Raw genomic sequence first — 57,028 nt, 5'->3', positions numbered from 1 at the left:
CGCGGCCTCATGGGCCTGCACCAGGCCCGCCAGGCGGTCTCGTCCCACCCGGTTGTGGCGGCCGCCGCTGATCAGGGCGATGCGGCGGTGGCCGAGCGCCAGCAGATGCGCGGTGGCGTGCCGGGTGCCGGACAGATGGTCGGCGCCGACCGCGCCCAGGGCCGCCGCCATCTCGCGTTCCAGCAGCACGATGGGATAGCCGGCGCCGGCCACGCAGCGCAATACCTCGGAGTTGTTTTCCTCTTCGACGGCGAACAGCATGCCATCGGCGCGGCGCCGCTTGAACAGCTCCATCAGCGCGATCTCGCGCGCCGGCTGGCCGTCGCTGCTGGCGACCACCAGCATGTAGCCGTGTTCGCTCAGCACATCCTCCGCGCCCTTGATCATCGACGAGTACAGCGGATTGCGGATGTCGGAGAAGATGAAGCCCACCATGCGCGTCGGGGCGCCGCGCATGGCCTGCGCGGCGGCGCTGGGCTGCCAGCCCAGCCGCGCGATGGCGTCCTCGACCCGCTGGCGCACCTCGGCCGTGACGGTGGGCGCGCCGTTGACGACACGCGAAACGGTGCCGATAGCGACGCCGGCGGCGCGCGCGACGTCGTGGACAGTGACCCGGGCAGGGCGAGGGGCTTTAGCAACCATCCCGGGATTGTAAGGTGGGCATGGCCGCTTCCCGCGTCAGAACGCCTGTTCGAACAGCGCGCGGAAATCCGCGGTGGTGGTCGTGCGCGGGTTCCAGCGGTTGTAGTTGGCCTGGGTGCAAAGTCCGGCGATCTCGTCGAACTTGTCCTGCGTGGCGCCGACATCGCGCAGCCGTGACGGGATGGCCAGGTCGCGGCACAGCGCTTCGATGGCGTCGACCGCCGCGCGCGCGGCATCCATCTCCGGCAGTCCGCGCACCGGCCGGTCCATGGCGGCGGCCACGCGGGCGAACTTGCGCGGATTCGCGGGCAGGTTGAAGCGCGCCACGTGGGGCAGGCAGACCGCGTTGGACAAGCCGTGCGACAAGTGCCAGTAGGCGCCGACGAAGCGCGCCATGCAATGGACATTGCCCAGGCCCGTCTGGCCGAAGGTAATGCCCGCCAGCGCCGAACCCACCAGCATGTTCAGGCCGGCCTCCAGGTTGTCGCGGTTGGCGACGAAGGGCCGGATATTGGCCGCCAGCAGTTCGATGGCCTGGATGTTGATGGCGTCGGTGACCAGGTTGGCCTGCCGGGAAACATATGATTCGAAGGCGTGCACGAAGGCGTCCATGCCCGAATGCGCCGCGACATGGGCGGGCAGCGTGCGCAGCGCCAGTGGATCCAGGATGGCGAAGCGCGCCGGATTCAAGGCGGCATGGCGGATCGACATCTTCAGGTTCTTCTCGGTGTCGGTGATGACGCAGGAGCCCGAGACTTCGGAGCCGGTGCCGGCGGTGGTCGGGATGGCGACCAGCGGCAGCGGCGGCGTGCTGAATTTCTCGATCCCTTCGTAATCGTGGATGCGGCCGCCGTTGGTGGCCAGGATGCCGACGGCCTTGGCCACGTCCATGGCGCTGCCGCCGCCAACCGCCAGCAGCGCGGTGGCGCCGTGGGCCTGGCAGGCGGCGAAGGCGCGCTCCACCGTGATCGCGCTGGGGTCCGGCTCGATCTCGGAATAGCTGGCCACCGCGATGCCCAGGTCCTCCAGCATGCCGCGTATGCCGGCGTAGAAATCGCCCGCCAGCAGCGCGCCGTCGATGACGACGAACAGCCGCTGGCATCCCTGCGCGCGCAGGATATCGCCCAGCTTGCGGTGCGAGCCTATGCCCATGTGCAGGCGGGTGGGACAGAAGAAGGTGCTGATGTCGGTGGCTGTCATGGTGATCCGTTTATGGCGCCGCGCAGGGCGCGCGTTCAGTGATTGTTGTCCCAGCCCTGGGCCAGTTCGGTCCAGCGCACGGTTTCCTGGTGCACGAAGGCCTGGAATTTGGCCGGCTCCATGCCGCCGGGCTCCGCGGCCATGCCTTCCAGCGCCTTGCGCATGACCGGGTCGTCCATGCTGGCCTGCACGGCGCGCCAGATGCGGTCGACGATGGCCGGCGGCAGCCCCTTGGGCCCCGCCAGGCTGTACCAGGTCGTCATCTGGTAACCCGTCACGCCGGACTCGTCCAGCGTCGGCACGTCCGGCAGGAAGCGGGTCCGCTGCAGGCTGGTCACCGCCAGCGGCTTGACGCCGCCACCGTTGATCTGCGCCGCGGCCGAGGCCGCCGAATCCACGGCGAAGGTCAGGCGTCCGCCGATCAGGTCGGTCATCATCGGCGCGGCGCCCTTGAATGGCACGTGCAGGGCCTGCATGCCGGTCTGCTTCTTCAGCAGCTCGGCGGACAGGTGCTGCGTGGTGCCGATGCCGGCCGACCCGTAGTTGATTTCCTTGGGATGGGCCTTGGCATAGTCCAGGAATTCGCGGACGTTGTTCACCGGCAGGGTCTTGGCCACCACCAGTACGTTCGGCACGTTGGCGACGGTGGTGATCTGCGTCATGTCCCGCTCGAAGTCGTACGGCAGGTTTTTGTACAGGACGCCGGCGGCGGTGTGGCCGACGTTGGCCAGGAGCAGGGTATAGCCGTCCGGCTTGGCCCGGGCGACGATGCCGGCGCCCACGGTGCCGCCGGCGCCGGGCTTGTTTTCCACCACGACGGGTTGTCCCAGCTGTTGCTGCAGCTGCATGGCCACGGCGCGCGCCACGATGTCGGTGGTGCCGCCGGGGGTGAACGGCGCCACCAGGGTGATGGGCCGTTCGGGCCAGTCGGCGGCGGCGGCCGGCGAGGCCGGCAGGGCGAGGGCGGCATACCCGGCCATCGTGGCCAGGGTGGCGGCCAGCAGGCCGCGGCGGAAGGTCTGGGGATACATGGAGTCTCCGGTTGTGGTTATGGGAGCGCCTTCAATTGACGCTGATGTTCAGCTTGGCCAGGATGGGGGCCCAGCGGTCTACTTCGGTCGCCAGCAACTCGGCGGCGCCCTCCGGTGTCTGGTTGCGCGCGCTGGGCGCCTCGATGCCCGAACCCGACAGTCGCTCGCGCGTGGCGCGCGCCGCGACGGCATTGCGCAAGGCCTGGTTCAAGCGCGCCACGACGGGGCCGGGCGTGCCCGCGGGCACCAGCATCATGTTCCAGATGTCGTAGTGCAGGTCCGCGAAGGACGACTCGCCGGCGGCCGGCACGCCGGGCAGGGCGGCGATGCGTTGGGGACGCAGGACGGCGACGCCACGCACCATGCCTGAGTTCACGTAGCCCACCGATGTGGTGCTGCTGTCGACCAGGTAATCCAGGTGGCCGGCCATGACGTCGTTCAGCGCCTGGCCGGCGCCGCGGTAATTGACGGCGTTGATCTTCAGGCCCAGCCGTTCGTTGAGCAGGATCCCGCCCAGGAAGGAGCCGGAGCCGACGCCGGCCGCGCCGAAGTTCATTTCCTTGGCGTGCGCGCGGGCATGGGCCGCGAATTCGTCCAGCCCCGATACCGCAAGGTCCTTGCGGGCCGACAGCACCTGCGGCGCGTCGCCGACCGAGCCGAGCGCGATGAAGTCCTTGAGGATGTCGTAGGGCAGTTTCCTGTACAGCGTGGCGTTGGCGGCCAGGGTGCCGACGTTGCCGATCAGCAGGGTATAGCCGTCGGCCGCCATGCGCGCGGCGCGCGCGGTGCCCACCGTGCCGCCGGCGCCGGGGGTGTTTTCCACGATGATGGGCTGCGCAAGATCCTTCGACATGCCCTCGGCGATGACCCGTGCGAGCACGTCGGTGGGACCGCCGGCGGCAAAGGGCACGATAAGGACGATGGGCTTGGCGGGAAAGGAGCCGCCGGCGGCGCGCGCGCCGGTCAGCGGCAGCGCGGCGCCCGCCATGGCGCCGGCCGCGCCCAATAACAGGCGGCGCCGCGCCGTACGTGTCTCGCTCCGAAGAGAATTATTGTTTTTCATATTGCAGGGATGAATGTCAGGGGTTGAAAACGACCAGGCGTTCTTCCGTCATTTCGCGGATCGCGTGCGCCGGGCCTTCCTTGCCGAAGCCGCTGTCCTTCACGCCGCCGAAGGGCATGACGTCGGAACGCGCGCTGGACGTTTCATTGATCTGCACCGTGCCGAAGCGCAGCACCGCGGCCGCGCGCAGGGCACGGTCGATGTCCTGGGTGAAGACGCCGGCGGACAGTCCGAAAGGCGTCGAATTGGCATCGCGCATCGCCTCTTCGAAATCGTCGAAGGGGCGCAGCGCGAGCAGCGGCGCGAAGGCTTCCTGGCACCAGACCCGGCCGCCGTCCGGCGCGTGGGTCACCACGGCCGGCGTGATGACGGACCGCTCGCGCCTGCCGCCGCACAGCAGGCGCGCGCCGCCCCGTTCGGCCTCGCGCAGCCAGCTTTCGGCGCGGATCGCCGATTGTTCGCTGATCAGCGGCCCTACCTTGGTATCGGGGTCGCGCGGGTCGCCGGCCTTCAACGTCGCCGCGTAGTCCGCCAGGCGGCGCCCCACTTCATCGGCGATGTCCCGGTGCACATATAGCCGCTGCACCGACGTGCAGACCTGGCCCGCCTTGCGCAGGCCGGCGTTGGCGATCCTGGGGATCGCACGCTCCAGGTCGGCGTCGGCGCATACGATGGTGCTGGCGATGCTGCCCAGCTCCATTTGTGTGCGCCGCAGGCCGGCCGCCTGCTGGATGATGCGGCCTACCCGCGTGCTTCCCGTGAAGGTATAGAAGGCGATGTCCTGTTCTTCCAGCAGCCAGCTGCCCACGCTATCGCCTTCGCCCTGGACCATGGCCAGGAAGGCGGGCGGCATGCCGGCCTCCAGCAGCAGCTGGGCCAGCAGCGCGCCGGTCAAGGGCGTGAAGGCGGAAGGCTTGAGCACCACGGCGTTACCCGCCGCGTAAGCGGGCGCCACCTTGTGGAGCACGGTGTTCAAGGGCGAATTGAAAGGGGTGATGGCACAGACCACGCCCACCGGGAAACGCTGCGTGAAGCCGATGCGGCGATGCGCGCCCGGGCTGGCGCCGAAGGGAACCACATCGCCGACGAGGCGCAGGGCCTCGTCGGCCGACAGGCTCAAGGTGACCATCGCGCGATCGATCTCGCCGTTGGCGTCGGCCAGGGTGAAGCCGGCCTCGGCCACCATCACGTCGACCAGGCGCTGGCGATAGGAGGCCATCAGCCCGGCGGCGCGCCGCAGTACCTGCGCGCGGTCATGTGGCGGAGGCGCGCCCCGGTCGGCCGCGGCGCGGGTGACGCGCACGGCCTCGGCGACCTGTTCGCGCGTGGCCGAGCTGACCTCGGCCACCGGCCGGCCGGTGAATTTGTCGTCGACGATGAAGCGCGCGCCGCCGTCGAGCCAGCGCCCGTCGATCAGCGCGCCCGTGGGCGGCAGGCCGTCGATGTGTAGGGAGGGGGAGGTCATGCGGGCTCCTTAGTGAAACGTTATTAACCTGGACCTGCGGTTTTTATAGGAGATTCAGTCCAGGTAGCGTTGGTGCGTGATGAAACGTTATTTTTGCAGCGCGAATTATAAGCACGTTCCGGCGCGCCGCCACTCCCAGGCGGTGAACAGGTGTTCACTGGAATTGAAGCCGGGCACAACGATCACCCCGGACCGGGCGACAAGCCGACGAGCCGAGGCCGTTGCGCTTCCGCGGGCCCCGATCAACACCTGCGCGAACAATCCGCCCGCGTTTTCGTGAACAATCTGTTCACCGCTTGCTGTTGAATCGCGCCGTCCGGGCGTTCACCATGTTTTCCTCTATACGCCACACCCCTTATAGGAAAACAGCATGGCTCAAGCAGCATCCTCGCAGGACCCGTCCCTGGGCGGTACGAACGCCGTCACCTGGCAGGGCGGCCAGGAACACTGGACGCAGCGCGACGGCGACGTCAAGCTCTTCATGTGGCACAAGCCGGCGGCCGCCGGCGTGCCCCATGCGGGCACCGTCCTGTTCGTGCATGGGTCCTCGATGGCATCGCAGCCGACCTTCGACCTGAGCGTGCCGGGCCGTCCCGATTCCTCCGTGATGGACTGGTTCGCCGCGCGCGGCTTCGATACCTGGTGCATGGATAACGAAGGCTACGGCCGTTCCAGCAAGCACCGCCCGATCAACTTCGACATCCCCAACGGCGCGCAGGATCTGGCCGCGGGCAGCGAATACATCCTGCAGCGCGCCAAGGACAAGAAGCTGATGGTCTACGGCATTTCGTCGGGCGCCTTGAAGGCGGCGTTGTTCGCGCAGCAGCACCCCGAGCGCGTGGCCCGCGTGGCGCTGGACGCTTTCGTCTGGACCGGCGAGGGCAGTCCCACGCTGGCGCAGCGCAAGCTGAAGCTGCCGGAATTCCTGGCCAAGAACCGCCGCCCCATCGACCGCCCGTTCGTCGAGAGCATCTTCTCGCGCGACCACCCGGGCTGCGCCGATGAAAAGACGGTATCCGCCTTCGCCGACGCCATCCTGTCGCTGGACAGCTCCATGCCCACCGGCACCTACGTCGATATGTGCAGCAAGCTGCCGCTGATCGATCCGGAAAAACTGACCGTGCCCACCATCGTGATGCGCGGCGAGTACGACGGCATTGCTTCCTTCGACGATCTGGCGGAGTTCTTCAAGCGCCTGCCGAATACCTTCAAGCAGTTCACCGTCATGCAGGGTATTTCGCACGCCAGCTTCCAGCAGAAGAACTACAAGATGGTCTATCACATCCTGCACGCCTTCTTCACGCAGCCGGAGCCGGTGTATCGCTGACCGTGCAGCGCCCAGGCGGCGCGCCGCGCGAGCCCGGCACACCGGTCCGCGCCTTCCATGAATAAAAAAACGGAGGAGACTACGATGCGACATCGATTTGCAGGTGCGACCGCGGCGCTGGCCTTGTGCGGAGCGCTGAGCGCTACGGCATGGGCGCAGGGCGACACCGCCAACTATCCCAGCTCGCCGATCAAGCTGGTCGTGCCCTTCGCGCCCGGCGGCTTTACCGACGTCGTCGCGCGCATGCTGGCGGAGAAGCTCAGCCCGGAACTGGGGCAGCCGGTCGTGGTGGAGAACCGCATGGGAGCGGGATCCACCATCGGCACGGATTACGTCGCCAAGGCGGCGCCGGACGGCTACACGCTGGTGCTGGTTTCCACCACGCACGTCATCGGGCCGTGGCTGTACAAGAAGCTGCCCTACGATGCGATCAAGAGCTTCGCGCCCATCACCAAGCTGGTGGACAGCCCCTATGTGCTGGTGGTCAATCCCAACGTGCCGGCCAAAAGCGTCGGCGAATTGATCGCGCTGGCCAAGTCCAAGCCCGGGCGGCTCGACTATGCGTCATCCGGCAATGGCAGCAGCCAGCATCTGGCGGCCGCGCTGTTCGCCACCATGGCGGATATCAAGATCAATCATGTGCCGTACCGCGGCAGCGGACAGGCCTTGAACGACATCATCGGCGGACAGGTGTCCATGGGCTTCCTGGGCGTGACGGCGGCGCTGCCGCAGATCGCCGGCGGCAGGCTGCGCGCGCTGGCCGTCACGACCAAGGAACGTTCGGCGGATCTGCCGGACGTGCCTACGCTGGACGAGGCGGGCGTGAAGGGCTATGAGGCGAATATCTGGCTGGGCTTGCTGGCGCCGGCCGGCACGCCCAAGCCGGTCCTGGACAAGCTGCACGACGCCACGGCCAAGGTGATGCAAGGACCGGAAGCCGCCAAGGCGCTGGCCACGGCGGGGCTGACGCTGAGCCTGAGCAGCGAAAGCGAGTTCGCCGCCCTGCTGAAATCCGAGTCCGCCAAGTGGGGCAAGGTGGTGCGGGATACCGGCGCCAGCGTGAACTGACCGCGCCCGGCCGGCTGGCCGGGCGTGCTGAGCCGGCGCGCCTGACCGGCCGCGCCTAGCCGGCCGCGCCTAGCCGGCCGCGCCTCACCGGCCGTGCCTGGCCGGCTGACGTCTCATGGCAGGATGGCGGGATAACCGTCCAGCGCCAGGTTGATCTGCTGGCGGATATCCCAATCCTGCAGGCGCGCCTGCACGGGGCCATGGAAAGCCCCGTTGCGCACCACGAACATCGCCGGCAGGTAAAAGACCTCGTAGCGCTCCACCAGGCCGCCGTTCTCGCCGGCATCCACCCAGCATATGCGGTCCACCGGCAGCTCCATCCCGGGCAGCTGCTCGCGCGCCAGCCGGCAGTTGCCGCAGGTCCGGCTGTGGAACACCACCAGCGACAGGCCTTTCGCATCCAGCAGGAAGCGGTCGGCCGTGCCGTCGTTCAAATCGATTTCTTCCATCACGCGTAACCGCTCTGATTCGGGATCCCGGCATCTTAGCCGGATTGGCACGTCAGGCGCGGCCGGCTAGGCGCGGCCGGCTTAGGCGCGGCCGGCCAGGCGCGGCCGGCCGCACCGCGGCGGCGACCGCGCTACGTGCCTTGCCGGCGTCCCGGTCGCGCCGCCCATCCCGGCACCGCCCGTTTTATGCCGGCCGACTATGGTTAAGATAGGCAGAACCGGCATCCCCACGAGGCGACATGCAATCGAACAGTTTTTTCGAATCCCTGGGCAACGTCCTGGGCGAAATCATCCGGTCCATCGTCAGCGTGCTGCGCTACATACTGGGCGGCATAGGCCGGGCGATCAGCCAGTTTTCCGAAGGCCTGGCCCATGCCATGGGCATGAGCCCCAATCTGTTCAATTTCGCCGTCCTTATCCTGGGCGTGCTGCTGCTGATCGCGGCGATACGCGCCTTGCTGCGCCGCTCGATACTGGGTTTCCTGTTCTGGGCCGTCCTGGCCGTGCTGGTACTGGGCGCCCTGATCGGCTAGGGCCCCGCAACATCGGAGAACGCATATGGCTGCAGGCCGCATACGCGCCGGCATCGGCGGATGGACCTTCGAACCCTGGCGCAAGAACTTCTACCCCGACGACCTGCCGCACAGCCGCGAGCTGGAATATGCCAGCCGCCAGGTCACGGCCATAGAAATCAACGGCACCTACTACAGCACGCAGAAGCCCGCGTCCTTCGCGCGCTGGCGCGACGAAACACCGGACGATTTCATCTTCTCGCTCAAGGCCACCCGCTACGCCACCAACCGCCGCGTCCTGGCCGAAGCGGGCGACTCCGTGCAGCGCTTCATCGGCAGCGGGCTCAGCGAACTGGGCGACAAGCTGGGGCCCATCGTCTGGCAGTTCGCGCCGACCAAGGCCTTCGACGCCGAGGATTTCGAGGCCTTCCTGGCCTTGCTGCCCGACAAGGTCGACGGCCGCCGCCTGCGCCACGTCATGGACGTACGCCACGATAGCTTCATGGACGCCGCCTACCTGAAGCTGGCCCGCAAATACAAGGTCGCGACCGTGTACACGGACTCGGACAAGTACCCCTCGTTCGCCGACCTGACCGGCGACTTCGCGTACGCGCGGCTGATGCGCGCCAGTCCCGACAATCGCGCCGGCTACCCGCCCAAGGCCCTCACGGCCTGGGCCGAGCGCGCGCGCGTCTGGGCCGCCGGCGGCCAGCCCGAGGACCTGCACTACGTCGACGCCGCGAAAGCCAAGCCGCGCGCCAAGGGCCGCGACGTCTTCATCTATTTCATCAACGGCCACAAGGAAAAGGCGCCCGCCGCCGCGCAGGCGCTGCTGGAGAAGCTGGCATGACCCGCATCAACGACTACGGACAATCGATAGGCGACGCGCTGCCCGGATGGACGCCGCGCCTACGCCCGCCCGCCACGGCCATGCAAGGGCGCTTCTGCCGCATCGAGCCGCTGGATCCCGCGCGCCATGGCGATGATCTGTATCGGGCCTACAGCCAGGCGCCGGACGGCCGCCTGTGGACCTACCTGAGCAGCGAGCCCTTTCCCGATCGCGCAGCCTTCGATACCTATCTGGAGAAGGCGGCCGCCAGCGCCGATCCCATGCACCACGCCATCATCGATCTGGCGTCCGGCAAGGCCATAGGCAGCGCCGCGTTGATGCGCATCGACCCCGCCAACGGGGTGATCGAAGTCGGGCACGTTACCTATTCGCCCTTGCTGCAGCGTACGGCGCATGCGACGGAAGCGCAGTATCTGTTCATGAAGCGCGTATTCGACGAACTGGGCTACCGGCGCTTCGAATGGAAGTGCGACAGCCTGAACGAACCGTCGCGCAAGGCGGCGATACGCTACGGCTTCACCTTTGAAGGAATTTTCCGCCAGGCCATCGTCTACAAAGGACGCACGCGGGATACCGCCTGGTTTTCCATGCTGGATAGTGAATGGCCCGGCCTGCGAGCGGGGTATGAAGCGTGGCTGGCGCCCGCCAATTTCGACGCGCAGGGCCGGCAACGGCGCACGCTGGCAGCCTGCCTGGGGCGCGAACAGGCCACCGCCATGAGCCTGGAGTAGGTGGCCCATGACGACCGATAACGCTGCCGGTATCCCTGCCGGCATCGCCGCCGATAAGGCCGAAGCGCAAGGCCTGATCGATCGGCTCGGCCTGCAGCCTCACCCGGAAGGCGGCTATTACCGCGAAACCTATCGCGCGGCGGAAACCGTGCATCGCCCCGAACTGGCGGTGCGGCGATCGGCCGGCACTGCCATCTACTACCTGCTCAGCGGCGACGCGTGGTCGGCCTGGCATCGCATCCGCTCCGATGAAATCTGGCATTTCTATGCCGGCGGCGCCTTGCTGGTACACGTGCTGGATGGCCACGGCGGATTGACGACCCACCGCCTGGGCAATGCCATCGAGGATCCCGCCTGCGTTTTCCAGGCCGTCGTGCCCGCCGGCTGCTGGTTCGCCGCCGAACGCGCGCGGCCGGATCGCTATACGCTGGCTGGCTGCACGGTCGCGCCGGGATTCGAGTTCAGCGATTTCGAACTGGCCGACGTGGACAAGCTGGCACTGGAGTATCCGGCGCATCGGGCGCTGGTAGCCAGGCTGGGTCCGCGGCGGGGCGCGTTACCATAGGTGGTCCTCACACCACTCAACGCGCCCGCGCGGCCACGACATCGATATGCCCTTGCTTCAATCCGAGATCGATATCCCCACGCACCGTTCACCGCTTTCGACCCGCACGCGGCGTCCTTATGGCGCCGCCCGTTGTCTCGCCGTCCTTATGCTGGCGGCGCTGAGCAGCGCCGGCTGCGCGCAGCCGGCCACCAGCGCGTCGGCCCAAAGCGCGGCGCCGGCGGAACAGGACCGCGATCCCGCCCAGTGCCTGGCCCAGCTGCGTACCAACGCCCCCGCCAACGGCATCACCGTGGCGGACTTCGATCTGTATACGCAGAATACCCGGCTGCTGGCGGTCACCGTCGCGGCGGCCAAGGCGCAGCCGGAGGGCAAGGAAACGTGGTGGGATTACATCGCCAAGACCGTGGACGACCAGCGCGTCGCCGACGGCCAGGGCGTGATGGACAAGTCGCGCGACGCATTGAACGCGATCGACGACCGCTATCAGATCGACAGCGAACCGCTGGTCGCCATCTTCGGCATCGAAACCAATTACGGCTCGCAGCTGGGCAAAGTGGACGTGCTGAATGCCTGGCTGACACGCGCCTGCACCGAGCAGAAACCCTTGTGGGTGAAGAACGTCTATGCCTCCGTGCGGCTGTTGCGCGACGGCACCGTCACGCGCGAAAGTTTCATCGGATCGTGGAGCGGCGCCTTCGGCATGACGCAGTTCATTCCCACGTCCTTCTACGAGCTGGCGGCCGACGGCGATGGCGACGGCCGCATCGATCTGTATGGGTCGCTGCCCGATGCCCTGGCGTCCACCGCCAATCATCTGCTCAAGCGCAAGGCGACGTGGACGCGCGGCATGCCGGCCATCATCGAGGTGCGCCTGCCGCCGTCGATCGCCGCGACGCTGCCGCCATCGCCCGACGCCGAAATCATGAACCGGGACGATCGCCGCTCCCTGTCGCAATGGAGCGATACGGGCGTCACGCGCGCCGACGGCACGCCCTTGTCCACGGTCGCCATTGCGCAACCCTGGCAGGCGGTGCAGGCATATCTATTCGCGCCCACGGGGTCGCGCGGGCCCGTGTTCCTGGCCACGCGCAATTTCGATGCGATCCTGCATTACAACCAATCGCATAAATATGCCCTGGCGGTCAGCCTGCTCACCAACCGGCTCAAAGGCGGGCCGGGCTTGATCGCCGCCTGGCCCACCGACGATCCGGGATTGTCGCGGGCGCAGATCAAGGAATTGCAGGGGCTGCTGGCCGCGCGCGGCTACGACGTCGGCACGCCGGACGGCATTCCCGGCAGCAAGACGCGCCAGGCGGTGGCGGCCGAACAGCAGCGCCTGGGCCTGCCGCAGGACGGCCGCGTGGGCTACAAGATCTACAGCGCGCTGAAAAACGGTGGCTAGGGCGCGGCCCGCGGCCGGACCGCATCCGCGGCGTCGCGCATCGCCGCCGGGATGGCCGCAGCATGGCGGCGGCAAGCCGCCAGGCCGCGCGATCGATCGCGTTATAGCGCTATAACGCTATAACGCCGGCAGCACCAGGTCCGCCGTCCCCGGCCGCACCCAGCGCACGCATTCGCGCGTGGTATCGATGCAGCCGCCATCAATATACACGCCGCGCGGTTCGCGCAGCCGCACCATCAGCTTAAGGATGCGGTCGACTTCGGCCGGGTCGCTCATCGATGCGCGCACCCGTTCCTCGACGCGGCTTTCATCCAGGCGCAGTACGCCCTTGTCGTCGGTATGGACGCCATGGCGCCAGTGGTAGATCTCCACGCACTTGGATGTCAGGCTGAAGGGTTGCCTGTGCTTCCAGAAATTGTTGAACATGCCGCCGCCGAGGTAGAACACCCAGGAGCCCTCGAAGCCCTCGACGTTGGACGAATGCTCGTCCGGATTGCGAAACCACAGCCGGTCGCCCGGCACGTAGAACCGCGGCGGCAGCGGCTCTTCCATGGATCCGTACTCGCGCAGGAAGACATCATGGAACAGCCCGGACATGATGGCCTTCTGCTCCCAATGCCGCTGCAGCGCGGCCAGCAGCGCGGGATTGCTGATCGCCAGCTCCTGCGCGATGCCCAGCAGGGTCACGTATTCCGTCGCGCGGTAGCAGGAGAACGAATACAGCTTGCCGGAGGCCTCCGGCTGGGTCGCCTTGATCAGGCCTTCGATCAGCGATTTGCCGGGCAGAATGGTGAAGCCGCGCGCTTCGTCATACGTCCAATAATCTTCGGGACGCTCGGCATGCTCGGTATCGAAGGCCAGCTCCGTCAGGCTCGCGGCATGGACGATATTCAGCTTGATGCGCACCGCCGAAATGAATTCGTCATGGCTGGGGTAGCGGAAGGGCACCGGCGCGGCCAGCATGGCCAGCACGATCTCGCGTTCCAGATTGCGCGGGCTGCCCGGGAAGCGTGCATCCAGCGCTTCGGCCAGCCGGGTCGTATCGTGGTCCGGCGCCCACTGCGCCGCCGCGGCTTCCGTCAGGCGGTAGGCCGCCACCGGGCCATCGTCGTCGCGCCATGCGTCCGTCGCGACCAGGTCGTCCACGCCCAGGTCCCGCAGATAGCCGGCCATGTTGCGCGCCGTGTCGTCCGGATCCGCGGCGGGGCCGAACACCTGTACACCGAGCGCGTGGGCACGCGCGGGAAACGCGGTAACTCGATTCACGTAAAGGCCTCCCTAGGCCGTCGCGCCGAAGCGCGTTGCTGACGATACGCTGAACGAAAGCGCCGTGAAAACCGGAGGATTCGCGGCCTTGTTCCGGCGGATTTCGCGATCATAGGCGATCGGCCTATGATTGCGGGGTCCGGGCGCAAGAGGCGCCGCGCATGACGCGGCCGCCCCGCCCATAGAGAGGGGAAATGAAGGAAGGTTCGTCACACCGCGGCATGTTGTGGGTCGTCGCCGCGGGGTTCTTTATGCAGTCCCTGGATGCCACGATCGTCAACACCGCGCTGCCCGCCATGGCGGACAGCCTGCACGAGTTGCCGCTGGCGATGCGCCCCGTGATCGTGGCGTACTCCTTGTCGATGGCCATGCTGACGCCGGCCTCGGGCTGGCTGGCCGACCGTTTCGGCATCCGCCGCCTGTACTTCACGTCCATCCTGATCTTCGTGCTGGGGTCGCTGTTCTGCGCCATGGCCGGATCCCTGTCGCAGCTGGTGATCGCGCGGGTGGTGCAGGGCGTCGGCGGTTCGATGCTGCTGCCCATCGGGCGCCTGTCCATCCTGCGCTCGGTGCGCGGTGATGCCTATATCGCCGCGTTGGCCTTGATTTCCATTGCCGGACAGGTCGGGCCCATGATCGGGCCCATGACGGGCGGCTGGCTCGTGCAGGTGCTGAGCTGGCACTGGATCTTCCTGATCAATATTCCCATCGGCATCGTCGGCCTGATCGCGGTGCGGCGCTTCATCCCGCCCGAGACGGCCGCGTCGACGCCGGGTTTCGATTTCGTCGGCTTTACCTTGCTTTCGACCTGTATGGTGGCTTTCTCACTGGGCATGGAAGGCACGGAGGGTCCGGACCGCGTCGTCTATACCGCCGGTCTGATGGCGCTTAGCGCCTTCACGGTGCTCGCCTACATCGCCTATGCGCGCCAGCGGCCGCGGCCGCTGTTCCGGTTGGGCCTGTTCCGCGATGCGACCTTCAGCATGGGGCTGGTCGGCAACCTGGTATCGCGCGTCGGCAGCAGCGGCGTGGCGTTCCTGCTGCCGCTATTGCTGCAGTTGCAGCTGGGCTACGAGCCTTTCTATGCGGGCATGATGTTGTTTCCCGTGGCGCTGGCGGCGCTGATCACCAAGCGCTGGGTGGCGCCCCTGGTGCGTCACTATGGGTACGAGACTTTCCTGTCCGTGAATACCGTGGTGGTCGGCGTGTCCATCATGTCCTTCGCCCTGATCGCGCCCGGCTGGCCGCTGGCCCTGCAGATCCTGCAGCTGGCGATATTCGGCGGCGCGAACTCCATGCAGTTCGCGGCGATGAACAGCGTGACGCTCAAGGGCTTGAGCGTGGAAGACGCGGGCAGCGGCAATAGCCTGTTTTCCATGGTGCAGATGCTGGCGCTCAGCCTGGGCGTCAGCCTGAGCGGCGGCCTGGTGGGCCTGTTTTCGCACGGCGCCCACGCGGATGCCTGGGGTTTTCGCTGGACATTCATCTGCGTGGGCGGCGTCACGCTCATGTCGACGCTTATTTTCAAAAGGATGGATGCCGGGACGGTGCGCGGCAACGCATAAACCTCTATGCTCATCCATGGGCACGGCACTTGCTGTACCGTGGCTTTCGCGAACGTGCCGCGCCAGCGGCCATCGGACTAGGAGGTCAAGCATGACGCATCGAATCAAACTGTCGGCAATGGGATTGGCATTCTGCGCGGCGGGCGTATTGGGCGCCGCCGCTCCGGCATGGTCCGCGTCCGGTACGGACGCGCAATATCGTGAAGACGTCGCGCGCTGCAAGAGCGGCGCATCCGGCCAGGACCAGGCGGCTTGCATGCGCGAGGCCGGCGCTTCGCTGGTGGAGCGCCGCCGCAATGGCCTGAGCGCGCCCGCCGATCCGCAGCGCAACGCGACGGCGCGCTGCAATTCGCTGCCGGCCGCCCAGCGCCAGGATTGCATGATCCAGATGTCCGGCCAGGGCAATACGACCGTGCAGGGCAGCGTTTCCGGCGGTGGCGTCCTGCGCGAAACGGTTATCCCGGTGCCGGCCGGCACCCCGGGCGCGACGCCGCAGCCGGGCTATACCCAGCCGGGCTATACCCAACCCGCGCAGCCGCTGGCCCCGCCGCCGGCCATGCCGCCCGCCGGCTACGGCACGCCGGGCGCCGCGCCCTACGGCACCATGCCGCGCCAATAAACGGCAAGGCAATAGCGCAGAACGGCCCGGCGATATGCGGGCCGTTTTGCTTTTTGTTTTTTACTTTTTGTTTTTTATTTGGGCCGGGGATCCTTCAAGCCGTCGTCCGGCCGTCCCAGCCTGCCTTCACGCACCTGCCTGACCGCGGTGGCGACCGCGCGCGCGACGTTGCGGACTTCCTCCTGCACGGCATGGTCGCCGTCCAGGTCGTCATGGCTGGTGGCGTAGGGCTTGTAGTAGCCGATGTAGCGGTCCAGGCGAGCCGACGCGCCCGCGGCGATCAAGCCCATCCACTCCAGCCAATCGCTCAATGCGCGCCGCTGGCCTTCTATGCCGGCAACATCGCCATGCACCACCAGCCCGTAGACTCGGCCGGCCAGGTGCTTGGGATAAGGCCATCCCGCCAGTTCCAGCTGCTTGGCTTTCACGGGGTCCTTGCCCGTGGTCGAAGAGGGATCCGGATTGCCGCCGTCCGCGCAGACCAGCCGGTCCATCATCAGCTTCAACGGGCTGGGCGACTGATACCAGTACGTGGGCGCGAGCAGCATCACCGCATGCGCCCGCACCCACTGTTCGTAGATGTCGTTCATGCAGTCGTTGACCTGGCCCAGCGAGTGGTTCGGATAGCAGCTGCACGGCCAGTGGCACAAAGGCATGGCGGTCGACACGCAACCCTTGCATGGGTAGATCATGCGTTCGTATTCGGAGGTCAGCCGGCTCAAGTCCAGCACGTCGGTCTCCATGCCGGCGCCGTCCAGCACCGACTTGGCCAGATTGGTCAATCGCCAGGTTTTGGACATTTCGCCGGGACAAGTGCCGTCGTTGCGCGAGCCGCCGGCGATCAGGAGCACCCGCGACGGGGTGTCCGGCCGCGCCTGGATATGGGCGGCCCGCCGCAGCCGCTCCGAGGCGGCTTTCCATTCGACGGACAGGTCGTAATCCGGCTCGGCGGCGCCGGGGCCGGCTTTTTCGGTGATCGGCGCCTTGCGGCTATTGCGATAGCCGTCCCAGGCTATGGCTTCCAGGCGGTCTATCGCGGCCTGTTCGGCGCGGAAGGCGGGATCGTAGAACCGCCGCATGAAACGCTCGCGGAATTGCTCGCGCGAGAGCTTTTCAGGCGACTGGCCTTTGCGGACATGGATGGGAATCGTGGACATGGGCTGGCGTAGTAGGGGAACCAGCTCAGCCTTCGCAAGCCGTGTACCGATGCCCGTACGCACGCAACGGTTGCTGCAATGCAGCATAAGGCGTTAAATGGAAGCCATAACAACCATCCCGCCAGGCAGACCGTAATGCGAAGCAAGCTGTCCACGCTGTTCTTTTCCACCGCTCGCAAAGTGGCGCGGCTGCAGCGGACGGCATGGAGTCTGGGCATGCCGGGGCTGTTCGACGACGCCGCCACGCGGCGCGCCCGCAAGCGGCCCGCCAAGGCGGCCAAGCCCGCCAAGGCGCCGGCGGCACGGAGCGCCGTCATCACCGATGACGCGCCCGAATTCGACCCGCAAGCCTACGCCGGCACCTGGAAAACGCGCGTGTACCGGACCCCGCCCGTGCCGGGCGCCTGGCCGGTGCGGCTTTCCTATTCCGTCTATATACCGCCTCGTCTGCGCAAGGACTGCCCCATGCTGGTGATGCTGCATGGCTGCGAACAGAGCGCCACGGATTTCGCCCTGGGCACGCGCATGCATCGACTGGCCGACCGCGAGGGCGTGCTACTGGTCTATCCGCAGCAGTCGCGGCGAGCCCAGCGCCATCGCTGCTGGCACTGGTACCAGCCCGACGCCGCGCACGGCTACGCGGAGGCCGACGCGATCGCCGGCATCGCCCAGGCCGCGATCGAGGATTATCGCGTCGACCCGACGCGTGTATACATCGCCGGCCTGTCCGCCGGGGCCGGCATGGCCGCGCTGGTGGCGCTGCGGCATCCCGGAGTGTTCGCCGCGCTGGGCATGCATTCCGGCCCGGTGCTGGGCAGCGCGAGAAGCGCGGGGGAGGGCTTGCGCGCCATGCGGCACGGCGCGGCCTTGCCGCCGGCGCAGGCCATGGCCACGCTGCTGCCGGACCGCGCGGCTTTTCCGGGCATGCCGGCCATCATCCTGCAGGGCGATCGCGACGCCGTGGTCGATAAGCGCAACGGCCGCCAGTTGCTGGCGCAGCTGGCGTGGGCCAACGGAGTGGACCTGGACGACAACGCCGGTCCGGAAACCGAAGCGTCGGGCACCGACCGCCACCATCTGCGCATCGATGTGCCGGCCGGCCGCGGCAGCGTCGTGACCTTGTGCGAGGTGCCCGGGCTGGGCCATGCCTGGAGCGGCGGCGACGGCCGCGTACGGTTTCATGCGCGCCACGGGCCCGACGCCGCGCGCCTGATGTGGCAGTTCTTCAAAAGCCGCCGCCGCCTTCCCGCGGCCTCGACCTTGGACGCCTGACGCGGCGTCCGGTTCGGTGGCCGCCCTGGTGAAGCTGCCGCGGCGCGCGGCGCCGTGCCGGCGCAACCGTCCATCCGGTCCTGCGGGCGCCGCATGATTTCAGGCAAAATGGCGGCTATCCCTAAGCCGCGCTTTGTTCATGTCCGACGTCATCGCCCTGATTTTCGATTTCGACGATACGCTTGCGCCCGATAGCACGTCAGGCTTTCTGGACAGCATCGGCGTGGACACGGCCGGCTTCTGGAAGGACCAGGTAGGGCCGCTGTTGTTCGAGCAGGATTGGGACCCGGTGCCCGCCTACCTGTATCGCATGATCCAACTGTCGCGCGCCGGCGCGCACGGCGGTCCCATCACGCGCGACCGCCTGCAGGAATGGGGCGGGCGGCTGCCCCTGCATGACGGCGTGACCACGGTATTCCAACGCCTGCGCGACGCGGTGCGCGAAGCGCAGCCGCAGGTATCGCTGGAGTTCTATTTGATCTCCAGCGGCATCGGCGACGTGGTGCGGTCCACGCCCATCGCGCGCGAGTTCACGGAAATCTGGGCTTCGGAGTTCACCTACGATCAGGATGGCGGCATCGAATTCCCGCGGCGGGTGGTCAGCTTCACCGACAAGACACGCTATCTATTCCATATCCAGAAAGGCATCATCGGACGCGAGTTTCGCAACAAGCCTTTCGAGGTCAACCGCAAGGTGCCCGAGGACCGCTTGCGCGTGCCCTTCGACCAGATGGTCTTCGTGGGCGACGGCTATACCGATATCCCTTGCTTTTCGCTGATACGCGGCGCCGGCGGCATCGCCTTCGGCGTGTGGGATCCGCGCCATCGCGATAAGCGCAGCCGGGCCTGGGGCTTCATCGAGCAGGGCCGCGTGTCCAATCTGAATCACGCCCGCTATGACGAAGACGCCGAGCTCTACCAGTTGCTGGAAGAGGCGGTGACCAGCCTGGCCCACCGCATCGCGTTGAAGTCCCGGGCCTACCGTGGTTGATCCGATTCCGCCCATCCCGCCCATCCCGCCCGTCTCGGCCGAAGATCAGCCGCGGTTCGACGTTGCCATGATGCAGCTGGCCCTGGACCAGGCGCGGGAAGCCTGGCGCGTGGGCGAGGTGCCGGTGGGCGCCGTCGTCGTCGACGCGCAGGGCCAGGTGCTGGGCGCCGGCTACAACCGCACCATCATCGACGCCGATCCCACCGCCCATGCGGAAATCGTCGCGCTGCGCGCGGCGGCGCGGCGCCTGGCCAACTACCGCCTGCCGGGCCTGGCGCTGTACGTCACCCTGGAACCCTGCGTCATGTGCATGGGGGCGATGCTGCATGCGCGGCTGGCGCGCGTATGCTACGGCGCCGCCGATCCCAAGACGGGCGCCTGCGGCAGCGTGCTGGACGTCGGCGCCGTGGCTCAACTCAATCACCACACGTCGTTTCATGGCGGCGTCCTGGCGGAACCGTGCGGCGAGGTGTTGCGACAGTTCTTCCGGGCACGTCGCGTCAAGGAAATCACCCAATGAGCAGCAAGCAAGGCATCTACCTGTTTTCACCGTCTTCCGCCGTGCAGGATCCGGCCGCGCTGGAGCTGGCCCGGCAGCGGCTGGAGGCCGAAGGTTTCAAGACCGTGATCGACCGTGGGGCTGCCGCGCGGCACCAGCGTTTTGCCGGCACGGACGAACAGCGGCTGAAGGCGCTGTCGCGCGCGCTCAAGCAGAAGCTGCCCATCGTCATGGCCACACGCGGCGGGTATGGCCTGGGCCGCCTGCTGCCCATGATCGATTGGAAAGCCGTGGCCGACAGCGGCAAGCGCTTCGTCGGCATGAGCGACTTCACGGTTTTCAACCTGGCGCTGCTGGCGCGGACCGGCGCGGTCAGCTACACCGGCGCGACCGCCGTCTACGATTTCGGCGGCAAGCGCGCGGACGAGCTGACCACGGCTTTGTTCGGCGAGCTGATGCGCGGCGAACTGGAAATCCTCAGCTTCGAAACGCCGGATGCGGATCCCGTGGATTGCCGCGGCATATTGTGGGGCGGTACGCTGGCCATGGTGGCGTCCCTGGTCGGTACGCCGTACATGCCGAAGATCAAGGGCGGCATCCTGTTCCTGGAAGACGTCGGCGAACATCCCTATCGCGTCGAACGGATGCTGACGCAGCTCTGGCAGGCCGGCATCCTGCAGAAGCAGAAGGCCATCGTGCTGGGCCATTTCACCGAATACCGCCTGGCGCCGCACGATGCCGGCTTCGATATGCCGGCCGTGCTGGCGTGGCTGCGCAAGACGGTCAAGGTGCCGGTGCTGACGGGTCTGCCTTACGGGCACATCAGGTCCAAGGCCACGCTGCCGGTAGGGAAGAAGGTCGGGATCGCGACCGAGCCGGGTATGGTGCATCTGGTGCTGGACGAACATGACCATCATCACGAGCATGATCATGGGCATGGCCATGGCGATAGCCGGGCCTATTTCGATCCCGACGCGGCCGACAGCCACGGCGGCCACGATCATGGCCACGATCATGGCCACGAGCAAGCCACGGATGGAAAGCGATCCGGCAAGCCGCGTCGACGTTGAGTCCGATCACGGCTTGGTGATGATCGCCGCGGCGCCGTGATATTCTCCAAGGCTTGAATATCGTTCAGCCAGTGTTCAGAATGCCGCCGGGCGGCGTCGCCAACTTTCCATCCACCAGGAGCTTGCATGCCTCATTCCACACCGCTCATTACGACGATCGTGGGCGGTCTGGTATTGGCCTTCATTCTTGCCGCGGTGGCGGTCCGGCTGAAGCTGCCGCCGCTGATCGGCTACCTGTGCGCGGGGATACTCTGTGGTCCCTACACGCCGGGTTTCACCGCCGACAGCCACCTCGCCAATGAGCTGGCCGAGCTCGGCGTCATCCTGCTGATGTTCGGCGTGGGCCTGCATTTTTCCCTGCGGGATCTGTTGTCGGTCAAGCATATCGCCGTGCCCGGCGCCATCGTGCAGATCGCCGTTGCCACCGCCATGGGGCTGGGGTTGTCATGGATGCTCGGGTGGGGCATGGGCGCGGGCCTGCTGTTCGGCCTGGCCTTGTCCGTGGCCAGCACCGTGGTGCTGATCAAGGCCATGGAAGACAGCAATCTGGTCGAAACCAATGAAGGCCGCATCGCGGTCGGCTGGCTCATCGTGGAAGACCTGGCCATGGTGGCGGCGCTGGTCCTGATCCCGGCGCTGTCCGGCGTGCTGGGCGGCCGCGAACAGAACGGCGACGGCGCGTCCCTGTGGACGATATTGGGGCTGACCGCCCTCAAGGTGGCGGCCTTCGTCGCCATCATGCTGGTGATCGGGCGGCGCGTCATTCCATGGCTGCTGGAACGCGTTGTCTATACCGGCAACCGCGAGCTTTTCCGCCTGGGCGTGCTGGCCTGCGCGCTGGGTGTCGCCTATGGCGCGACGGCGCTGTTCGGCGTGTCCTTCGCGCTGGGCGCTTTCTTTGCCGGCATGGTGATGGCCGAATCCGAATTCAGCCAGCGCGCGGCGGACGAATCGCTGCCCCTGCGCGACGCGTTTTCGGTCTTGTTCTTCGTGTCGGTGGGCATGCTGTTCGACCCGATGGTGCTGATACGCGATCCGTGGGGCGTACTGGGCACTTTCCTGATCATCCTGGTCGGCAAGTCGATCGCGTCGTATGTCATCGTGCGGGCTTTTCGTCATCCCAAGCTGACGGCCTTGACCATCTCCGCCAGCCTGGCCCAGATCGGCGAGTTTTCCTTCATCCTGGCCGGGCTGGGCGTCAGCCAGGAAATCCTGCCCAAGGCCGGGCAGGATCTGGTGCTGGCCGGCGCCATTCTGTCCATCCTGGCCAATCCGCTGCTGTTCAACGCGCTGGACCGCTACCGGGCCAAGCTGGAGCACGCCCGCGTGCGGCCGGAAGAGCCCGATCCCGGCGTATAGCGCGGGCCCGGGGGCGTCATGCCCCGGGTAGTCCGCCGGCCCAGGATGGGCCGAATCCCAGTCCGCCACCCGGGGCCGGCGCGCCAGCTGGGGGCAGCGCCCCGGTATCGGTACCGTTCTCGCCATGACGCGCTTTCCCCGACGGGTTGGACGATTCGTGCACCAGCACCTTGGTCGCCGCCACGGCGTCCGGCGCCGTCAGCATGAAGGTATCGACCAGCGCCGCGATCCGCATGTCCAGCGAGTCCGGTTCGGACAGCCCGTGCACGAAGCCGATGCGCCAGGCCTCGCCGGCGCTGAAGGTTTCGCCCGTCAGGAACCAGCGTGTCGCGTCCCGCGGGCTCATGGCCCGCAACACGTAGGGCGCGATGATGGAAGGAATCAGTCCCAGCCGTGTTTCCGGCAGCGCGAAACTCGCCTGCGACGATGCGATCGCGATGTCGCAGGCGGCGGCCAATCCCATGCCCAGCCCCAGGCAGGCGCCGTGCAGGCGCGCGATGGTCGGCTTGGGGCAGCGGTATATCGTTTCGAGCATGGCCGCGCAGGCCTGGGCATCGGCGCGGATCGCCGCTTCGCCCGCCTGCGCGCTTTCGCGTATCCAGGATTCATCGGCGCCGCAGCAAAAGGCGATGCCGCGCGCGGCCAGGACGATGGCGCGGACCTGGCTGTTGCCGGCCAGGCTGGCATAGGTCGCCCGCAGTTCCTCGACCATCTGCGCATCCATGGCGTTGCGCACGTCCGGTCGGGACAGCCACACCAGCGCGGCCTGGGGCTTGTGTTCGATTTCCAGCGTCTGCAGCATGATGTGGCCCTCTTCGATGCCTGCCAGCCCCGCGCCGGCGGCCCGGATCTTGTCCGGGGAGGCGGCCGTTGGACCGGCGGCGTCTTCGCGGCATCGGTCCGTTGCGCTCTCGCTCGCATTACATCCCCGTTGCCGTGCCTTGACAATCAGCGGATGGGGATTAAGCCAAAGATCGCCGTCCCTGCCGCGTCGGGGACGGATAAGGGACGTTTTGCGCCATGCTCGTCCCGCGCGGGCACCGCGGCCGGCGGGCCGGAAATGCCGCTGAATGCGGCAACAGGTACACTGACAGGTTTCGTTTCGCCCTTTGCAGACTCAACGTGATATCCACAGCCAATCTAACCATCCAGTTCGGCCCCAAGCCGCTATTCGAGAACGTCAGCGTCAAGTTCGGGGACGGCAACCGGTATGGACTGATCGGGGCCAACGGATCCGGCAAGTCCACCTTCATGAAGATCATCGGCGGCGACCTCGAGGCGTCGGCGGGTAGCGTGTCGCTGGAACCCGGCATGCGCCTGGGCAAGCTGCGCCAGGACCAGTTCGCCTTCGAGGACCAGCGCGTGCTGGATGTGGTCATGATGGGCCATACCGATATGTGGGCGGCCATGTCCGAGCGCGACGCCATCTATGCGAACCCCGATGCGTCGGAAGAAGACTACATGCGCGCCGCCGACCTGGAGGCCAAATTCGCCGAATACGACGGCTACACGGCCGAGGCGCGCGCCGGCGAGCTGCTGCTGGGACTGGGCATCGCCGTCGACCAGCACAACCAGCCGATGCGCGAGATCGCGCCCGGCTGGAAGCTGCGCGTGCTGCTGGCGCAGGCGCTGTTTTCCAATCCGGACGTGCTGCTGCTGGACGAGCCGACCAACAACCTGGACATCAACACGATCCGCTGGCTTGAAGACGTGCTGAACGGCTACCAGAGCACGATGATCATCATCAGCCACGACCGCCATTTCCTGAACCAGGTCTGCACCCACATGGCCGACCTGGATTACCGCGAAATCCGCGTCTATCCCGGCAATTACGACGACTATATGCTGGCCTCCACGCAGGCCCGCGAGCGGCTGTCGGCCAACAATGCCAAGGCCAAGGAGCGCATCGCCGAGCTGCAGGACTTCGTGCGCCGCTTCGCCGCCAACAAGTCCAAGTCGCGCCAGGCCACGTCGCGGCTCAAGCAGATCGACCGCATCAAGGCCGATCAGGTCGAGGTCAAGCCGTCCTCGCGCCAGAATCCGTATATCCGCTTCGAGCAGAACAAGGTCATGCACCGCCTGGCGGTGACCGTCGAGAACGTGTCCAAGGCCTACGACGCGCCCGTCATTCGCGATTTTTCCGCGATGGTGGACGCCGGCGAGAAGATCGCCATCGTCGGCGCGAACGGCGTGGGCAAGACCACGCTGCTGCGCATGCTGGCGGGCGATCTGCAACCGGACGCCGGGTCCATCAAATGGTCGGAGAACGCCGACCTGGGCTACATGGCGCAGGACGTCTCCGACCAATTCCAGCAGCAAGACATCAACCTGTTCGACTGGATGGAAGATTACCGGCAGGCCGGTGACGACGATCAATCGGTGCGGTCGGTGCTGGGGCGCCTGCTGTTTTCGGCGGACGATCTGCCCAAGGCGCCCAAGGTGCTGTCCGGCGGCGAAAAGAACCGCATGACCTTCGGCCGCCTGATGCTGGGTCGCCACAACGTGCTGCTGCTGGACGAGCCCACCAACCACCTGGACATGGAATCGATCGAGTCGCTGCAGTTCGCCCTGGAGAAATACCAGGGCACGCTGTTCTTCGTCTCGCACGACCGCGAGTTCGTGTCCGGACTGGCGACGCGCGTGATCGAGATCCTGCCGGGCGGGGAGATCGTCGATTATCGCGGCGGCTACGAGGATTACTTGGCGTCGCGCGGCGTCGACGTCTGAGGCCGGGGGGGCCTGCGCCGCGGCTGTTGCGGTACACTAGGGAAAACCCTCGGTTGTTGCCCCTGCCACCGTAATATGTCCGCCGCCACCGCCAGACCCGGCCGCCCGCCCACCGCCTTCGCCGTCACGCTGCAAGTCGTTTCCATCGTCTTTTTCACCTTCCTGTGCTACCTGATCATCGGCCTGCCGATGGCGGTCCTGCCGGGATACGTCCATGGCGACCTGGGCTACGGTTCCGTGCTGGCGGGCCTGGTGATCAGCGTCCAGTACGTCGCCACGCTGCTGAGCCGTTCGCACGCCGGGCGCATGGCGGATACCGTGGGGCCCAAGCAGACGGTGTTGATCGGACTGGCGGCCTGTATGGCCAGCGGGGTGTTCCTGCTGCTGGCCTATTTTCTGGCCGATAAGCCGGCGCTGAGCCTGGCGGCGCTGCTGATCGGGCGCCTGGTGCTGGGATTCGGCGAAAGCTGGGTCGGCACGGGCAGCATCACCTGGGGCATAGGCCGCGTCGGCGCCGCCCATACGGCCAAGGTGATTTCCTGGAACGGCATCAGTACCTATGGGGCCCTGGCCATCGGCGCGCCGCTGGGCGTGCAGTTGCAATCGCATTGGGGCTTCGGCGCCGTGGGTGGCGCGGTGCTGGTGGCCGGCTTGCTGGGGCTGGCGCTGGCCGCGCCCCGCGCCCGCGTGGCCGTGGTGGGCGGCACGCGCATGGCTTTCTCGCAGGTGGTGGCGCGGGTGTTGCCGCATGGCATGGCCTTGGGGCTGGCGTCGGTGGGCTTCGGCTCGATTGCTGCCTTCGTCACGCTGTACTACGCCTCTCACCACTGGGATGGCGCGGCGTTGTCGCTGAGCGTGTTCGGTTGCTTTTTCATAGGCGCGCGCCTGTTGCTGGGTAGCACCATCGGCCGCTTCGGCGGCTTCCGGGTCGCCATCGCATCCATCAGCGTGGAGATCGCCGGCCTGTTGCTGTTGTGGCTGGCCGCCGCGCCGTGGATGGCGCTGGCCGGGGCGGCGTTGACAGGCTTCGGTTTTTCGCTGGTCTTCCCGTCCGTCGGAGTGGAGGCCGTGAATCGCGTGCCCGCCGGCAACCGGGGCGCGGCCCTGGGCGCGTATTCGGCTTTCCTCGATCTGTCGCTGGGTATCACCGGACCGGTGGCCGGCTTGATCGTGACCGGTTTCGGCTACCCGGCGATCTTCCTGTTCGCCGCCCTGGCGGCGACTATCGCAATATGTATCGCGCTGGCGCTGCAGCGCCGCGCGCGCGCCGCGGTGTCGGAAGCCCAGGCCCTGGCATCCGGCGGGCAGGCGGTCGCGCCATCGCCGGCCGCGTCGGGTGCTTCGGCCGGGGCCGCTACGCACGCCGTGGCGGGCGCCGGCCAGCCCTTGCCGGCGGGCGGCGACTGAGATGGCCAGCACGCTGGCCGCGCCGCATGCTTACCGGGAAACGATCAAGAAAAGCGTTTTCCTGGCGCATGCCGGGCCGGCCGGCGACGTCGATGCGGCGATGGCCTTCATCGCGGCGCATTCGGACCCCGGCGCCACGCACAACTGCTGGGCTTACCGTATCGGCGCGGCCTACCGTTTCAGCGATGACGGCGAACCGGGCGGTACCGCCGGCCGCCCCATGCTGCAGGCAATCGAAGGACAGGATTGCGACCGCGTCGCGGTTGTGGTGACGCGCTGGTACGGTGGCATCAATCTGGGCACCGGCGGGCTGGCGCGGGCCTATGGCGGCGCGGCCGCCAACTGCCTGCGCCTGGCGCCGCGCGTGGAGATCATCGACACCGTGACCGCGCGCTGCGCATGCGCCTATGCCGACTTGCAGCATCTGAAGGCCCGCCTGGCGCAGGCCGGCGCGGTGATCACGGATGAGACATTCGATGCGCAGGGCGTGACGCTGGCGCTGTCGGTGCCCAGGCATACGCTGGACGGCTTGAACGCCTGGTTCGTCAACTTCACGCGAGGCCAGGGCGCGCTGCGCGTCGACGCGCAACGCGAGTGATGGACGAGGGCCGATCAGGCCTGGTTGCCCTCGGCGTCCTGGCCTTGCTGTGCCGCGGCGATGTCCTGATGCACCTTTTCCATGTCGAGTTCCTTCACCTTGGTCAGCAATTCATTCAGCTGGCCGGCCGACAGCGCGCCCGGCTGCGAGAACAGCAGAACCTGTTCGCGGAACACCATCAGGGTGGGGATGGAGCGGATGCCCAGCGCGCCGGCCAGCTCCTGCTCGACGTCCGTATTCACTTTGGCAAAGGTTACGTCGGGATGCTCGTCGGAGGCCTTTTCGAACACGGGCGCGAAGCCGCGGCACGGCCCGCACCATGGCGCCCAGAAGTCGACGATCAACGTGCCTTCCGGCTTGATGGCTTCCTGGAAGGATTCCTTGTTCAGTTCGACGATGCTCATTCGATACGTCCTTGCCACGTCATGCGCGGCGCATGCGAGCCCCCGCGGGCTCTGGGTGATAGGCCGGCGCCGGGCGGCGCGGCCATGGTGGTACTACGGCGCTATCGCATTAAACCTTGCTGGTTAAGCCTTGCTATTGCGCAACGGCCGTGCCGCTTGTCGTCCTTTGCGGCGCCGCCGACTGCTTGATCGACGCCACGATTTCGTAGGAGCGCAGGCGGTCCGCCGGGTCGTAGAAGTCGGATACGATCATGACCTCGTCGGCCTGCGTGCGCGCGATCAGCGATTCCAGTTCGCGCTTGACGGTCTCGGGGCCGCCGACGATGGCCGCGCCCAGGCGCTGCTGGACGGCGGCTTGTTCCCATTGGTCCCATAGCCCGGACATATCGTCCACCGGCGGCTGCAGCTGCAGGCGGTGTCCGCGCACCACGGACAGGAATTTCTGCTGCTGCGTGGTGGCCTGCCGCCGGGCTTCCGCATCCGTATCGGCCGCGATGATGGGCACGCCTATCATGGCATAAGGCCGCTCCAGGACATCCGAAGGCTGGAACAGGTGACGATACAGCTGCATGGCCGCCATGCCTTCCGGCGAAAAATGCCCGGCGAAGGAGAAGGGCAGGCCCAGCTGCGCCGCCAGGCGCGCGCTGAAGTCGCTGGACCCCAGCAGCCAGATGGGCACGTTCAAGCCTTCGCCCGGTACGGCGCGTACCGCCTGCGTGGGATGCGCGGGCCGGAAATACGCGCGCAGCTCTTCCAGCTGCGTGGGGAAATTCATGCCGCTGCGCGGGTCGCGTCCCAGGGCGCGCTGCGTCAGGCCGTCGCTGCCGGGCGCGCGGCCCAGGCCCAGGTCGATGCGGCCGGGAAACAGGGATTCCAGGGTGCCGAACTGTTCCGCGATGATCAGCGACGCGTGGTTGGGCAGCATGACCCCGCCGGAACCCACGCGGATCGTATGGGTATGCGCGGCCACATGGCCAATCAATACCGCGGTCGCGCTGCTGGCGATACCGTTGATGTTGTGGTGCTCGGCCAGCCAGAAGCGGTTGTAGCCCAGGGCCTCGACGTGCCTGGCCAGCTCGACGGTGTTGCGGAAGGCGTCCGCGGCGGTGCGGCCCTGCGCGATGGGCGCAAGGTCCAGGACCGAAAGCGGTATTTCTGACAGGGGTTTCATGGGTTTCCTCACGCCATATACATGGGGCAGTGTATCGGCGATTTCAACCGTCCGGCCTAGCAACCTTGCCGCCGGCCGGGTTGTACGGGGTGACGGCGGGCGTGGGAAATGCGTAGACTCGCGGCCATGATTCCGATCTCAAACACCCTTTTCCTGGACGAACGCGAAGTCGAGTTCAGCATGATCCGCGCCCAGGGGGCGGGCGGACAGAACGTCAACAAGGTGTCGAGCGCCGTGCACCTGCGGTTCGATATCCGGGCCTCGTCCCTGCCGGACCCGATCAAGCAAGCCCTGCTGGATAGCGGCGACAGGCGCATCACCAAGGATGGCGTGGCCGTCATCAAGGCGCAGACGCATCGCAGCCAGGACAAGAATCGCGAGGAAGCGATCGCGCGCCTGGCGGGCATGATCGCCGCCGCCGCGCGGCCGGTAATACCGCGCAAGGCCACGCGGCCCACGCGCGCCTCCCAGCAGCGCCGCGTGCAGCGCAAAGTACGGCACGGGCAGGTCAAGCTGCTGAGAGGAAAAGTGCCGGACGGCAGTTGAGGCGCCGCCCCGCGGGGCTCACGCCCTTATTGCCATTCGAAGCCGATACGGGCGTGCGAGCCCTTGCTGACCGTGGCCTGGCGCGTCATCGCTTTGCCGTTATAGGTCGACGTGATCTTGTACGTGCCGGGTGGCAGTTTGACCAGCAGGTACGGGCCGCTGGTGGTGGTCTGCAAAACTATCGCGCCCTTGCTGTCCGTAATGGTGATCGGCACGTCGGCGGCGTAGGCATTCTGGCCATCCAGGTGCTGCGCGAACACCATGGACAGCGAATAGTCTTTTTCGGCGGCCTTCATGGACGTCGATTCGTCCAGGCCGATGCCGCCGGACACGTACTGGATGTTGCCAACCTGCTGTACGGGCGGCATATCGGCATATGCGACGGAGAGCCCGGCGCCGAACATAAGCATCGCAGCCAGCGAGCGGCGGAAACGGATTGTTTTCATCATTCTGCTCCTATGAAAAATCATAAGCGTCCCTTAGCCCGGGACCGGGCGCGCGGCGGGTTCGCGATGGCTTTACACCCGCACATGCCCCCGCGCATAGCTTTGAGTCGTTGCAAGCGTTGAAGTTTCGTATGTCAGCAATCGCGGCTCGGTATAGCAAGATACCTGCCCGTAAGAACGGGCTCGATGATGAAAGTCAAAAAGCGTGTGCCAAGGCGGGCGGCGGTGCGCGCCACCGATCGGAAGCGTCTAGTTCGCCGCCGTCCTGGCGGTGCCTGCGATGTTGAACACCGGTTCGATCAGTATGTCGACAGGGCCGGGGCAGGCCTTCGATCAGAGTGATCCCAGGTCCCAGTTCGAACGTCCCGCCGGCGCGCCGTCCGGCGCGAAGCGCCGTTCGTACAGCGCGCAGTGATCCGTGCCGATGGTCATGATCGTGGACGATCGCGTCCCGTAGGTCAGCCCCACGATGAAGGCGCTGCTGAGAAAACGCTCGCGCTCCAGGCCGACGCCGGTGTCCGGCAGTTCGGCGTCCAGGGCCACGGAACGGTCGCCCAGCGCATCGAACAGCGCTTCGATGTCGGGCGATGGCGCGGTGCGCAGGATGTCGGTAAAGGCGGCCTTGGTGCGGGCCAGCTTGGGCCAGGGCGTGTCGAGCAAGTGGTTGGACAAGGCGTAGATGCCGGGGCCCAGATGGCGCGGCGCCGAGCCGCGATTGCTGTAGTAGCAGACGTCGCCGCGATCGCCGACGATCAGGTTGAAGCCGTTGTAGTCGGCGCCGACGGCGGCGATTCCAGCGATGTAGTCCGATGGCGTGGCATCGCCGCGCAGGAAATCCTCCACCAGCTTGCCGCGCGATGGCGCGCCGGGCCGGATGCTCATGGGATCGCGATAGTTGGTGACCAGCGCATGGCGCCCGCCGCGCGTCATTCCCATCCAGGTACCGCCGGACTGCAGGTCGCGGCCGGCGATGATGCGCGGGTCGTCCTTCCATGGCGCGGCGGCGGCGGTGGGGCGCGCGTGGTATTCGTCGCGGTTGGCGGCGACCAGCACGGGTATGCCGGGGAGTACGTCGATGGCAAGAACCGCCAGGCACATGGTCGCTGTTCAGTCCGTGCGGGAGAGGGCCGCGTCCGCGGCAACGCCACCATCGCGCGTGAAGCCGGCAGTCCTTGGGCGCACCAAGGCTAGGTAGTCGCGCGCCTGCATGACGATGGAGGCATCCAGGCGGCCGGCATTGAACACGATCTCGTCATAACGGGTGCCCAGTGTTTCGTCCACCAGCAGTGTGAGCGCATCGTCGAAGACGAAAGGCGGGATGGCGCCGATCTCGCAGCCGGTCAGTTCGCGCGCCAGATCGCGCGAGGCCAGCGATGCCTTCTTGCCGCCGGCCGCGCGCGCGATGGCTTCCAGGTCGGCCTGGCGGTCGGCGGGGAAAACGGCCAGCACATGGGCGCGTTGCGTGGACGAGAGCTTGACGCGGCATACCAGCGCCTTGGCGCCCTGGCCGACCGCGGTGCCGCGTATCGCGGCCACGGCCTCGGAACGGCCTTCGGCGGCATGCCGCAGCAGGCGGTAGCTGACGCCCGCATCGTCCAGCAGGGCTTTCAATCGATCATGAACGGACACGCCGGCCGATACCGATGGCGGTGACGATCCCATTGCCGACGCTGACTCCGGTGTCGGCGCCGATGGTTTCGGCCCCGCACCGGCGGTACCCGCGGTATCACGCGAGAGCGTATCAGCGGACGGAGTCGCCGAATCGGTATTCATGGGTCAGCGTATCCAGCTTGGATTTCAGTTCGGCGGACAGTTTGTAGTCGACCGCGGCCAGGGTGTCGTCCAACTGCTCCGGCTTGCTGGCGCCCAGCAGCGGCGCGGTGATGACCGGGTTGGCCAGCACCCATGCCATCGCCAGCGTGGTCAGCGACACGCCGGCTTCCTGGGCAATGCCGCGCAGGGTCTCGACGGTTTCGAAGGACCTGTCGTTCCAATAGCGATCCTGGTAGCGGCCCGCCGCGGTGCCCAGCGTAAAACGCGTGCCTTCCGCCGGTTTGCTGTCGGGCCGGTGCTTGCCCGTCAGCAGGCCGCCGGCCAGCGGGTTGTAGGGAATCACCGCCAGGCCTTCGGCCTGGCAAAGGGGCAGCAGCTCGCGTTCGATCTCGCGGAACAGCAGGCTGTAGCGCGGCTGCACCGAGGTGAACCGGGTCAGGTGCCGCACGTCCGAGCGGCCCAGCGCCGTCGCCAGCCGCCAGGCCAGGAAGTTCGACACACCGATGTAGCGCGCGCGACCGGACTTGACGATGACGTCCAGCGCTTCCAGGGTTTCATCCAGCGGCGTGGATTCGTCGTCGGAATGCAGTTGGTACAGGTCGACGTAATCCGTCTGCAGGCGCTTGAGCGACGCATCGATCGCGTCCAGCAGATGCTTGCGGGAGGCGCCGCGTTGCCATTCTTCCGGGCCCATCACGCCCACCGCCTTGGTGGCCAGGATGAAGCTCGAGCGCTTGCCCGTCAGCCAGCGGCCGACGATTTCTTCTGTGCGTCCGGCGGTTTCCGGCGTGCCGCCCAGGGGATAGACGTCGGCGGTATCCAGGAAATTGATGCCCGCGTCGGCGGCCTTGTCCAGGATGCGGCCGGCCAGCGCTTCGTCGGTCTGCAGGCCGAAGGTCATGGTGCCTAACGCAAGACGGGATACCTTCAGGCCGGTGCGGCCGAATTGAATCTTGGGGATGGACATCGCGTTCTCCGGATCGATGCGCCGCGCGGGCGTATTCAGCAGGATGCAAGCGGGCCCCGCGCGAAAGCGGGTCCGCCGCGGACCGCGAAGATTCTACGCCCGATGTTCCGCGATGTCGCCGTATTGGCCCTATGCAGCCAATTGGTACTGTTGCGCCGTGCGTTCGAAGTCCGCGACCGTGCGGCGCTGCCAGGCGGCATCGTGGTTCAACTCTTCGGCCAGGATGCGGGCCACCTCGGGCGCGGCGCGCAAGGCGGCGGCGCTGTCGAGGAAGAGCGCGCGGTTGCGGCGGGCCAGCACGTCTTCCACGCTGCGCGCCAGTTCGAAGCGCGCGGCGAAGCGCACGTGGGCTTCGCTCAGTCCGCTGGACGGCACCAGCAAGCGATCCGCGCCGGGCAGGGCGCGCAACTGCGGCAGATCGCTGCCGTAGTAGGCGTCGGGCGTGCCGGGCCGCGCCATGCCGGCCGGCGCGCCGGGCGCCCCGTGCAGCGGCAGGTCCTGCGTGCGGCAGGGGGCGTAAGGCAACAACTGTTCGCGCGTCGCCAGATCCATGACGTCCTGCGCCATGCGGCGATAGGTGGTCCATTTGCCGCCGGTGACGGTGATCATGCCCCCCGGCGACATCACGATAGTGTGCTCGCGCGACAGCGATTTGGTGGCGCCGGCGCCGCTGGCCTTCACCAGCGGACGCAGTCCGCTCCACACGCTGGTCACGTCGGCGCGCGTGGGTTTGCGGCTCAGGTAGCGTCCGGCGGTGGCCAGGATGAAATCGACGTCCTGGCGGCTGGCGTCGGGCTCCAGCGGCAGGTCCGCCCGCGGCGCGTCGGTGGTGCCGACGATGGTGTGGCCGTTCCACGGCACCACGAACAGCACGCGGCCGTCATCGGTCTTGGGAATCAGGATGGCGTTGTCGCCCGGCAGGAAATCGCGTGGCAGGGTCAGGTGCACGCCCTGGCTGGGCGCGACCATGCCCGGGGCGGAGCGGTCTTCCATGCGGCGGACTTCGTCGACCCACACCCCCGTGGCGTTGATCACGCATTTCCCGCGCAGCACGAAGGTGGTATCGCTGAGGATATCGCGCGCCGTGACGCCATCGATGCGTCCATTGCTTTGGTTCAGCCCGGTGACGCCCATGTAGTTCACCGCCATGCCGCCCAGGTCGAACAGCGTGCGCATCAGCGACGTCGCCAGCCGTGCGTCGTCGAACTGGCCGTCGTAGTACAGCACGCCGCCGCGCAGCCGGTGGCCATTGATCTGCGGGGCGAGCGTCGGCGCGTCGGCCAACGCTTGCGACCGCGACAGCAGGCGGCTGGCGCGCAGATTCAGGCGACCGGCCAGCAAGTCATACATCTTCAGCCCTATGCCATAGAAGGGCTGGTCGAGCAGGCCGTACGCCGGTACGACGAAACCCAGCGGCCACACCACGTGCGGCGCATTGTGGCCCAGCAGGCCGCGCTCGTGCAGGGCTTCGCGCACCAGGCTGATATTGCCCTGCGCCAGATAGCGTACGCCGCCATGCACCAGCTTGGTGGCGCGGCTGGACGTGCCCTTGGCGAAGTCCGCGGCCTCGACCAGCAGGGTACGGTAGCCGCGCGCTGCCGCATCGACGGCGGTGCCCAGGCCGGTCGCGCCGCCGCCGATAACGATGACGTCCCAGGGCTGGGCGGAATCCAGCTGGCCGAGCAGGCGTTCGCGGGAGGGGGGCGTAATGGCACGTGGGGCTGTCATGGCTGGGGTTGATGCGTGGATGGGTCGAAGGTGATTTCACAGCGCACGCCGGCGTCGCGCAGGACGCCGCTGATGGCGTCGGGCATGGGCTGATCGGTGAACAGGCGGTCGATGCGTGAAACGTGCGCGACTTCCACCATGGCCTGGCGTTCGAACTTGCTGCGGTCGGCGGCCAGCCAGACCTCGCGCGATTGTTCGATGATGGCGCGCGATACGCTGACCTCGCGCAGGTCGTAGTCGCGCAGGGTGCCGTCGGGCTCGATGCCGGAGATGCCGATCAGCCCGATGTCCACCTTGAAGCGGCGGATGAAGTCGATGGCGGCGTCGCCGACGATGGCGCGGTCGCTGGCGCGCATCAGGCCGCCGGCGACGATCACTTCGCACTCCGGGTTGCCCGCCAGGATGTCCGCCACGTGCAGGTTGTTGGTGATAACGCGCAGCCCGCGATGGCGCAGCAGGGCGCGGGCAATGGCTTCGGTGGTCGTGCCGATGTTCAGCATCAGCGAGCAGCCGTCGGGGACCTGGGCCGCGACGGCTTCGGCGATGCGCCGCTTGCCGTCCGCGTTCACGGCCTGGCGCTGCTGGTAGGCGATGTTTTCCGTGGTGGACGGCGCGGGGACCCGGACGCCGCCGTGAAAGCGCGCCAGCAGGCCGGCGTCCGCCAGCAAGGCGACGTCGCGGCGGACGGTTTGCAGCGTCACACCGAAGCGCTGCGCGAGCGCTTCTATGGTGGCCGTGCCGTCCTCGCGCACGGCATCCACCAGGGCGATCTGGCGGGGGTTCAGGTTCATGGAATGATCATAAGCGAACAAAAACGAAAATAAAAGATGTATATCGCGCCTTTGGTTGAGGGAATCGAAAATAATCGAAAATCGCGCTGCGCCCGCGATTGTTACTTTCACGCGCAGTCGCAAAACGGGCCGCGCCCAGGCCTTCGCTTCATGGCGCGGGCGCGCCCGCATCAAGGGCCGTGCCCGGGGCCGCGTCCCTGTGACCGACTGCCTCGATTTGATACGTACAGCGACGAATCGGATCGCCGCCGCCCCTTATGCTGCGGGACTGCTTCCTTCCGCCATGTGGTTGGGTTGACGGAGCCGGCCCTTCGGCGGGTATGATCGCCGGATAAATTGCGCCGGCTTTTCCGCGTTTCATGACGCGGTGATGACCGCCCCGATGGACTGCCGGACGCATATCGGTGCCACGGCGCCGCGACAGATTTACTCATTACTAAATCAGGAGATAGCCAATGAATCGACCCCTGGATGGACTCGTCGCCGCGCTCAACGTGCCGGCCTATGTTCGGCACCGTAGACTCGTCGATTGGGTCGGGGAATTCGTGGCGCTGGCCAAGCCGGATCGCGTTGTCTGGTGCGATGGCTCGCAGGAAGAATACGACCGCCTGTGCGAACAGATGGTCCAGGCCGGCACGCTGCGCCGGCTGAACCCGGAAAAGCGCCCGAATTCATATCTGGCATGGTCCGATCCCGGCGACGTCGCGCGAGTGGAAGACCGCACTTTCATCTGCACGGAAGACAAGGCCGATGCCGGCCCGAACAACAACTGGGCGGCGCCGGCGGAAATGCGCGCAACGCTGAACAAGCTGTTCGACGGCTCGATGCGCGGCCGCACGCTGTACGTCGTGCCGTTTTCCATGGGACCGCTGGGCTCGCCGATTTCGCACATCGGCGTGGAGCTGACCGACAGCCCCTACGTCGTCGTCAGCATGCGCATCATGACCCGCATGGGCAGCAAGGTATACGACATCCTGGGCGACGACGGCGAATTCGTGCCGTGTGTCCACACCGTGGGCGCCCCCTTGGCGGAAGGGCAGGCCGACGTGCCGTGGCCCTGCAATCCGACCAAGTACATCGTCCATTACCCCGCCACCCGCGAGATCTGGAGTTACGGTTCGGGCTACGGCGGCAACGCGCTGCTGGGCAAGAAGTGCTTCGCGCTGCGCATCGCATCGACGATGGGCCGCGACGAGGGCTGGCTGGCCGAACACATGCTGATCCTGGGCGTGACCTCGCCGGAAGGGCGCAAGCACCATGTGGCGGCGGCCTTCCCGTCGGCCTGCGGCAAGACGAATTTCGCCATGCTGATCCCGCCGGAAGGGCTGAACGGCTGGAAGGTTTCGACGATCGGCGACGACATTGCCTGGATCAAGCCCGGCAAGGACGGCAAGCTGCACGCGATCAATCCGGAAGCCGGCTATTTCGGCGTGGCGCCCGGCACGGGCGAGAAGACCAATCCCAACGCCATGGCGACGCTGCGCGCCAACTGCATCTTCACCAACGTCGCGCTGACCGATGACGGCGACGTCTGGTGGGAAGGCATGACCGAGCAGGCCCCCGCGCACCTGATCGACTGGCAGGGCCAGGACTGGACTCCGCAGATCGCCAAGGAAACCGGCCGCAAGGCCGCGCATCCGAACGCGCGCTTCACCGCGCCGGCCTCGCAGTGCCCGTCCATCGACCCCGAATGGGAGAACCCCCAGGGCGTGGTGATCGACGCCTTCATCTTTGGCGGCCGCCGCTCCACCACCGTGCCGCTGGTGACGGAAGCGCGCAATTGGGAAGAGGGCGTCTACATGGCGGCCACCATGGGTTCGGAGACCACCGCCGCGGCCGCCGGCCAGCAAGGCGTGGTGCGGCGCGATCCCTTCGCCATGCTGCCGTTCTGCGGCTACAACATGAGCGACTACTTCCAGCATTGGCTGAGCCTGGGCGAGAAGCTGCGCCAGACCGGCGCCACGCTGCCGCGCTTCTACTGCGTCAACTGGTTCCGCAAGGGGCCGGACGGCAAGTTCGTGTGGCCGGGTTTCGGCGACAACATGCGCGTGCTGAAGTGGATGCTGGAGCGCATCGAAGGCAAGGCTGGCGGCCAGGAGCACGTCTTCGGCGTGACGCCGCGCTACGAGGACCTCGATTGGAAGGGCATGGATTTCAGCGCCGAGAAGTATGCACTGGTGTCGTCCATCGACAGCGCGGCCTGGCGCGATGAGCTGGCGCTGCATGGTGAGCTGTTCACGCAACTGGCGGAGCGCCTGCCCAAGGCCCTGCCGGCCACCAAGCAGCGCATCGAGGAGCGCCTGGCGGCCTGAGCCTGACGCCGGCGGTTCGCCGCCATAAAGCCCACGGGGCCTCGCATCGGCAAGATACGAGGCCCCGTGGCTTTTCAGGTCACGCGATGGTTGGCGGGTCAGTCGTCCAGATCGAGGTCGTCATCGTCCTCATCCTCGTCTTCCTCATCCTGCTCCAGCGCGTCGTAGCCCTTCCAGGTGATGCGCCATATGGCGTCCTGGCCGGCGGTGCTCTCGGTCAGCTTCTTGGCCAGGCCGGCATCGGCCAGAAGTTCCAGATGGTGTATGACCGCGTCCGGCGTGGCGCCGTCAATATCGAGCTCTTGCACGGCAGCCGTCACGTCGCGTCCGCTCAGGACGGCGGCCTCTGCGTCCCGGAAGGCGCCCAGGATGGATACGACCAGATCGAAATTGCGTTGCATGGCGATACCTCACAGGTTGGCGCGCCGCGGCGGCGCACCTGCAACGTTAACAGATGGTCGCTCAACCGGGCAGCAGGCATTCGCGGCAAGGCGTCAGCGCAACGTGCGCATCGCGGATCATGAAGTTGACCAGCGTGGTGGACACGCCCAGGTCGCGCGCGATGTCGCGCTGGGTGTGGCCCTCGATGCGGTACAGCTCGAAGGCGCGGCGCGTGCGCGCCGATAGGCCCGCGAGCGCGGCATTGGCCATGGCCAGGGCCTGCCGGCTGATGGCCAGATCGTCGGCGCCGTTGGCCGCCATCACGTGCTCGCCGTCCTCTTCTTCGGTGAACAGGCGGTTTTCCAGCGCGCGGCGGCGATGGTAGTCGATGGCCAGGTGGCGCACGGTCTGGAACAGATACGCGACCGGCTCGCGTATGGTGGCCAGCGGCGGTCCTTCGAGCAGTTTCAAGTAGGTGTCCTGCACGACGTCGTCGGCCAGCTCCACTGACCCCAGGATGCGCAGCGCGGTGCGCAGCAGCCTGGGCTGGTGAATGATGTACAGCGCCGCCAGCGAATCGGCGGCCGGGGTCTCTTTCAGCATGGATACTCCTTGCGGATACGCTCGGGATGCCCGGCTCGCGATACCCTGCATGCGTCAGAAGCGGTAGGCCGCGGTGGCCATGACCGTTCTGTCTATGCCGTATCGGCAGTTGAGCCGGTCGTTGCGACAGACCACCGTCTCTTTATTCGTCAGATTGGTCACATCGACGGAGAACCGCCATGCGCCCGTCTCGTAGCCCAGCGACGCATCCAGCATCGTCGCGGGTGGGTTCTTCATCGTGTTCTGGACATCCACCCAGGTGGTGCCTACGTAGCGCAGGCCCAGCGCGGCACGCCACCCTTGGGCATAACCCTCGGTAAAGCGGTGCTGCAGCCATAGCGATGCCATGTGCCGCGGCGTGACTATGGGCGTTTTGCCCTGGCCGCCGTCATTGCTGCGCAGATTGGTGACGTCGTTATAGGTGTAGGCGGCCAGGATGTCCCAGTTGCGTGCCAGCGTGGCCTTGGCCTGCAGTTCCAGGCCGCGCGAGCGCACTTCGCCGGCCTGCACGTTGAACCCGTCGTGCAGGGGATCCGGCGTCAGGCTGTCGCGTTGGCGCAGGTCGAATACCGCGATGGTGTAGAGCGCATCCGTATCGGGCGGCTGCACCTTGAGGCCGGCTTCGTACTGCCGCGCCTTGGCCGGGGTGAACGGCGTGCCGGCATAATCGACGCCGGGCTGCGGCATGAAGGACGTGGCGTAGCTGAGGTACGGCGACACGCCCGGCACGATCTCATAGGCCAGTCCGGCGCGCCCGCTGAAGGCGTTGTCGCGCTGCCGGGTGCGGCTGTCCTGGAGATGGTCGACGGTTTCGTCGTCGACCTCATCGTGCCGGCCCGACAAGGTCAGCGTCCAGTCGCCGCGGCGTATCTGGTCCTGCGCGTACAGGCCCCATTGGGTGCTGGTCTGCCTGACGTCCAGGAAGGTGGATAGCGTGCCGGGCAGGGGTAGGCGCAGGCCATATACCGGATCATCCAGATCCAGGTCGGGCGCCGGGCCCTGTTTATAGGTCTGCCAGCCTTCCAGGCGGCGATAGTCCATGCCCAGCAGCAAGGTGTGGCTGCTGCCCAGGCCGTCGTCGAAGCGGCCTTCCAGCTGATTGTCCAGGGCCACGCCGTGCATGGATTCGCGCGCGTCCACCAGATAGCGCGACAGGGTTTTGCCGTCGGGCTGCAGGGCCAGCGGATACAGATTGCGCAGCGTCATGTCGCCATGCTGATAGCGTACGTTCTGGCGCGCGGTCCAGGTCCGGTTGAAGCGGTGTTCGAACTGGTAGCCGGCGCTGGCGACGTCGCGGTCATAGCCGTCATAGGCATAATCGCCCACCAGCGTGCGCCAGGGATAGTAGCTACGCGACTCGCCGTCGTTGCGATCGTGCTGGTAGTGCAGCAGCAACGTGAATGACGTATCAGCCGAGCGCCAGGTGTAGGCGGGCGCGACGTAGGCCAGGTTGTCGCGATAGCGATGGCCGCTGCCGTATTCGTCCTGCGTGCCGGCTTCGCGGCCTGTCGCGGTCAGGCGGTACAGCGAGGATCCTTGGGCGTCGATCGGGCCGCCCAGGTCCAGATAGGCCTGGCGGTGATCGTAGGACCCCAGCTCCATGGCGACCTCGCGCAGGGGCTGGTCCGGCGGCCGCTTGGTGGTGCGGTTGACCAGGCCCCCGGCGGAAACCTGCCCGTACAGCGAAGACGACGGGCCGCGCAGCACTTCGATGCTTTCCAGCGCGTAGGTAGGCAGGCGCGGGCGGATCTGGTCATACGGCATCTGGCTGAGCCCGTCGCGGTAGTCGCCGGTCAGCTTGGCGTCGAAGCCGCGCAGCACGATCCAGTCGTTGCGGATTTCGTTGCCGCCGTAGTTGTTGATCTGTACCCCCGGCGTGTATTGCAGGGCCTGCACCACCGAGCCGGCATTGCGCGCCTGCATTTCGCCTTGGGTGATGACCGACACGGATTGCGGATTGGACAACAGGTCGGTGTCGGTCTTGGTCCCCGTGGTGGTCTGCCGCGCGACGAAAATGTCGGCGTTGTCGGCAATGGGGCGAGCCTGCACGAGCACCGTCGGCAGCACGGCCGACGCGGTGGTCGGGATGCGCACGATGTGATAGCTGCCGGGCCGCTCTTCGCGGGCTTCCAATCCGCGCTGGAGCAGCACCGCCGCAAAAGCCTGGTCCACGGTGTAGCGGCCGCGCAGGCCGTCGCTGTCCGTGTCGCCGATCACCGAGGGATCGAAGTAGAGCAGCACGCCGGCCTGGCTGGCGATGGCCTGTACGACGCGCGCGAGGCGGTCGGGGGCGATGTCGAAGCGCAGGTTCGGGGCCGCGCGGGCGGGAGCGTCGCCGCCGGCTGGGGCGGGCTGCGCGTGCGCGCGGCCCTCCAGGTACGGCCAATAGCCGCCCAGGCCCGCGATCAGGCTGGCGGTCACGACCCAGCCTCGCGCGGTATGCCTCCAGGATTTCCCATAGCGAGACGGTGCATCGCCTCTCCTCGTCATGACGTGGGGTTCCGTTGTCGGCCTGTTTTCAGGCCGTCCGTGCATAGAGGACACGCGAGCATGTGAAAACCGGAAAGCGCTGGACGAAATTTTTCTGGAAGAGGTTGCCTCGATCTGTGCGACGGCCCTTGCCGGGTAGCGCGACCCCTTTATGCGCGAAGCGCACGGCCGCCAGCGAGCAGCGGGTCCACGGAAACGCCGGCGCTCGCCCGGACCTCAGGCGGCGCGGCGCGCGGAGACTTCCACCCAGTACGGCGTGCGCCGCGTGATGGCGATGGGCAGCAGGCCGCTGATCGCTTCCAGCACGCGGTCGGTGTCGTCCGTGGGAAAGAGGCCCGACAGGCGCATGCGCCCGGCGGCGTCGTCACAGGTGATGTAGCCGCGGCGGTAGCGGCTCAACTCCGCCAGGAATTCCGCGAGGCTGACGTTGTCGGCCGCGATGCGGCCTTGCAGCCAGGCATCGGCCCCGGCCGCGACCGGACGCACGGAGCCCAGGCCGCCATGGAATAGAGTGGCCTGATTGCCGGCCGCCAGGTAGCCCGATTCCCCGCCCCTGGCGGGATGCAGGCTGACCTGGCCTTCGTAGACCGCCACGGTGGCATGGTCGTCGTCCAGCCGGATATTGAAGCGGGTGCCCAGCGCGCGTATGGTGCCCGCCGCGGTGCGCACCTGGAAAGGCATGCGGGCATAGGCCGCCGCGTGGCCGGTGGTGAAATAGGCCTCGCCCTGGCGCAGCGTGACGACGCGGCCGCTTTCGTCGAAATTCACGTCTATGCCGCTGCCGCTGTTGAGCACGATGCGGCTATCGTCGCGCAGGACGACTTCGCGGCGTGTGCCGATGGCGGCGGCGTAGTCGGGCGTGATCCGCAAAAAGCGCATGCGGTCCGCCAGCCAGAGGGCGGGCGCGCCCAGCGCCAGCAGGCCGGCGGCGCCGCGCAGCAGGCGCCGCCGGGTGTTCTTGCGCCGCGCGCGGCTAAGCGCTTCATAGGCCGGCCGGCCGCGGATGGCATTCATGCGGTCATCGGCATAGGCCAGCTGCGCCCAGGCGCGCTGATGGTCGGCATCGGCCGCGCACCATGCGATCCAGGCCTGGCGATCCTTGTCGGTGGCCTGGCCGGAAGAAAACAGCACATACCAGCGCGCGGCCTCTTCGGCGATGCTCGGCTCCAGCGGAATGCCGCCGGCATACAGAGCGCGTTGCCCGGTGGTCCGGTTCATTGCGCCGTTTCTTGCAGGAAGAAGCATGCCTGCACGGCACGCACCATATAGTTCCCCACCGTGCGCGTCGTCACCCCCAGGCGCCGCGCGATCTCTTCGTGCTTCAGGCCTTCCAACTGCGCCAGCAGGAAGGCCTCGCGCACTTTGCCGGGCAGCGCGTCCAGCGCGGCGTCGATGGCATAGAGCTGTTCCAGCAGGAGCTTGCGCTGCTCGGGGTCGGGCGCGTATTCCTCCGGCACCAGGGCCAGCGCGTCCAGGTAGGCGCGCTCGATGGCGTTGCGGCGATAGTGGTTGGCCAGCAGCCGGCGGGCGATCGTCGCCAGGAAAGCGCGCGGCTCGTTCAACGCCGGCAGCTCCCGCGTGGCCAGGATACGCACGAACGTATCCTGCGCCAGGTCGATGGCGGCATCCTCGCCGCCCATGCGATGCCTGAGCCAGCCCGCCAGCCAAGGCTGGTGCTGGGAGTAAAGCGCTTCCGTCGTTTGATGCACGCTCAGCTCGTCGCCAGACATGGGAGGTGTCTCCGCAAGAGGATCGGTTGGTGAATTTAAATAATGATAACGCTTATCAATTACTTTTCATAACGGCTGTGGGGACTCCGACGCTAAATTCCATCCGCCGTCGTTCGTCAACGGAAATGAGAGCTAATCCTGTTTCCCGACAGGATCCGCTCGATCCCGAAATCGACACGGACGGAAAGAATCATGAGCTGCTTCGATCGTGAAGGCGCAATTCTGCGGGTGCTGGTCAATGACGAGGAACAGTACTCGCTCTGGCCGGACTTCAAGGCCATTCCGGCCGGCTGGCGCGATACCGGCGTACAGGGTGACAAGCAGACGTGTCTGGCGTATGTCGACAAGGTCTGGACCGACATGCGGCCGCTGTCGCTGCGCCGTTTCATGGATGAACAAGCCTCGGCGGTGGAATGATGTCGCCGGCGGTTTCCCTGTTGTGCCTGCCTTGCGCCGGGGCCAGCGCAACGATGTACCTGCGCTGGCGCCGCCGGGTCGAGCCGTGGCTGCGCATCGTTCCGGTGGAGCTGCCCGGCCGTGGCGTGCGCATGGACGAACCCTATGCCACCGAGGTCGAAGCCCTGGCCGCGCGGCTGGTCGATGAACACGCCGAAGATATGGCGGGGCCCTATGTCCTGTTCGGACACAGCATGGGCGCCTTGCTGGCCTACCACATGGCCTTGCGGGCGGAGCGGGCGGGCGGCGAAGCGCCGCGCCTGCTGATCGTATCCGGCAGCCCCGCGCCGGCGCACCGCGACCCATCGCGATTCGAGGGCATGGATAGCGACCAGGCGTTGATCGACGATTTGCGCAAGCAGGGCGGGACGCCGGAGGCCGTGCTGGGCAGCCGAGGGCTGCGCCGCTTCGCGCTGGATACGCTGGCGGCCGATTACGCCATGTGCCGCGCCTACCGATACGCGCCGCGGCCGCCCCTGGCGGTGCCGCTGCTGGTGCTGGCGGGGCGCGACGACGATATCGCGCCGCGTGCCATCGATGCGTGGCGTGACGAAAGCCGGGCCGATGTGCGGCAGGTGTGGTTCGACGGCGGGCATTTCTTCGTCAAGCATCGCGAAGAAGAAGTCCTGGCGTTGCTGGATCGTTCATTGCGGCCCTTGGCGGAGCAGGCGTGCCACCGGTCGGTCGTGCTGGCCTGAAGCGAGTCCATCATGGAACGATATGAAGCCGGCGGCCCGGCAGGGACGGAATTGCCGGTGCTGCTGTCGCCCCGCCATGAAGGCCAGCCGTTGTTGCGGGCCTTGCCCGAGTTGCGCGGCCGGATAGACGCGGCGCTGGCGCGCGCGGGCGGCGTGCTGCTGCGCGGCTTCCAGGTCGATACGGTAGACGTGTTCAAGGCTTTCGCGGCGAGTTTCGGCCATCCGCTGCTTTCCTACGAATTTGCTTCCACGCCGCGCAGCGCGGTGTCGTCCGGCATCTATACCAGCACCGAGTATCCGGCGCACCAGCATATCCCGCTGCACAACGAGCAGGCATATACGCGCGAGTGGCCGATGAAGATCTGGTTCCATTGCGTCAAGGCGGCGCAGTCCGGCGGCGAGACGCCGATCGCCGACAGCCGCGCCATCTATCGCCGCATCGCGCCCGCCATACGCGAGCGCTTCGCGCAGGGCTTGATGTACGTGCGCAACTTCGGCGAATTCGATGTGCCGTGGCAGCAGGTGTTCGGCACCGGCGAGCGCGCGCGCGTGGAAGCGTACTGCAGGCGCGCGGGCATCCGGTGGGAGTGGCTGCCGGACGACGGCCTGCGCACGCTGCAGCGCTGCCAGGGGGTGGAGCGCCATCCCCTGACGGGCGACATGGTCTGGTTCAACCAGGCGCATCTATTCCATGTCTCCGCGCTGGATCCGGACGTGCGCGAATCGCTGGAAGACCTGTTGGGCGCGGACCATATGCCGCGCAATGTGTATTTCGCGGATGGATCGGCCATCGACGATGGCGTGTTCGACGAGGTGCGCCAGGCGCTGGCGGCGGAGACGGTGATTTTTCCCTGGCGAGAAGGGGACGTCCTGATGTTGGACAACATGCTGGCGGCGCATGCGCGCACGCCCTATCGCGGCGAACGCAAGGTGGTGGTGGCCATGGCCGAACCGCATGGCACATCGATGTTCAACGACGCGGCGGCGGCATGAGCGACGCCGTCGTTGCGCAGGATCGGTCCATGACGTCTTCCGCCACACCGGATAGCGGCGCGGCCGCGACCATCGACGCCCGGCTGCGCGGCCATGCGCGCGCGCGCGGCGACGCGATCGCGCTCATCGTCGAGCATGGCGGCGGGGCGCTGTCCCTGACCTATGCGGAGCTCGATGCGGCCGCGGCCGCCCTGGCGGCGGTGCTGCGGTCCCGCATGCCCAAGGGCAGCCGCGCCTTGCTGATGCTGGATAACGACCAGCATTACGTGGTGGGATTTTTTGCCTGCCTGTATGCCGGCATGATTGCCGTGCCGGCGTTCCCGCCCGATCCGGCGCGCGAGCAGGAACTGCGGCGGTTGCAGGTGATCGTGCGTGATTGCCAGGCGGCTTGCGTGTTGACCACGGCGCAGGTGGCGCTGGGGTTGGCCGATGCGCTCGCCTGGTTCGATGGCGTGCCGCTGTTGGCGGTGGACCAGGTCGCCCTGGCGCCTGGCGATGCGAGCCAACCGCCGGCGGCCGATCCGCAGGACATCGCCTTCCTGCAATACACCTCCGGGTCTACCGCGGATCCCAAGGGCGTGATGGTCAGCCATGCCAACCTGATGGCCAACGCGCTTGCCATGCATGAAGGCATGGGTACGCGCGAATCCGACGTCTGCGTGTCCTGGTTGCCGCTTTATCACGACATGGGGCTGATCGGCGGATTGCTGGAGGGCCTGTATCTGGGGACCCGCGTGGTGCTGATGTCGCCCAGATATTTCCTGGAGCGGCCGATCCGCTGGCTGGAGGCAATCTCGCGCCACCGCGGGAATTTCAGCGGCGGGCCGGACTTTGCTTATCGGCTTTGCCTCGAACGCATCCGGCCGGAGCAGCTGCGCGATCTGGACCTGTCCAGCTGGCGCATCGCGTTTTCCGGCGCGGAGCCCGTGAATCCCGATACGCTGGCCGCGTTCGCGCGCCTGTGTGCCGAGGCGCGGCTGCCGGCCGCGGCCCTGTATCCCTGCTATGGCTTGGCGGAGGCAACGCTGTTCGTGACGGGCGGCGATCACACGAAGCCGCCGATATGCACGGTGTTCGACGAGGCCGCGCTGGCGGCGGGGCAGGCCCGGCCGGCGGGGCAGGGCCGGCGGTTGGTCGCCTGCGGCGTGCCGGCGCCTGGCCATCGCGTCGCCATCGTCGATCCCGCCTCGTCGCGCTTGTTGCCGGATGGCAGGCAGGGAGAGATATGGACGGCCGGCCCGAGCATCGCCCGGGGGTATTGGGGCAACGGCGAGGCGACGCGGCGTTCGATCGTTAGTCGCGATGGGCTGAGCTGGCTGCGCACGGGCGACCTGGGGTTCATGTACGGCGGGGAGCTGTACGTCAATGGCCGCATCAAGGACTTGATCATCGTTCGCGGCCGCAATGTTTATCCGCAGGACATCGAGGCCGTCGTCGAAGCGGAGGTGCCGCAGGCCCGCAAGGGCCGGGTGGCGGCCTTCGCGGTGGAAACGCCCGATGGCGAGGGCATAGGCCTGGCGGCCGAGATCGCGCCCCTGCAACGCAAGCGGCATGCACCCGGCGCGCTGGTGCGGGCCTTGGCGCGGGCCGTGGCGCTGGCCTGCGGAGAGCCCCTGTCCGTCGCGGTGTTGCTGGAGCCGGGCACGCTGCCCAAGACGTCCAGCGGCAAGCTGCAGCGGGCGGCGACGCGCGCGGGATGGCGCGCCGGATCGCTGCACGCGTATGCCATACACGAGCACGGGCGTTTTGTGCTGGGCGAGGCGGGGGACGCTGGCGCCATGCCGCCTCGCGAGGGGACGGAGGCGGCACTGGCCGGGATCTGGGCGGTTGCGCTGGGACGGCGGGCCGAGGACCGGAAGGCGCGGTTTTTCGAGATGGGCGGGAGTTCGCTTACCGCCGCCAGCGTGGCGGCGGCAATCCGGGGCCGCTGGGGGATAGCCGTCGGGGTGCGCGATGTGTTTGCGCATCCGGAGCTGGCGGAATGCGCGTCGCATATCGATGTTCTGCGCGCGGCGCGGGTGGGACATGCGGGCGCGGCAGCGGATGCGGACGGGGCGGCCGCGGGGCAGGGCGCATTGGCGCCCGTTCAGCGCCGGCTGTGGCTGCTGGATCGTCTGGCCGCCGAGCCGGCGGCGCGGGCGCGCTACAACGTGGGGGCGGTCTTTCATCTGGATGGTGAACTCGATGCCGTCCGCGTGGAAAGCGCGATCAACGCGATCGTTGCGCGCCACGCCGTGCTGCGGACCGTGTATCCCGAGGACGATGACGGCGAGCCCCGCGCCAGCATCCTGGCCGATGCGCGGATCGATGTGCCGGTCGTGGACCTGACGACGGATCGAGTCGCCGCGCCCGATACCGATGCCGCCGCCGGGCGTATCGCGCTCGAATATGCGGAAGCGCCGTTCGACCTATCCACCGGGCCGCTGCTGCGGGCGCGCCTGTTGAGACTGGGCGAGCATCGCCATCTGCTGCTCATGGCGGTGCATCACATCGTGTTCGACGGCTGGTCGGCGGGCGTCTTCGTCGACGAGTTCTGCGCGCACTATGCGGGTCGGGAACCGCCGGCGCTGCGCGTGCAATATGGCGACTACGCCGCCGCGGCCGCCCGCGCCGAGGCGAACGGCGCCTGGCGGGAAAGCCTGGCCTATTGGAAGACCACACTGACGCATGCGCCGGTGCGCTCGTCACCCCGGGCCGGACCGTCCGGCGGCGCCTCGACGACCGGTCCCGGCCAGCCCGCGGCCGCCCATGCCCATGAGCGGCCGCCGGGTGTTGCCGCCGCCGACAGCGCCACCGGAACGCCGGCGGCCTTGCATGCCGGCCGCGCCATGCCGGCCGCGACGCTGCGGCAGACCCTTCCTGGCAGCCTTGCGCGCCGGTTGGCCGATCTGGCGCGGCGGCATGACGCCACGCTGTTCCAGGTATTGATGACGGTCTTCCTGATGACCGTGCATCGCCATACGGCGCAGGACGACATCGTCGTCGGCACCGATGCCGCCGGCCGCGACGATCCGTCGCTGTCGCCGCTGATCGGCTTCTTCGTCAACGTCCTTCCCATCCGGTCCCGTGCCTTGCGTGCCGCGCCTTTCCAGGAATGGCTCGCCCGCACGCGAGCCACCGTGCTGGACGCCCTGGATCACCAGCAGGTCCCCTTCGACCGCATCGTTGATACGCTCGGCATGCCGCGCGACCGGGACGGCAGTCCTTTGGTGCAGATGCTCTTCGTCATGCAGAACACGCTGCGGCTGGCCGTCGACCTGCCCGACGTCGTGGCGCGGCCGGCGGCCTTGCCGACGACGCATGCGCGCTTCGAGCTGGCGGTGTTCGTGCATGAGCATGCGCAGGGGCTGGAGATCGAATGGACCTATGCCGCCGCGCTGTTCGCGCCGGATGTCGTGGAAAAAATGGCCACGATCTGGGCGGACGTGCTGCATCAGGTCGCCGCCGACGACGGCCGCCCGTGGTCGATCGCCGATATTCCCCCCTTACCGGAACCCACCATGAGCGCGACTACATCACGTGCGGCTACGCCGGCCGAATCGGCGGTCTTCACCGGCGCGGCGACCGGCGTAGCGCCCGCCGACGCCGCGGCGGTCCAGGCCTCCGCCGTCGCTTCGACCGCCGCGCAGCCCGCGCCGGCTTCATCCACCATGCGCGGCAAGCTGGATCGCCTGTCCGCGCGGCGTACCGGGGCAGGCGGCGACCGCGCCGCCCCTGCATCTATGCGCACGGCGCCCGTACGCATGGCGCCGCTTTCCGCCGGGCGACCCTTTCCGCTGGTTATCGAGGCCGTGGACCCGGACCTGGACCCGATCGCCTGGGCCGCATCGCAGCGCGCCCGGCTCGAAGCGCTGTTGAACCGGCACGGCGGCATTCTCTTCCGCGGCTTCGCGCTGCGCACGCCGCAGCAGTTCGAATCCTTCGCCGAGGCGATAGAACCCACGCTATACGGCGGCTATGGCGACCTGCCGAAAAAGGAGGGCGGCCGCAATACCTACCGTTCCACGCCCTATCCGGAAAAGCAGATGATCCTGTACCACAACGAAAGCGCGCACCTGGAGCGCTGGCCGCGCAGGCAGCTGTTCTTCTGCGAGCTCCCTTCGCGGGTCGGCGGCGCGACGCCCATCGTCGATTGCCGCGAAATGCTGCAACGTCTGCCCGCGGAGATCGTGCAGGAATTTGCGCGGCGCGAGCTGCTGTACGTGCGTACCTTCACGGAGCGCCTCGACGTCAGCTGGCAGCGCTTCTTCGGCACCGACGACCGCCAGGCGGTGGAGACCACGCTGCGCCGCGCGGGAACGGATTTCCGCTGGCTGGACGACAGCACGCTGCAGACACGTACGCGTTGCCCGGCCGTAATCACGCACCCCGACACGGGGGAGCGGGTGTTCTTCAACCAGGCCCAGCTGCACCACATCCATTGCCTGGAGCCGGACGTGCGCGCGGATCTGCTCAGCATCGCGGGCGTCGAGCGCATGCCCCGGCATGTGTACTTCGGCGACGGCGGCGCGATACCGGAATGGATGATGGAGGCGATCGGCCGGACCTATGAGGACTGCGCCGTGCGCTTCGACTGGGCGCAGGGCGACGTGGTGATGCTGGACAACATGCTGGCCGCGCATGCGCGCGACCCCTATGAAGAACCGCGCAAGGTCGTGGTGGCGATGGGCGCCATGTTCGATCGTAGCGCGCTGACAAGGGGTTGAGGCATATGGATAGGCAAACGCCTGAAGCGGGCTTGCACGCGCCGTCCGCCGAGGTCGATCATCTGCCCCTGAGCCCGGAACAGCGCGCCGTCGTGGCGACGGAAGGCAGGAGCATGCGGGTGGCGCTGGTGGAGCTGGACGGCGTGCCGGACGTGGCTCTTCTGCGTACCGCGCTGGATAAGGTGGCCGCGCGTCATGACAGCTTGCGGCATGGGTATGTCGAGGTGGCCGGCTACCGGGGCCCGCGGCTGGCGCCCGAGGCTGGATCGGGATGGCAATGGCAGGCGGAAGAGGCGGATGCGGATGCTGTCAATGCGCAAGTCGCATCCTGGCGCGGCGCGTCCTCCGGGATGCGGGCGGCGCTGTGGCGCGTTGGGCCGGATCGCGCCCTGCTGGGTCTTGCCGTGCCGGCGTTGGCGGCCGATAGCGCATCGATGCGGATCCTGGTGCGGGATCTGAAGCGTGGCTATGACGGCTCGCCCGGCGACAAGGCGACGATCCGGGAGACGCTTGCCGGAGGCGAACAACCCTTCGCATATACCGAATACATCGAATGGCGCCGCGAGCTGGACGAGGAAGCCGATGCGTCCGCGGCGCGGGCGTATTGGACGCAATATCTTGCGCCGTACACCGGCTGGCGCGGACCGGCATTGCGCTATCGCGACGGCGCCGGGCGGGCTGCGGTCGGTCCGGCCGTTGGCGGCGTGCGCGAGGATGGGGCCACCGCGCCGCGCCCGGATGCCCGCCCGGATGCCTTGCGCGCCACGATGGACGTGGATGGCGATCTCGTGGCGAACCTGCGCGACACCGCGTCGCGATTGCGCCTGCCGCTATCCCTGCTGATGCAGGCCGCGTGGTGGGCCACATTGGGCCGTATCGCCGGCGACTGGCGCTTCCTGGGCGGGTGGCAGCACGATTGTCGCGTCGATTACGAAATGCTGGCCGGCGCCGTCGGGGCATACGAAAAGACGCTCCCCATCGCCCTCGACTGGGAAGCCGGAATCCCCTTCAGCCAGTGCGCGGCGGGCCTCGCGGCAACCCTGGCCCGGCATGTCGAAGCGCAGGAGTACTGGCCCGTGGACGCGCCGCCCACGGCGGTGCATCTGGAAGCGGGGTTCCACTACGTCGAAGAGCCTGAACTGGCCGGCGTATCGCCGGCCTGGTCACCGCGCGAAATGCCGGGGCCGGCGGGCGCATTCGACATGGCCTTGCAGGTCGGCATGCGCGGCGATGGGGCGCGGCTGACGCTGGCTTATCACGCACTACGGTATCCGGCCTGGGGCATGCATGCATTGCTGGACCAGTACGCCGCCCTGCTGGACCACGTGGCGCGCGAGCCCGACACGCCGATCGGCACGCTGCGGGTGCTGGGCGCCGCTGCGCGACGCGCCTTGCTGGCCCCGCGTGGCGACGTCCTGAATGTGGGTCCGGATGCGCTGCCGCAATTGATCGCGCAATGGGCGCGGCGCACGCCGGAGGCCGTGGCCCTGCGCGAGGCCGGCCGCGAGTTGAGCTACGCCGAGCTGGAACAGCGCGTGCGGTCTACGGCTTCGGCTTTGAGCGGGCTGGGGGCGCGTCGCGGCGGCATCGTCGCCTTGCGCCTGCCACGCGACGCCGATCTGGTGGTGGTTATGCTGGCCGCATGGCGTTGCGGCGCCGCGTATCTTCCCATGGAGCCGGACTGGCCGGATGCACGCTGCGGCGCCATCGTGCGCGCCGCGGCGCCGGATTGCCTGCTGGTCGCCTCCGACGATCTGGCCGCCGGGGCGGCGGCGTGGGCGTCCGGCGTGCCGGTGTGCTCGTGGCCAGCGATATCGCGTGAGCTTGCGGGACAGCGCGCGATGGGGGGAATCGCCAAGGACCCTATGCGCACGGACGGCCCGCTGGTCGACGCTTCGGCATTGGACGAAGTCGCCTATGTGCTGTTCACATCCGGTTCCACCGGCGAGCCGAAAGGCGTTCCCATCGCGCATGGGCACCTCTTGAACTACGCGGCCGCCGCCACGCATGCGATGGACCTGGGGCGAGCGCGCCGCTGGGCGCTGACCGGGACGGTCGCGGCCGATCTGGGCAACACGGCCCTGTTTGGCGCCTTGTACAACGGCGGTACGCTGGTGGTGGCGACCCCCGACGATATGCGGGATGGCGCCAGCTTCCGCCGCTTCCTGGCGACGGAACGCATCGACGGCATCAAGATCGTGCCTTCGCACCTGGAGGCGCTGCTGGACCATGAGGGCGCCATCGTGCCCGCATGCGTGGTGCTGGGGGGCGAGGCGTCGTCCGCCGCCCTGGTGCGGCGGATCGCCGGGCTGGCGCCCGGCTGCCGGCTTTACAACCACTACGGTCCGACGGAATCGACCGTCGGGGTGATGGTGCATGCCGTGCCGCTGCCCGCCTCGAATGCCGGCGCGCCCGCATCGCTACCGCTGACGCGGGTACTGGCCAATTGCCACGTCCGCGTGCTGGATGCCGATCTGCAGCCGACGCCGATCGGCGGCATCGGCGAGGTGTATCTGGGGGGCGCGCAGCTTTGCTCCGGTTATCTGGGCCGGGATGGCGCGGGGTCGTTCATCGACGATCCCTACCGGCCGGGCGAACGCCTGTACCGGTCGGGCGATCTTGCCTGCGTATTGCCGGGGGGCGCCATCCAGTTGGCGGGCCGTGCCGATCATCAGGTCAAGATACGCGGCCATCGTGTCGAACCCGCCGAAATAGAGACGCGCCTGCTGGCGCTGCCGGACGTGCGCCAGGCCGCGGTGATCGCCACGCCGGCAGCCGGCGGCGTGGCGCTGACGGCTTTCGTGGTCTGCGCATCGCACGATGCCGACCGTATCGCCGCCTGGCGGGAAGCGTTGGCGGCCACGCTGCCCGAATCCATGATCCCCGCGCACTTCGTACAGCTCGACGCCTTCCCGCGCCTGCCGAACGGCAAGATAGACCGCCAGGTCCTGGCGGCGTCCGCGCGCGCTACCGCCGGGCAGGGCGGCGGCAGCGGCCCTGCCGTTGCGCCGCGCGATGCGCTCGAAACAGTCGTGGCGCGCCGCATGGCGGATCTGCTGGATCGCCCCATGCCTGGGATCGACGACGACTTTTTCTCCATGGGCGGCCACTCGCTGCTCGTCATCAAGCTGGTGACCCGTCTGCGCAAGGCGCTGAAAGTCGAATTGCCGCCCGGCGCGGTATTCGACCACCCCACCGTCGCCGCGCTGGCCGCCGAACTGCGGCGGCGCGCGGACGACCCGGCCGCGCTGGACCGCGTCGCCGAGGCGCGCATGGCCCTGGACGACATGAGCCCGCAGGAACGGGCGGCCCTGGCCGGCCATAACGAGGAACGCGCATGACCGACAGCCGCCTGGATCTATTGCGCGCCTTGCTGGCCGACGACGAGGACGACAACGCCGACCCTGCCGCTTCGGCATCCGCCGCGGTCGCCGCGATAGGCGACGCGGAGGTCTACACGGACGGATGGACCAGGCAATCGCTGGCGCAACGGCAGCTATGGTTCCTGCATCGCTACAGCCCATCGTCGACCGCCTATAACCTGCCGCGCGCCTTCGTGTTGCGCGGCCCGCTGGACGCGGACGCCATGCAGCGCGCGTTCGACGCCGTGGTCCGGCGGCACGCCATCCTGCGCACCCGCTTCGGCGAAATCGACGGCGTGCCTATGCAGCGCGTCGACCCCTTCGGGCGCTGCGAACTCGCACGGCATGATCTGTCGGGCCTGCCCGCCGACGATGCATGGGAAGAACGCGACGGCCTGTTGGCGGCGCTGGCCGGCCACGTCTTCGACCTGGAGGCCGGCCTGCCCCTGGCGGGCTGCCTGATACGCATGGACGCGGACACCCACGTGCTGGCCTGGTGCCTGCACCATATCGCCTCCGATGCGTGGTCCAACCCTGTCTTCGCGCGTGACCTGGCGCGGGCTTATGCGCAAGCCCTGGCGCGGGAAGGCGAGGTCGTCCTGTCCGCGCTGCCGCGCCAGTATGCCGATTTCGCGGCATGGCAGGAGCGGCAGGCGGCGCGCGGCGCATGGGCGGCCAGCGTCGACTACTGGGACAGGCACCTGGGCGGCGACGCGCCGCCGCTGGTCCTGCCGTCCGACCATATCCGGCCCGCCGACGCCGGTTTCGCCGGCGCCTCGCATTACTTCGATGTTCCGCCCGACCTGGCGCGGGCCCTGCGGGCCTATTGCGCCTCGGCGCGCTGCACGCCTTTCGTCGTCCTGTTCGCCGCATGGCAGGTATTGCTGGCGCGCTATGCGGGACAGCAGCGTTATGCCGTCGGCGTGCCTGCCGCCGCTCGCACGCTGCCCATGTCGCATGACATGGTGGGCTTCTTCGTGCAGACCCAGGTGTTCAAGGCGGACATCGACCCGCGGCATACGCTGGAGCAGGTGTGCCGCCGCGTGCGCGACGACGCGCGTGCGGCCATGGACCACGCGGACATGCCGCTGGATCTGCTGCTGGAACGCCGCCACGCCGCGCGCGATTCCGGCCGCCAGCCCCTGTTCCAGGTCATGTTCGGCCTGCAGGCCACGGATGGCGCCGCGGAACTGGCGCTGACGGATCTGACCGCCGCGCGCATCGCCCTGCCGGAACGCGCCGCCAAGTTTGAGCTATCGCTGGATTTCCTGCTGAACGAAGCCGGCTGGGCGGATGTGGATGGCGGTGGACAGGCCCTGCTGGGGCGCCTCGAATACAACACCGCACTGTTCACCCGCGCCACCGGCCGAGGCCTGGCCGCGCGTTTCCTGGCGGTACTGCGCGATATGGTCCTGCGTCCCGCGCTGCGCGTGGCGGACGTGGACATCGTCCTGCCCGATGAGAAAAGTCTGTTGGACCGCTGGAGCGACGGTGGACCGGCGCTCGCGCCCTTGCGTCCGGTCCATGAGGATTTCGCCGGACAGGCCAGGCGTACACCCGCCGCGATCGCCCTGGAGATGGACGACTTGGCGCTGACCTACGCCGAACTGGACGGCCGCGCCAACGCATGGGCGCACAGGCTGGCCGCGCTGGGAGCCGGTCCCGACGTGCCGGTGGCCATCATGCTGGAGCGTTCCGTCGAGATGGTCGTCGGCTTGCTCGCCATCCTGAAAGCCGGCGCCGCCTACGTGCCCGTGGATCCCGAGTATCCGGCGGAACGCCTGGCCTATATGCTGGAAGACTGCGGCAGCCGCCTGCTGTTGCTGCGCGGCGCCGCGCCGGCCGGCCTGTCGCTGCCGGACGGCATGACGCAGATCGACCTGGCCGGCGATGCCGGGCCGCCGCGCGCCGACCCGCCGGCGACACGCCTGCATGCCGACAACCTGGCCTATGTCATCTATACCTCCGGCTCGACCGGACGGCCCAAGGGCGCGGGGAACCGGCACGGCGCCCTCGCCAATCGCATCGCCTGGATGCAACGCGAATACGGCCTGACGCCGGGGGACGCGGTGCTGCAGAAGACGCCATTCGGCTTCGATGTATCGGTGTGGGAATTCTTCTGGCCGCTGACGACCGGCGCGCGCCTGGTCATGGCCGCGCCGGGCGATCATCGCGACCCCGCGCGATTGGCGGCAAGCATTGCGCGTCATGGCGTGACGACGCTGCATTTCGTGCCGTCCATGCTGCAGGCTTTCCTGGCGGACGGGCAGGGCGGCGTGTGCCGCGGCGTGCGACGCATTTTGTGCAGCGGCGAAGCCCTGCCGGGCGAGGTCCGCGATGCGGTGGCGCGCGACATGCCCTGGGCGTCCCTGCACAATCTATATGGACCGACCGAGGCCGCCATCGACGTTACGCAGTGGACGTGCGGCCCACGCGATAGCGGCAATGTGCCGATAGGCCGGCCTATCGCCGGCCTGCGGGCCCGGATCCTCGACGCCGACCTGAACCCCGTGCCGCCGGGCGCGCTGGGCGAACTCTACCTGGGCGGCGCCGGATTGGCGCGCGGCTATACGGCACGGCCCGGCCTGACCGCGGACCGCTTCGTCGCCGATCCCTATGGGGAGCCCGGGGCGCGCCTCTACCGCACCGGTGATCTGGCGAGCTGGGGCGCCGATGGTCGGATCATGTACCAGGGCCGTACGGACCATCAGGTCAAGATACGCGGCCTGCGGGTGGAACTGGGCGAAGTGGAGGCCTGCCTGCTGGCGCAGCCCGGCGTGGCTGCCGCGGTCGCGGTGGCGCATGCGGGGCAGGCGGCGACCCAGCTGGTGGCCTATGTTGCCGGCGCGGCTTCTGCATCCGCCGCGGCCGCCCCGACGACGGGAACCGATGGCGGACGGGATGCGGCCGCGGCGGGACCGTGGGGTTTGCCGGATGCCGCCTTGCTAAGGCAGGCGCTTTCCGAGCGATTGCCGGACTATATGGTGCCGGCGGTCATCATGGTGCTGCCCAGCCTGCCGCTGAACACCAACGGCAAGATCGACCGCAAGGCGCTGCCCGCGCCGGAATTCGCGGCGAGTGCCGCTTATGAAGCGCCGCGCGGCGGGGTGGAGACGCTGCTGGCTTCGGTATGGGGCGTCGTGCTGGGCGTGCAACGTGTCGGACGACACGATGACTTCTTCGAACTGGGCGGCGATTCCATCCTGGGCTTGAAGGTCGTCGCCAGCGTGCGCAAGAGCGGCTGGCTGATCAGCCCGCGCGACGTGATGGAGCGGCAGACGATCGCGGAGCTGGCCGCCGCGGCGCGGCCGCTGCACGCCGCGGCGGGCGCGTCGAACGGTGGGCGGCCGGCCGAGGACGGACAGTCCGGTGGCGGATGGGCCGAGAGCGGCTTTTCCGCCGATGGGCCATCCAGCGTGCCGTTGTCACCCGTCCAGCGCTGGTTCTTCGATACGCCGATACCGGCGCGCGCCCACTGGAATCAGTCCATCCTGCTGCAGCCCTCCGGACCTATCGACATCGCGGCTTTGCGGACGGCGGTGCGCGCGGTCATGGCGCGGCACACGGCATTCCGCCTGCGCTTCGCCCCGCAAGCCGATGGCAGCTGGGAGCAGCGGTATGCAGCGCCGGAACCGCACGATGACGATTTCGACGTCATCGACCTGTCGTCGGCCACGGATGTCGCCGCCGCGATAGCCGAGGCCGCCGGCGCCGTGCAACGCGGGCTGGACCTCGAGTCGGGACCCGTCACCCGCGCGGCCTGGTTCGATGCGGGCCCCTCCCGCCCTGGCCGCCTGCTGTGGGTGGCGCATCATCTGGTTGTCGATGCGGTGTCGTGGCAGATCCTGCTGGAGGATCTGCGGACTGTCTACGAACAAATTCGCCGCGGACACGCGCCCGAGCCGGCAACGCCAGGCGCGAGCTATGGCGCCTGGACGGCCGCCTTGCAAGACTATCGCGCCCGCCCGGCGACGCAGGCCCAGCTCGAGTTCTGGCGCGCATTGTGCGGAGACGCCGAACCGGCGTTGCCGGCGCGCGACCCGTCAGGCGAAAACACCCTGCGCGTCGCGCGCACCATTCACAGCGTGCTGGACGCGGATGCCACCGAAGCGCTGCTGACGCGCGCCGCGCGGCGCCATCGCGCCCATGCGCACGAAACCCTGTTGGCCGGACTCGCCTTGTCCCTGTGCGCCTGGACGGGCCGCGACAGCGTGCTGGTGGAGCTGGAGGGCCATGGTCGCGAAGACATCGCCGCGGACCTGGACGTGGCGCGTACGGTCGGTTGGTTTACGGCCCTGTATCCCGTGCGCCTGGCGCCTGGCGGCACCGACGCGCTGCGTGCCCTGGCCGCGGTCAAAGCGCAGGTGCGGGCGCTGCCCGACAAGGGCTTGGGCTATGGGGCGCTGCGCTACGGCGGTGCGGCCCTGGAAGGGCTGGCGTATCCGCAAGTCACCTTCAACTATCTGGGGCGCCTGGATGGCGCCCTGCGGGGATGGTCCTGGGCGGCGGAGTCCGCGGGGCCGGAGCGCGATCCCGGCAGTCCGCGGCGGACCTGGCTGGATGTAGGCGTGTCGGTGCGCGACGGCGCCTTGCACATCGCCTGGACCTATAGCCAGGCGATCTTCGACGACGA

Annotated in this window: 47 protein-coding genes and 2 pseudogenes (2 of these 49 running past the window's edge); 27 read left to right on the top strand and 22 right to left on the bottom strand. The window is 67.7% G+C overall.

The window, feature by feature from the left end; all coding sequences use genetic code 11:
* The 5 genes in view from ACNA0R_RS12345 to ACNA0R_RS12325 are tightly spaced (at most 36 nt apart) and all read right to left on the bottom strand, a layout consistent with a single transcriptional unit that may run on beyond the window.
* Positions 1–642, bottom strand: the 5' portion of a protein-coding gene (locus ACNA0R_RS12345; protein WP_415826293.1) for a LacI family DNA-binding transcriptional regulator. Its footprint begins 429 nt before the window's first position; 642 of the gene's 1,071 nt are visible here — the first part of the coding sequence; it begins with the start codon at positions 640–642; the stop codon falls past the left edge of the window.
* Between the two features lie 36 nt (positions 643–678).
* On the bottom strand, positions 679–1,842 hold the full coding sequence (locus ACNA0R_RS12340) for an iron-containing alcohol dehydrogenase (RefSeq protein WP_415826292.1): 1,164 nt from the start codon (positions 1,840–1,842) through the stop codon (positions 679–681).
* A gap of 35 nt (positions 1,843–1,877) precedes the next feature.
* Complete coding sequence (locus ACNA0R_RS12335; protein ID WP_415826291.1) at positions 1,878–2,873, bottom strand: tripartite tricarboxylate transporter substrate binding protein; 996 nt, start codon at positions 2,871–2,873, stop codon at positions 1,878–1,880.
* A gap of 31 nt (positions 2,874–2,904) precedes the next feature.
* Complete coding sequence (locus tag ACNA0R_RS12330; RefSeq protein WP_415826290.1) at positions 2,905–3,936, bottom strand: Bug family tripartite tricarboxylate transporter substrate binding protein; 1,032 nt, start codon at positions 3,934–3,936, stop codon at positions 2,905–2,907.
* Positions 3,937–3,952: 16 nt separating this feature from the next.
* Complete coding sequence (locus ACNA0R_RS12325) at positions 3,953–5,401, bottom strand: aldehyde dehydrogenase family protein (RefSeq protein WP_415826289.1); 1,449 nt, start codon at positions 5,399–5,401, stop codon at positions 3,953–3,955.
* A 370-nt stretch (positions 5,402–5,771) separates the two neighbouring features.
* Between ACNA0R_RS12325 and ACNA0R_RS12320 the strand changes: the two genes are divergently transcribed.
* Both ACNA0R_RS12320 and ACNA0R_RS12315 read left to right on the top strand, forming a co-directional pair.
* Positions 5,772–6,728, top strand: coding sequence for an alpha/beta hydrolase (locus ACNA0R_RS12320; RefSeq protein ID WP_415826288.1), 957 nt, complete (start codon positions 5,772–5,774; stop codon positions 6,726–6,728).
* Positions 6,729–6,812: 84 nt separating this feature from the next.
* Entirely contained in the window at positions 6,813–7,796 is a 984-nt protein-coding gene (locus tag ACNA0R_RS12315) for a tripartite tricarboxylate transporter substrate binding protein (RefSeq protein ID WP_415826287.1), read from the top strand.
* Positions 7,797–7,909: 113 nt separating this feature from the next.
* Here the strand turns inward: ACNA0R_RS12315 and ACNA0R_RS12310 are convergent, their stop codons facing one another.
* A complete protein-coding gene (locus ACNA0R_RS12310; protein ID WP_415826286.1) occupies positions 7,910–8,245 on the bottom strand; it encodes a thioredoxin family protein in 336 nt (111 codons plus the stop codon).
* Positions 8,246–8,484: 239 nt separating this feature from the next.
* On the opposite strand from ACNA0R_RS12310, the gene ACNA0R_RS12305 reads away from it, so the two are divergent.
* Genes ACNA0R_RS12305 through ACNA0R_RS12285 form a run of 5 tightly spaced genes read left to right on the top strand, consistent with a single transcriptional unit; the run spans position 8,485 to position 12,308 of the window.
* Positions 8,485–8,778 carry a hypothetical protein gene (locus ACNA0R_RS12305; protein ID WP_415826285.1) on the top strand — a complete coding sequence of 98 codons (294 nt, stop codon included), beginning with the start codon at positions 8,485–8,487 and terminating at the stop codon, positions 8,776–8,778.
* 25 nt (positions 8,779–8,803) lie between these two features.
* Positions 8,804–9,607, top strand: a complete 804-nt coding sequence (locus ACNA0R_RS12300; protein ID WP_415826284.1) for a DUF72 domain-containing protein — start codon at positions 8,804–8,806, stop codon at positions 9,605–9,607.
* Positions 9,604–10,338: a GNAT family N-acetyltransferase gene (locus tag ACNA0R_RS12295; RefSeq protein WP_415826283.1), complete on the top strand. Its 735-nt coding sequence runs from the start codon at positions 9,604–9,606 to the stop codon at positions 10,336–10,338. The genes ACNA0R_RS12300 and ACNA0R_RS12295 overlap by 4 nt, the downstream gene beginning before the upstream one ends.
* A 7-nt stretch (positions 10,339–10,345) precedes the next feature.
* Entirely contained in the window at positions 10,346–10,903 is a 558-nt protein-coding gene (locus tag ACNA0R_RS12290; protein WP_415826282.1) for a cupin domain-containing protein, read from the top strand.
* Between the two features lie 46 nt (positions 10,904–10,949).
* A complete protein-coding gene (locus tag ACNA0R_RS12285; RefSeq protein ID WP_415826281.1) occupies positions 10,950–12,308 on the top strand; it encodes a lytic murein transglycosylase in 1,359 nt (452 codons plus the stop codon).
* A gap of 117 nt (positions 12,309–12,425) precedes the next feature.
* On the opposite strand, the gene ACNA0R_RS12280 is transcribed toward ACNA0R_RS12285, so the two are convergent.
* On the bottom strand, positions 12,426–13,574 hold the full coding sequence (locus tag ACNA0R_RS12280; RefSeq protein WP_415826280.1) for a hypothetical protein: 1,149 nt from the start codon (positions 13,572–13,574) through the stop codon (positions 12,426–12,428).
* A gap of 194 nt (positions 13,575–13,768) precedes the next feature.
* Between ACNA0R_RS12280 and ACNA0R_RS12275 the strand changes: the two genes are divergently transcribed.
* A complete protein-coding gene (locus tag ACNA0R_RS12275) occupies positions 13,769–15,139 on the top strand; it encodes an MFS transporter (protein WP_415826279.1) in 1,371 nt (456 codons plus the stop codon).
* 91 nt (positions 15,140–15,230) lie between these two features.
* Positions 15,231–15,758, top strand: coding sequence for a hypothetical protein (locus ACNA0R_RS12270; RefSeq protein ID WP_415826278.1), 528 nt, complete (start codon positions 15,231–15,233; stop codon positions 15,756–15,758).
* Positions 15,759–15,832: 74 nt separating this feature from the next.
* Here the strand turns inward: ACNA0R_RS12270 and ACNA0R_RS12265 are convergent, their stop codons facing one another.
* Positions 15,833–16,915: a flavodoxin family protein gene (locus tag ACNA0R_RS12265; protein ID WP_415826277.1), complete on the bottom strand. Its 1,083-nt coding sequence runs from the start codon at positions 16,913–16,915 to the stop codon at positions 15,833–15,835.
* A gap of 135 nt (positions 16,916–17,050) precedes the next feature.
* On the opposite strand from ACNA0R_RS12265, the gene ACNA0R_RS12260 reads away from it, so the two are divergent.
* The 5 genes from ACNA0R_RS12260 to ACNA0R_RS12240 all read left to right on the top strand — a co-directional run bounded on the left by ACNA0R_RS12260 (position 17,051) and on the right by ACNA0R_RS12240 (position 22,106).
* Positions 17,051–18,187 carry an extracellular catalytic domain type 1 short-chain-length polyhydroxyalkanoate depolymerase gene (locus tag ACNA0R_RS12260; RefSeq protein ID WP_415826276.1) on the top strand — a complete coding sequence of 379 codons (1,137 nt, stop codon included), beginning with the start codon at positions 17,051–17,053 and terminating at the stop codon, positions 18,185–18,187.
* Between the two features lie 139 nt (positions 18,188–18,326).
* On the top strand, positions 18,327–19,178 hold the full coding sequence (locus ACNA0R_RS12255; protein WP_415826275.1) for an HAD family hydrolase: 852 nt from the start codon (positions 18,327–18,329) through the stop codon (positions 19,176–19,178).
* Positions 19,179–19,248: 70 nt separating this feature from the next.
* Complete coding sequence (gene tadA, locus ACNA0R_RS12250; RefSeq protein WP_415826405.1) at positions 19,249–19,698, top strand: tRNA adenosine(34) deaminase TadA; 450 nt, start codon at positions 19,249–19,251, stop codon at positions 19,696–19,698.
* Positions 19,695–20,747 (top strand): LD-carboxypeptidase, encoded by a 1,053-nt coding sequence (locus tag ACNA0R_RS12245; protein WP_415826274.1) that lies wholly within the window; start codon positions 19,695–19,697, stop codon positions 20,745–20,747. Before tadA ends, ACNA0R_RS12245 begins: the two co-directional genes overlap by 4 nt.
* 126 nt (positions 20,748–20,873) lie before the next feature.
* Positions 20,874–22,106 carry a cation:proton antiporter domain-containing protein gene (locus ACNA0R_RS12240; protein WP_415826273.1) on the top strand — a complete coding sequence of 411 codons (1,233 nt, stop codon included), beginning with the start codon at positions 20,874–20,876 and terminating at the stop codon, positions 22,104–22,106.
* 16 nt (positions 22,107–22,122) lie between these two features.
* Here the strand turns inward: ACNA0R_RS12240 and ACNA0R_RS12235 are convergent, their stop codons facing one another.
* On the bottom strand, positions 22,123–22,908 hold the full coding sequence (locus ACNA0R_RS12235) for an enoyl-CoA hydratase-related protein (RefSeq protein ID WP_415826272.1): 786 nt from the start codon (positions 22,906–22,908) through the stop codon (positions 22,123–22,125).
* Between the two features lie 320 nt (positions 22,909–23,228).
* Between ACNA0R_RS12235 and ACNA0R_RS12230 the strand changes: the two genes are divergently transcribed.
* The 3 genes from ACNA0R_RS12230 to ACNA0R_RS12220 all read left to right on the top strand — a co-directional run bounded on the left by ACNA0R_RS12230 (position 23,229) and on the right by ACNA0R_RS12220 (position 26,838).
* On the top strand, positions 23,229–24,833 hold the full coding sequence (locus tag ACNA0R_RS12230) for an ABC-F family ATPase (protein ID WP_415826271.1): 1,605 nt from the start codon (positions 23,229–23,231) through the stop codon (positions 24,831–24,833).
* 75 nt (positions 24,834–24,908) lie between these two features.
* Entirely contained in the window at positions 24,909–26,240 is a 1,332-nt protein-coding gene (locus ACNA0R_RS12225; protein WP_415826270.1) for an MFS transporter, read from the top strand.
* Between the two features lies 1 nt (position 26,241).
* On the top strand, positions 26,242–26,838 hold the full coding sequence (locus ACNA0R_RS12220) for an IMPACT family protein (protein ID WP_415826269.1): 597 nt from the start codon (positions 26,242–26,244) through the stop codon (positions 26,836–26,838).
* 14 nt (positions 26,839–26,852) lie between these two features.
* On the opposite strand, the gene trxA is transcribed toward ACNA0R_RS12220, so the two are convergent.
* Positions 26,853–27,242, bottom strand: a complete 390-nt coding sequence (trxA, locus tag ACNA0R_RS12215) for a thioredoxin (protein ID WP_415826268.1) — start codon at positions 27,240–27,242, stop codon at positions 26,853–26,855.
* A 133-nt stretch (positions 27,243–27,375) separates the two neighbouring features.
* Positions 27,376–28,413, bottom strand: coding sequence for an LLM class flavin-dependent oxidoreductase (locus ACNA0R_RS12210; protein ID WP_415826267.1), 1,038 nt, complete (start codon positions 28,411–28,413; stop codon positions 27,376–27,378).
* Positions 28,414–28,539: 126 nt separating this feature from the next.
* On the opposite strand from ACNA0R_RS12210, the gene arfB reads away from it, so the two are divergent.
* Positions 28,540–28,959 carry an alternative ribosome rescue aminoacyl-tRNA hydrolase ArfB gene (arfB, locus tag ACNA0R_RS12205; protein WP_415826266.1) on the top strand — a complete coding sequence of 140 codons (420 nt, stop codon included), beginning with the start codon at positions 28,540–28,542 and terminating at the stop codon, positions 28,957–28,959.
* A gap of 26 nt (positions 28,960–28,985) precedes the next feature.
* On the opposite strand, the gene ACNA0R_RS12200 is transcribed toward arfB, so the two are convergent.
* The 6 genes from ACNA0R_RS12200 to ACNA0R_RS12175 all read right to left on the bottom strand — a co-directional run bounded on the left by ACNA0R_RS12200 (position 28,986) and on the right by ACNA0R_RS12175 (position 34,664).
* Positions 28,986–29,408, bottom strand: coding sequence for a carboxypeptidase-like regulatory domain-containing protein (locus ACNA0R_RS12200; protein ID WP_415826265.1), 423 nt, complete (start codon positions 29,406–29,408; stop codon positions 28,986–28,988).
* A 330-nt stretch (positions 29,409–29,738) separates the two neighbouring features.
* On the bottom strand, positions 29,739–30,503 hold the full coding sequence (locus tag ACNA0R_RS12195; RefSeq protein ID WP_415826264.1) for an NRDE family protein: 765 nt from the start codon (positions 30,501–30,503) through the stop codon (positions 29,739–29,741).
* 9 nt (positions 30,504–30,512) lie between these two features.
* Entirely contained in the window at positions 30,513–31,034 is a 522-nt protein-coding gene (locus ACNA0R_RS12190) for a YbaK/EbsC family protein (protein ID WP_415826263.1), read from the bottom strand.
* Between the two features lie 112 nt (positions 31,035–31,146).
* The gene (locus ACNA0R_RS12185) at positions 31,147–32,145 is read right to left on the bottom strand and encodes an aldo/keto reductase (RefSeq protein ID WP_415826262.1); all 999 of its coding nucleotides are present in this window, start codon (positions 32,143–32,145) and stop codon (positions 31,147–31,149) included.
* 129 nt (positions 32,146–32,274) lie between these two features.
* Positions 32,275–33,873 carry a glycerol-3-phosphate dehydrogenase/oxidase gene (locus ACNA0R_RS12180; protein ID WP_415826261.1) on the bottom strand — a complete coding sequence of 533 codons (1,599 nt, stop codon included), beginning with the start codon at positions 33,871–33,873 and terminating at the stop codon, positions 32,275–32,277.
* Positions 33,870–34,664 (bottom strand): DeoR/GlpR family DNA-binding transcription regulator, encoded by a 795-nt coding sequence (locus ACNA0R_RS12175; protein WP_415826260.1) that lies wholly within the window; start codon positions 34,662–34,664, stop codon positions 33,870–33,872. Before ACNA0R_RS12175 ends, ACNA0R_RS12180 begins: the two co-directional genes overlap by 4 nt.
* Before the next feature lie 455 nt (positions 34,665–35,119).
* On the opposite strand from ACNA0R_RS12175, the gene ACNA0R_RS12170 reads away from it, so the two are divergent.
* Positions 35,120–36,976: a phosphoenolpyruvate carboxykinase (GTP) gene (locus tag ACNA0R_RS12170; protein WP_415826259.1), complete on the top strand. Its 1,857-nt coding sequence runs from the start codon at positions 35,120–35,122 to the stop codon at positions 36,974–36,976.
* A 98-nt stretch (positions 36,977–37,074) separates the two neighbouring features.
* On the opposite strand, the gene ACNA0R_RS12165 is transcribed toward ACNA0R_RS12170, so the two are convergent.
* From ACNA0R_RS12165 to ACNA0R_RS12145, 5 genes are all read right to left on the bottom strand, one after another.
* A complete protein-coding gene (locus tag ACNA0R_RS12165; protein WP_415826258.1) occupies positions 37,075–37,377 on the bottom strand; it encodes a DUF2513 domain-containing protein in 303 nt (100 codons plus the stop codon).
* A 61-nt stretch (positions 37,378–37,438) separates the two neighbouring features.
* Positions 37,439–37,960: a sigma-70 family RNA polymerase sigma factor gene (locus tag ACNA0R_RS12160; protein ID WP_415826257.1), complete on the bottom strand. Its 522-nt coding sequence runs from the start codon at positions 37,958–37,960 to the stop codon at positions 37,439–37,441.
* Between the two features lie 54 nt (positions 37,961–38,014).
* Complete coding sequence (locus ACNA0R_RS12155) at positions 38,015–40,381, bottom strand: TonB-dependent siderophore receptor (protein WP_415826256.1); 2,367 nt, start codon at positions 40,379–40,381, stop codon at positions 38,015–38,017.
* Positions 40,382–40,666: 285 nt separating this feature from the next.
* On the bottom strand, positions 40,667–41,668 hold the full coding sequence (locus tag ACNA0R_RS12150; protein WP_415826255.1) for a FecR family protein: 1,002 nt from the start codon (positions 41,666–41,668) through the stop codon (positions 40,667–40,669).
* Positions 41,665–42,180: a sigma-70 family RNA polymerase sigma factor gene (locus ACNA0R_RS12145; RefSeq protein ID WP_415826254.1), complete on the bottom strand. Its 516-nt coding sequence runs from the start codon at positions 42,178–42,180 to the stop codon at positions 41,665–41,667. Before ACNA0R_RS12145 ends, ACNA0R_RS12150 begins: the two co-directional genes overlap by 4 nt.
* Before the next feature lie 192 nt (positions 42,181–42,372).
* Here ACNA0R_RS12145 and ACNA0R_RS12140 point away from each other — a divergent pair, with 192 nt between their 5' ends.
* The 8 genes and pseudogenes from ACNA0R_RS12140 to ACNA0R_RS12105 all read left to right on the top strand — a co-directional run.
* The gene (locus ACNA0R_RS12140) at positions 42,373–42,597 is read left to right on the top strand and encodes an MbtH family protein (RefSeq protein ID WP_462935914.1); all 225 of its coding nucleotides are present in this window, start codon (positions 42,373–42,375) and stop codon (positions 42,595–42,597) included.
* On the top strand, positions 42,594–43,334 hold the full coding sequence (locus ACNA0R_RS12135; protein WP_415826253.1) for a thioesterase II family protein: 741 nt from the start codon (positions 42,594–42,596) through the stop codon (positions 43,332–43,334). The genes ACNA0R_RS12140 and ACNA0R_RS12135 overlap by 4 nt, the downstream gene beginning before the upstream one ends.
* 12 nt (positions 43,335–43,346) lie before the next feature.
* A complete protein-coding gene (locus ACNA0R_RS12130; protein ID WP_415826252.1) occupies positions 43,347–44,327 on the top strand; it encodes a TauD/TfdA family dioxygenase in 981 nt (326 codons plus the stop codon).
* A gap of 29 nt (positions 44,328–44,356) precedes the next feature.
* The gene (locus ACNA0R_RS12125; RefSeq protein WP_415826251.1) at positions 44,357–49,033 is read left to right on the top strand and encodes a condensation domain-containing protein; all 4,677 of its coding nucleotides are present in this window, start codon (positions 44,357–44,359) and stop codon (positions 49,031–49,033) included.
* A gap of 5 nt (positions 49,034–49,038) precedes the next feature.
* Complete coding sequence (locus ACNA0R_RS12120) at positions 49,039–52,374, top strand: non-ribosomal peptide synthetase (protein WP_415826250.1); 3,336 nt, start codon at positions 49,039–49,041, stop codon at positions 52,372–52,374.
* Positions 52,371–53,855: pseudogene (locus ACNA0R_RS12115) on the top strand (condensation domain-containing protein); the annotation flags it as partial. The gene ACNA0R_RS12120 and the pseudogene ACNA0R_RS12115, both read left to right, overlap by 4 nt.
* 45 nt (positions 53,856–53,900) lie before the next feature.
* Positions 53,901–55,736 (top strand): annotated as a pseudogene (locus ACNA0R_RS12110) (amino acid adenylation domain-containing protein); the annotation flags it as partial.
* A gap of 75 nt (positions 55,737–55,811) precedes the next feature.
* Positions 55,812–57,028, top strand: the start of a protein-coding gene (locus ACNA0R_RS12105) for an amino acid adenylation domain-containing protein (protein WP_415826403.1). It continues 3,400 nt past the right edge of the window; the window shows 1,217 of its 4,617 coding nt (coding positions 1–1,217); it begins with the start codon at positions 55,812–55,814; its stop codon lies off the right edge, out of view.

The organism is Bordetella sputigena (assembly GCF_965137885.1).
Classification (GTDB): domain Bacteria; phylum Pseudomonadota; class Gammaproteobacteria; order Burkholderiales; family Burkholderiaceae_B; genus Bordetella_C; species Bordetella_C sputigena.
The sequence above is the reverse complement of the archived record's forward strand: the minus strand, read 5'-3'. Positions and strand labels throughout refer to the sequence as shown.

What these genes read in the sequence shown, in the direction of transcription:
- ACNA0R_RS12340 (WP_415826292.1), bottom strand. Translation starts at nt 1,842, where the DNA reads ATGACAGCCACCGACATCAGCACCTTCTTCTGTCCCACCCGCCTGCAC.
- ACNA0R_RS12335 (WP_415826291.1), bottom strand. Translation starts at nt 2,873, where the DNA reads ATGTATCCCCAGACCTTCCGCCGCGGCCTGCTGGCCGCCACCCTGGCC.
- ACNA0R_RS12330 (WP_415826290.1), bottom strand. Translation starts at nt 3,936, where the DNA reads ATGAAAAACAATAATTCTCTTCGGAGCGAGACACGTACGGCGCGGCGC.
- ACNA0R_RS12325 (WP_415826289.1), bottom strand. Translation starts at nt 5,401, where the DNA reads ATGACCTCCCCCTCCCTACACATCGACGGCCTGCCGCCCACGGGCGCG.
- ACNA0R_RS12320 (WP_415826288.1), top strand. Translation starts at nt 5,772, where the DNA reads ATGGCTCAAGCAGCATCCTCGCAGGACCCGTCCCTGGGCGGTACGAAC.
- ACNA0R_RS12315 (WP_415826287.1), top strand. Translation starts at nt 6,813, where the DNA reads ATGCGACATCGATTTGCAGGTGCGACCGCGGCGCTGGCCTTGTGCGGA.
- ACNA0R_RS12310 (WP_415826286.1), bottom strand. Translation starts at nt 8,245, where the DNA reads ATGGAAGAAATCGATTTGAACGACGGCACGGCCGACCGCTTCCTGCTG.
- ACNA0R_RS12305 (WP_415826285.1), top strand. Translation starts at nt 8,485, where the DNA reads ATGCAATCGAACAGTTTTTTCGAATCCCTGGGCAACGTCCTGGGCGAA.
- ACNA0R_RS12300 (WP_415826284.1), top strand. Translation starts at nt 8,804, where the DNA reads ATGGCTGCAGGCCGCATACGCGCCGGCATCGGCGGATGGACCTTCGAA.
- ACNA0R_RS12295 (WP_415826283.1), top strand. Translation starts at nt 9,604, where the DNA reads ATGACCCGCATCAACGACTACGGACAATCGATAGGCGACGCGCTGCCC.
- ACNA0R_RS12290 (WP_415826282.1), top strand. Translation starts at nt 10,346, where the DNA reads ATGACGACCGATAACGCTGCCGGTATCCCTGCCGGCATCGCCGCCGAT.
- ACNA0R_RS12285 (WP_415826281.1), top strand. Translation starts at nt 10,950, where the DNA reads ATGCCCTTGCTTCAATCCGAGATCGATATCCCCACGCACCGTTCACCG.
- ACNA0R_RS12275 (WP_415826279.1), top strand. Translation starts at nt 13,769, where the DNA reads ATGAAGGAAGGTTCGTCACACCGCGGCATGTTGTGGGTCGTCGCCGCG.
- ACNA0R_RS12270 (WP_415826278.1), top strand. Translation starts at nt 15,231, where the DNA reads ATGACGCATCGAATCAAACTGTCGGCAATGGGATTGGCATTCTGCGCG.
- ACNA0R_RS12265 (WP_415826277.1), bottom strand. Translation starts at nt 16,915, where the DNA reads ATGTCCACGATTCCCATCCATGTCCGCAAAGGCCAGTCGCCTGAAAAG.
- ACNA0R_RS12260 (WP_415826276.1), top strand. Translation starts at nt 17,051, where the DNA reads ATGCGAAGCAAGCTGTCCACGCTGTTCTTTTCCACCGCTCGCAAAGTG.
- ACNA0R_RS12255 (WP_415826275.1), top strand. Translation starts at nt 18,327, where the DNA reads ATGTCCGACGTCATCGCCCTGATTTTCGATTTCGACGATACGCTTGCG.
- tadA (WP_415826405.1), top strand. Translation starts at nt 19,249, where the DNA reads ATGCAGCTGGCCCTGGACCAGGCGCGGGAAGCCTGGCGCGTGGGCGAG.
- ACNA0R_RS12245 (WP_415826274.1), top strand. Translation starts at nt 19,695, where the DNA reads ATGAGCAGCAAGCAAGGCATCTACCTGTTTTCACCGTCTTCCGCCGTG.
- ACNA0R_RS12240 (WP_415826273.1), top strand. Translation starts at nt 20,874, where the DNA reads ATGCCTCATTCCACACCGCTCATTACGACGATCGTGGGCGGTCTGGTA.
- ACNA0R_RS12235 (WP_415826272.1), bottom strand. Translation starts at nt 22,908, where the DNA reads ATGCTGCAGACGCTGGAAATCGAACACAAGCCCCAGGCCGCGCTGGTG.
- ACNA0R_RS12225 (WP_415826270.1), top strand. Translation starts at nt 24,909, where the DNA reads ATGTCCGCCGCCACCGCCAGACCCGGCCGCCCGCCCACCGCCTTCGCC.
- ACNA0R_RS12220 (WP_415826269.1), top strand. Translation starts at nt 26,242, where the DNA reads ATGGCCAGCACGCTGGCCGCGCCGCATGCTTACCGGGAAACGATCAAG.
- trxA (WP_415826268.1), bottom strand. Translation starts at nt 27,242, where the DNA reads ATGAGCATCGTCGAACTGAACAAGGAATCCTTCCAGGAAGCCATCAAG.
- ACNA0R_RS12210 (WP_415826267.1), bottom strand. Translation starts at nt 28,413, where the DNA reads ATGAAACCCCTGTCAGAAATACCGCTTTCGGTCCTGGACCTTGCGCCC.
- arfB (WP_415826266.1), top strand. Translation starts at nt 28,540, where the DNA reads ATGATTCCGATCTCAAACACCCTTTTCCTGGACGAACGCGAAGTCGAG.
- ACNA0R_RS12200 (WP_415826265.1), bottom strand. Translation starts at nt 29,408, where the DNA reads ATGATGAAAACAATCCGTTTCCGCCGCTCGCTGGCTGCGATGCTTATG.
- ACNA0R_RS12195 (WP_415826264.1), bottom strand. Translation starts at nt 30,503, where the DNA reads ATGTGCCTGGCGGTTCTTGCCATCGACGTACTCCCCGGCATACCCGTG.
- ACNA0R_RS12185 (WP_415826262.1), bottom strand. Translation starts at nt 32,145, where the DNA reads ATGTCCATCCCCAAGATTCAATTCGGCCGCACCGGCCTGAAGGTATCC.
- ACNA0R_RS12180 (WP_415826261.1), bottom strand. Translation starts at nt 33,873, where the DNA reads ATGACAGCCCCACGTGCCATTACGCCCCCCTCCCGCGAACGCCTGCTC.
- ACNA0R_RS12175 (WP_415826260.1), bottom strand. Translation starts at nt 34,664, where the DNA reads ATGAACCTGAACCCCCGCCAGATCGCCCTGGTGGATGCCGTGCGCGAG.
- ACNA0R_RS12170 (WP_415826259.1), top strand. Translation starts at nt 35,120, where the DNA reads ATGAATCGACCCCTGGATGGACTCGTCGCCGCGCTCAACGTGCCGGCC.
- ACNA0R_RS12165 (WP_415826258.1), bottom strand. Translation starts at nt 37,377, where the DNA reads ATGCAACGCAATTTCGATCTGGTCGTATCCATCCTGGGCGCCTTCCGG.
- ACNA0R_RS12160 (WP_415826257.1), bottom strand. Translation starts at nt 37,960, where the DNA reads ATGCTGAAAGAGACCCCGGCCGCCGATTCGCTGGCGGCGCTGTACATC.
- ACNA0R_RS12150 (WP_415826255.1), bottom strand. Translation starts at nt 41,668, where the DNA reads ATGAACCGGACCACCGGGCAACGCGCTCTGTATGCCGGCGGCATTCCG.
- ACNA0R_RS12145 (WP_415826254.1), bottom strand. Translation starts at nt 42,180, where the DNA reads ATGTCTGGCGACGAGCTGAGCGTGCATCAAACGACGGAAGCGCTTTAC.
- ACNA0R_RS12140 (WP_462935914.1), top strand. Translation starts at nt 42,373, where the DNA reads ATGAGCTGCTTCGATCGTGAAGGCGCAATTCTGCGGGTGCTGGTCAAT.
- ACNA0R_RS12135 (WP_415826253.1), top strand. Translation starts at nt 42,594, where the DNA reads ATGATGTCGCCGGCGGTTTCCCTGTTGTGCCTGCCTTGCGCCGGGGCC.
- ACNA0R_RS12130 (WP_415826252.1), top strand. Translation starts at nt 43,347, where the DNA reads ATGGAACGATATGAAGCCGGCGGCCCGGCAGGGACGGAATTGCCGGTG.
- ACNA0R_RS12125 (WP_415826251.1), top strand. Translation starts at nt 44,357, where the DNA reads ATGACGTCTTCCGCCACACCGGATAGCGGCGCGGCCGCGACCATCGAC.
- ACNA0R_RS12120 (WP_415826250.1), top strand. Translation starts at nt 49,039, where the DNA reads ATGGATAGGCAAACGCCTGAAGCGGGCTTGCACGCGCCGTCCGCCGAG.